This is a genomic window from Chthoniobacterales bacterium (assembly GCA_035274845.1).
In the GTDB taxonomy this organism is placed as follows: domain Bacteria; phylum Verrucomicrobiota; class Verrucomicrobiia; order Chthoniobacterales; family UBA10450; genus AV80.
This window is the reverse complement of the sequence record DATENU010000019.1, coordinates 56,621-114,291: the sequence shown is the minus strand read 5'-3', so window position 1 is coordinate 114,291 and position 57,671 is coordinate 56,621. Positions and strand designations below refer to the sequence as shown.

Sequence of the window (57,671 nt, the reverse complement as noted above, 5' to 3'; positions counted from 1 at the left end):
CCCGACGCAGCAACGCTTCGGGAATCGCAGTCACCTGGTCGAGCTCGGCGTCGCTGGTGTCGATGACGGCCAGCTCCATTCGGCGAGAATCTTCCGAGTAATTTTTGGTGTCCCCCCAGTTCAGCCGCATATGGCTCTCGACCGCGAACAGGTCCGTGAACAAGCCTCCCGCGAGCATGATGATGAGCCCGGCGTGGGTGAGATGAATGCCGAGCTTGCGCCAGTTCCATTGAAAACGCTTGGCGTGCGCCGCGATCAGGTTGACCAGCAGCACCCCGCCAATTAAATGGCCGCCGGGAAAAATCGGAATGCGAAAACCGCGGCCTTCCGCCGGCCACCAGACGAAGAGGCTTTGGAAGTAACGCTGCTGCGCTTCCCAAATACCGAGGTGCACCTGCGCGATCGTGCCGGCGAAGATGAGGGCCATGGCCGCGGCCAGGCAGGCAATGGTCAGCTTCAGGGAAGGGATGAGGGCAACGAACTTGCGCAGCATGGTCAGAAGCGAATCGATTGGAGGAACGCCGCGAACTTAGGCTTCTGCTCTTCGACCAGGGCGGACGGCCCGGTCAACTTGAAAAACCAGCTCCGGCCATCGTGCCGGGTCCACGCCGCCAGGACCCGGGCGGACGCGCCGGCCATATCGACCGTGGAAATATGGAGATCTCCGGCGTGAACCGGAACGATAATCGGATCGACGGAAGCCAGCGGGCCCAGGCCGATCTGTTGCCGCCAGCGGTTGACGTTATCCGCGTCGCTCCCGCCGTCGCCGGGAAAGGTGACGACAGAAATATCCACCTTCTCGCCATTCTTCTCCGCGGCGAAACTGGCGTAACGCATCGCGGACGCCGGCGCGGAAGACCACTCCGCGGGAACGTCCCATTGGATCTGCGGCTTGTCGGAACTCGGCGGCGGCGCCATGGCATCGGCGGCGGGCGAGGAAGCATTTGTCGGCATGGTCGCGTCGAGCGGAGGGGGAGTTGATTCCAGGGGCGCCTTGGAAACGCGATAGACTTTTATCTGTTGATCGTCCCGGTCGCAGGCCGAAAAGAGCGCGGCCGCTAGCGCCACGAACAGAATTGTTCCTCGGATTGCCACCGCTCGCACCGGATTTGGCCGACGCCTAGAAGCGGAAGAGCAAACTCGAGAAGATGGTGTGCGCTTCGTAGTCGTTATGCCCGCCGGATGTTTCGTCACGGTAATGGTAATAACCATACTGCAATTTCACCCGGACGTTTCGCATAATTTCCCGGCTAATGCTCGCCCCAACTGTGTGCTGGGTCGCCCCTGCCCCGTAGGGCATCCCGACGATCGAAGTCCCTTCGTAATTGTCGGCGCGATAATAAGAATACTCGGCGTGGAAATCGGTCTTCCCATCCAGGGCAAACCCCATCGCGGCATTGGCAGTCCAATAATCGTTCTGTGAGTCGACAATGCTCGGCAGCGTGTTGCCGGTGAGAATGATGTCGGCCGGCGTGTCGGTCTCGTCCTTCACGTAGGAGAAACTGCCCTGGAAATAGAGCCGGGCCGTCGGGTTCCAGGTTATGCTTTCACTCACGATGTGCTGGGTGATGATGCCGGTCCGCAGCTCATCAAACACCGGGCCGGCGCCCGTCGTCGAGACGGCCCACTGGCTATCGAGGTTCGTTTTGACGTAATCGTAGCGCGTCACGAGCGAGACGGTGCCGGCCGCCTGCGGAACCTTTGGTCGCCAGGTCAGGCGGATATTGAAATCATCCGTGTCCCATTCCTGGTGGCGGAGCCGCTGGTTTTTCTCCGAGGTCTCGATCGGGGGCAGCCCTCCTTCCGAGAGGAAGGTGTTCTCGTAGTCGGTATTCTTATGATAATACTGGGCGGCGAAATTCAGCTCCGCCAGGGGATACCAGTTAAGGCCGATGATGTATTTCTGGTAGAACAACTCGGTGTCCTTGTTTTCGATTCCCCCGTCCACGCCGTTGGAAGCTTCATGCTCATGGATGTTGCCCCATTCTTCGTTCCAGTCGCCGCGGAGGTAGAAGGCCCAATTGTCGAGGCCGGTGTAGCGCATCTCGAACGTTTCCCCGAGATTATCGAATTCGTTCGTGCTGTCGCTCTCCCGTGGAGTCGGGTTCGGGATGTTGTGGAAACCGCCCATGGGATTTGTCGGGGAAAATGGCGCGACGTTTGCCGTGGTGTTGGTGTCGAGGAAAGTCGCGAACATGTCCTTGTCCTGGTGCGTGTAACGGAATCCGGCCAGGAGGCTGAGATTCTTAATCGGGATCCACATCAGATTGAAATTGCCGATGTGCTCACGACTCTCGGACATGCCGGCCAGGTTCAACGTGCCGTGATCGTTTGATTGCAGGGTCAGGATTGGATCCCCGTACATCGAGTCGTAGTCGCTGCCGATGATGCGCGTCCCGGAAATGTCCGCGTCAAGGGACGTGTAGGAATAGGCGGCGGTGGCCAGGAGCGTATCGCTCAGCCGGGTCTCCACGGTGAAATGGCCGTTGAAGGAATCCGCGTCGTTCTGGTCGCGCTGCGTAATGAAGCGCTGGGCGCCGGGCGGCGCGACGACCGGCGGCAGCTGGCCCGCGCCCCGCCACAATTGCAGACGGTCGTTCTGCTCGCTGTGCTCGTAACGCATGCCGGCTCCGAGGTCCGTGTTGCCGATCGTGTGGTTGATATCGAGCGAGAAGACGTGGCGGCTCTCGTCAATGTCGCGAAAGGCGGGAGCGATCTTGCGGCCGGAATTACTCGTTAGACCGGTCAGGTTGGAATCACCCCAGATCGTCGAATCCTTCCGGCCGTCGCGAAAGATATGCGAGTAATGGAAGGTGATCTCCGGCCATTTCGGGATCCGCAACCCGAGCTCAATCCAGGCCTCGCCGCGATCGAGGCGATCCTCGGGGCTCGTCGGCGGGAACCACAAACCGTTGCCCGGGAAGAAACCGCCATTGCCGTCATACCAGGTCCGAAACTCGGTGTAACCGGCGCGGACATAGCCGACGTCGGTCTGGGTGAAGCCCACCGTCACATCGTAGTCGTGAAGTCCAAAGAACGCGTGCCCGTCAACGGTCAGCGTGCCTTTGTCCATCGTGGTCTCGTAATGCAGGTCCGAGATTCCGCCGAAGACATCGCCCGAAAGACGTTGCTGCTGTTTAAACTGCGCGTCATCGCCTTTGATACTGAGCCCGCCAATGGTCAGCTCGACCCAGTTGGTGGCGGAGCTTTCTTCCTCCGCCGTGGTGGTGCCGTTCTCATCCACCTTGGTTTCGCCGGCCGACACCGGCAGCGCAGAAACGAATGCGCTCAGCGCCCAAACGCCGGCGATGAGGAGTGAGCGTTTCATTTTAGTAGCGGAAATGCTGGTTCACCTGCGAACCGTGGACCGCTTCGTGGCAACCAGCCGACCAGCAGGTGCCTTGTTGGATCCTGCTCGTATGATCGTTGTCGGCGATGAGAATCTTGCCGTCGCTGGTCTGCTGCTGGAAGTGGCACTTGAGGCAGAGATTCGCGCTCCGCTGGGTGAGCAGTTTCTGGTTCACCGAGCCGTGCGGCGAATGGCAGGTAATGCATCCCTCCCGGATCGCTTCGTGTTCGAAGACATAGGGCCCCCGCTGGGAGGTATGACATTGCAGGCAGGCTCCGTTCGGGCCCAGCATCGCGATGCTTCCGCCCTTCACGCTTTGCGGCATGTTGGTTCCGCCGCCTTTGATGGCGTCGCCCTTGTGCGGGTTATGGCAATCCGTGCAGCTCACCTTGCCTTCGAGGACAGGGTGATGATGCGGCAAATCAAATGAGGAACGGACATCGGTGTGGCACTGGAAACAGGTCGTCGGCGATTTCCGCGGATTCACAATCTTGCTCCGGTCTCCCCCACCCTTGACGTGGAGACTTCCGGGGCCGTGGCACGATTCGCACCCCATGCTCTTGGCGTTGTCGCCCTGCGCTTTCAGGCGCGCATGGCTCGCGGTCCGGAAATCCCGCACGATCGTGTCGTGACAGGTGGCGCACTCGTCCGACCCGACGAATTCCGCGCCCGGAATACTCGGCGGCGCCACAATCGCGTGGCCCGACTCCATGCTGCTGCAGGAAAGAAGAATGAGAGTGAGCGCCGCGCTGCCGCCGACCACCCACCAGAGCTTTTCGCGCTTACCGATGAACCAACGAGTGAGCCTCGCGAGTCGCACGGCCCAAATTTTTACAGAAACCACGGGCGAGTGGCTACGCATTTTTACCGGCAAAATTTATCCGGTCAGCATCAACTCCGCTTCGCTCCATTCCGGAGCTTGGCACGATATTCCGTGGGCGATTTGCCCGCGAACTTCCGGAAGACCCGGTTGAATTGCGAAAGGGATTGGAAGCCGGTCGCGAAAGCGATTTCGCTCACCCGGAGATTGCGTTCGCGCAAGAGCGCCGCCGCTTTCTCGAAACGGGTCCGCGCCACGTAGTGCACAAAATTCATTCCAGTCGCTTCCTTGAATTTTTCGCTGAAATAATTTGGGCTGGTGTTCGCCGCCCGGGCCACCGCGCCTAACGACAACTCTTCGCCGCAATGGTCGCGAATAAAATTGCGCGCCTTCCAGATCCTGACTGGTTCGACGCCATTGGAATGGTGATTTCCGTTTTTCATTTTCTCTCCTGGAGTAAGAGACTCCAGGAGGGAAATTGAGGCTCGTCGTTCCTTGGCAAAGGCTGGCTCTATCTTGCCGGCGCCGTTTGGAAGATCGCGGACCGGGAGCTTGAGGTTTGTCATCGGCGAAATGTCTTCAGGTTGGAACCGGCCCAGAATCTGAAAAACGGGGGCGTCCCGCTATTGGACCTTAGGGCTATCCAGGATTCCGCCGGCGCAGCGGACCAGGAGCGCGCTGGTCAGACAAAGCTCTCGTTCGTTCGCGGCACCCGGCCTTCATCGGCGTCGTGGTAATCGACCCACGTTTGGATATCAGCCCGATCCCCGAAGCCGCTCGCTCTCTTTACCTCTTGCAGCTCGCCGGTGCTGTCGTCGCGCCAACCGCGTTTCACGACAAAGTTATTCCAGAACTTGATCTTGTCTTCGTCGGGCCGGCCAAAGTTTTCGAAGCACCAGGCGAGGATTTCGTCATTCGTCCCGCCCCCGCGCACACACTCGACTAATTGCGGAACATCGATGCCGAAGAAACGGCAGAAGTAGCCATCGAAGCAGTCGTGCACGGGACAACCAGGATAGTTGTAGTCGGCAGGAAGGAGGCCCTGCTCCTTCAGGCGGAGCTTATCCAGCATTCGAGCAAAGAAAAATATGCCTCCGGTCGCTACGTAATCGCTGCAGGGCGTCTTCATCGGACAGCATTGATTGGGACGGTCCGCCGATCAAATGATTCGCGGACCTTCACGGTGACGCAGCCAATCGAGTTGCAGAAACTCCTGCAATGCCATCTCGGTGAGCTGTAGCCGGGACCGGCGATCCCCAGAGCACCAAAGGCGCGACGATCACTCCTAGCCTGGGGCAACGCCCCAGGGACCAGGGCAATTCCACCCACGCGAGCGCTGAAGGCGCGATTCCGATCCGCTCCCTCCGATCTATGAACCGCGCCTTCAGCGCTTTGGGTTTCACGCGGACGAGGTGTCATGGGGCGTTGCCCCAGGCTTGAATTGTTCAGCGCCGTTGGCGCAACAAACCGACCAAAATCACCGATCCGGCATTACGCCCTTCGAATTTGTCCGGTTCGACGATCCGGATTTTCGGATTCACTTTGCCGATCCAAAGAAGCGCCCCGGTAGCCAGCAAATCGCCGCCCTGATGCGCAAGGAACGCACACCGTTTCCCAATTGATGCCGAGCCGTCGCCGGGGCAGCGACCGAGAATTATCACATGAAAACGCAAGGTTTCGGTTCAGATCAGCAAAGAGCGAGGAACAATGCACCCGCCGGGCAAAAACGGGTTGGCCTCCTTGTGTTAGTGATTTCCGGCATCCTGATCGCATCGGCATTCGCGCAGCAGCCGCAATTTAACATCGTTAAGCCAAGCACGACCGGCGTGCCTTGCGATGAAGTGCGCGTGATGGGGTTCGATCCCGCCGGCAATCTTTGGATCGCCGGGCGCTGGGTCTATTGGCAGGAAGCGGCGGTGGCGATGCTTTCGGCCGATCAACTCGACTATCAACCACTACCCGGGGGCGGATTCGACACTGGGGCGTGGAAGGTCTGGTCGAGCGTTCATGGCAATCCGATCCCCTCCCTTTACATCAAGGGCCTCGCCTTTAGCAGCGACGGGACAATGTGGTTCGGCAGCGAAGGCGGGCTCACCCGATTTCGCCCCAACGCCCAAAATCCCGCCGATCGATGGTTCACCTATACCCCGGCCAATTCGCCGCTCGTCGTGGGAGAAGTTCGGTCTATCGCGATGGACAGCCAGGGCAACCTCTGGGTCGCCAACGCCAGCCTGAATTACGCCTTCAGCTTCCTGTTCAAACTAAACCCCGCGACCGGTCAATGGACGTCAGTCAGCACGGGTCACCAGCCGCTGGAGATCACGGTCGGGAATAATGATCACGTTTTTGCTTCGATGAAGGACACCGGCGGCATCATCGAATTTGACGGCACCTCCTGGGTGCTGCACGAGGCGGAACCCCGCGAACTGGATAACCTCATGCAGGATTCGCAAGGCAACGTCTGGGCCGCCGGGAGCGGAATAAACGGAGAGGGCCTGTGGAAATGGAATGGCTCGTCTTGGCAATACTGGCCGCAGATCGACGGCGACGTCACCGTAACCGGGATCGGAAAAGACCGCGACGGGGTGGTTTATGTCTCCATGTGGTTCGGAAAAATTTATAAGATGATTAACGACGTCCCAAACCTTTTCGCCGCGGCCGAACACCTACCCCGCAACGTGATTGGCCGGCCTAACGGCGACATTTGGGTCAACAATTATGGCAGCACTGCGATGCTCGGTACCGTTCGGCATTACAACGCCGCGGGTCAGTTGCTCACGCGCATGAACACCTACAACAGCGGTCTGCCCGATTATTTCATCGATAGGATCACCCGGGATAGCAGCGGTAATATGTGGTTCGCGGGATCCAATGGCGGCGGCCTCTCACGAATGCTCGGCAGCAACGGAGCGCCTGAGGCAGCGACTCATTGGCGAAATTGGAGCAGGCACAATGATAACTCCGAACCGTATCCCTGGATGGAAAACGAGCCGATGTACTCCGTTCTGGAAGATGACAACGGCATGTTCTGGATGGGTGGCAATGGCGTTGGCTACTGGGATTCCGCCAGTGGGGGATTCACAAAATTTTGGAACTGGCAAAACTCGAACCTCGACACGTCGGGGATTAACAGAATCGTCAAACGGCAAGGGACTACCTGGGTCGGAACGGGCGGTTCGGGCGTATTCTGGCTAAATGGAAACAGCTGGACGCGCGTCCTGCTCGATCCGGGCTGGACCTACGACATCAATTATGTGAACGCGATGACCGTCGATACGGCCAATAACCTTTGGGTTGGGTCGAATTTCGGGCTGCGAAAATTTGCCCCCGGCGACAACGTTAACTTTACCGAGTACTACACGAGCAATTCGCAACTGCCGAGTGATTACATTCTCGATCTAAAGGCGGATCCCAGCGGAGGCATTTGGATCGGGACCACGGAAGGCTTGGTGCATGTTAACGGCAGCACCTGGACAGTCTACAACCAGAGCAATACCGGCATGCCCGGCAGGAATGTGAATGGGATTGCGCGCCGGCCGAGTGACGGAATGATCGCAATCGCCAACAATCAGCCAAGTGTGTGGCCTTACACCGGAGGCGTGAGCACGTTCAACGGAATGGTCTGGACTCATTACACCCCCGACAACTCGCCGTTGATCCATTGGCAGGTCGTGAGCGTCGAATTCGACGGGAACGGAAATCTCTGGGCGACCGACGGAAGCGAAGGCGTGGTGCAGATCATGATCGGCCAGCCAACGCCCAGCCCAAGTCCCAGCGCGAGCCCAAGCCCCAGCGCGAGCCCAAGTCCCAGCGCGAGCCCAAGTCCCAGCGCGAGCCCGAGTCCCAGCGCGAGCCCGAGCCCGAGCCCCAGCGCGAGCCCGAGCCCCAGCCCAAATCCAGGATCCAAGGCCATCAACCTTTCGACCCGAATGCTAATTCAGACCGGGGATAACGTTGGCATCGGTGGATTCATCATTACGGGGACCACTCCAAAAAATGTACTCATCCGAGGGATCGGGCCTTCGCTGACAGGTTTCGGGGTGCCCCATGCGGTGCCTGATCCTGTGCTGGAATTGCATGGCCCCGGCGCGTTCGCCACGATAACGAACAATGATTGGAAACAAACCCAGTGGGCCGAAATCCAGGCCACGGGTATTCCGCCAACTCATGATCTTGAGTCGGCCATCCTGGCCACGCTCTCTCCCGGGGCGTATACGGCGATCGTGCGCGGCAATGGCAACACCTCAGGCGTCGCGTTGGTGGAAGTCTACGATCTCAATCAAAGTGTTAACTCGAAACTGGCCAATCTAAGCACGCGTGCCTTTGTCAAGACCGGCGATCAGGTGATGATCGGAGGGTTCATGGTTGGAGGGAGCGCCACGGACCAGACCGGGATCGTGGTCCGCGCGATGGGTCCTTCGCTCAGCAGTTTCGGGATCGCGAACGCTCTCCAGGATCCCATGCTCTCGCTCTACGACAGCAACGGGAATATGCTGGGAACGAACGACAACTGGCGGGAGGCGAGCCAACCTGAGATCGTGGCGGCAGGGCTGGCGCCGACTGACGATCGCGAGGCGGCTTTGTTTCAGTCGCTCCCGCCGGGTGCTTACACTGCCATTGTCGCGGGCAAAGGAAGCACCACGGGTGTTGGTTTGGTCGAGGCTTACAATATCCAGTGATTCGTCCAAAAAATAGATGCCGGGAACGCGGTAAATAGGAAACGTCTCGTGTCGCTGTCGCCCAGACCGGGGTCTCGCTTCAAACCAGTGCGCCGCCGCAGCTGGATCCAGCTCCGGCGGTGCAGCCGAAACAATGGTCTCCGACCAGGATCGGGCGGTTCTCGATTGCCGCAGGATCAATGTCCCACAGATACAGGCCCCGCCCGCCCTCGTCCCACTGCATGTTGAGCATCTGGTTAAAGTCGCAATCGAACACCTGGCCGGTCCAGCCCACGCTGAGAGTATTCCGGCACATCAACCCTTCCACGGTGGCGGGATTGAACGCCTCCTTCAGTAACAGCAGGTAATCGACAAAGAGATTGTTATTCCTCAGGTAGGAAGCGAAACGCGCGATAGGCAGATTGGTGATCGTGTAGAGATTGTTGAACACGATGCCGAAATGCTCCTTCAACTCCCGCTTGTAATCGGCTTCGAGCTCAGCCTGCGGGCCGGGCAGGAACGCACCGTTCGGATTGTAGACGAGGTGAAGCGGCAGCCCGGGCTCGGCGCCGTAGCCGAGCGAGTTCAAGAGCTGGAGCGCTTTGATGCTCGCCTCAAATACCCCTTCACCGCGCTGCGCATTGACGTTGGCTGCGGAATAGCAGGGCATCGAAGCGATCACTTCTACTTCATGATGCGCGAGGAACGCCGCCAGACCTTCGTAGCCTGGCTCGAGCAGGATCGTGAGGTTGCACCGATCCATTACGTGTCGATCGAGCGCCTTTACGCGCTCAACGAGATAGCGGAAGCCGGGCACCATCTCCGGGGCGCCGCCGGTGATGTCCACCTTCGGAATGTCTGTCTTCGCCAGCCAATCGATTACCCGGTCGATCGTCTCACGCGTCATGATTTCCTTCCGCTTCGGACCGGCGTTTACGTGGCAGTGCACGCAGGTGAGGTTGCAAAGCTTGCCCACGTTGACCTGGAGCACGTCGGTCCGGGCGCGCCGCAGGACCATTGAGTGATCGGCCAGGGTTTGCGCAAAGTTCTGCCCGCCGTTCATCAGGGTTGGAGCTCTCTCAGGTTGCGCGGTTCGCGCGCCGGGATATTGCCATCCGGCAATCGCCAGTCGCGCTGTTTGCGAAAGGGCAACGCCCACAGCTTCACGAGCGCGAGCTCACGTTCATCGCGATAGGCGGCGACGCCAATTGTGATTTCATTCTGCGCGATGTCCCGGCGCAGGGTGCGATGCAGCTTATCCCACCAGCAGAAAATCGTGCCCCAGTTCGAGTTGGTCTCGCGCTGCACGATGGAATGATGGATGCCGTGCATGCGCGGGGTCACAATCACCTGGTTGAGCAGGCGTTCCAGTCCGAGCGGGAGACGCCAGTTCGAATGGTGAAACAGGGTCGCTGATTCAAACACGATTTCGAAGATGAGAAGCGCGAAAAACGGAATGCCGAAGAGCCCAACGACGAGAACGCGAAACGGCACCGAAAGGATAATCTCGCCGAAGTGGAAGCGCGCCGCGGTGCTAACGTCGAGGTCGAGATCGGTGTGATGCACGTTGTGAAAACGCCAGAAGAACGGCACGAGATGATTGGCGTAATGCCACCAGTAATAGGCCCAATCCATGACGAAAAACCCGAGGATGCCGGCCGCCCAGGGCGGAAGATGCAACCAATGGAATAACCCGACGCCCCGCTGCTCGGCCCAGGCGGCAACGGCGAGCGGGATCGGAATCATCGCCAGCCGGAAAATGGCAAATCCCGGAGCGGAGAAGGCGAGGTTGCGCAACGCGCGCGCGAAAGCGGAATAGCGCGGGCGTCGCAAGGAATCGCGCATTTGCAGCCAAAACAGAAGGGCAAACAGCGCCACGAAGAGCGACGTGCCGCCATAATCCAGGAGTGGGATGGGCTTCATCGCTGCGGCGCCGGCGCGAACGTCGCCTCCTGTCCCGCAACTCTTTCCCGGCGCAACCACCGGTAGATCACATGCAAGCGGGCGATCGGGACCCCGAGCACATAAAGGAGAAGAATGAGAAAGTAGGATGCCGTTGTTCGATACGGACCGTAACGCTCATACGCGCGCGGGCTGCAATGGACGAACGGGCGCAGTTGCTTCATGCGGCCGAGGCGGCGCAGCGCGAGGTAAAGCTCCGCGTCTTCCAGGATCGGCAGATCACGATAACCGCCGGTCTTTTCAAAACCCTGACGCCGACAAAAGATGGCGTGGTCTCCGAGCGCGAAACCAAAGACATCCACGCCCAGGTTACCTAACGAGTCGCTGACCCGATAGATCATCGGCCGCCGCGGAAAACGCAGTCGAAAACAACCGCCCACCACGAGCGGATCACGCAGTGCATTCTCGATCTCTCCGGGCGCGTTCGTGGGCAATTGCAGATCCGCGTGGACAAACCAGAGGACCTCACCACGCGCGAACGCCGCGCCAGCATTCATTTGCAGGCCGCGACCGGCGGCGGTCGTCACCACAACGTCCGCGAGCGATCGGGCGATGGTCGCCGATTCATCCGTGCTGCCGCCGTCGGCCACGATGATTTCGGCGTCGGGCGCGACGTTGCGCACGTGACGCAGGAAATCTCCAAGCAACCGGGCCTCGTTCAGGACCGGCAGGATGATGGAAAGAGAGGGCTCGCCCATTGTTTACATCGGATTCGCCTGCGGTTTGCGAATCAGATTCATGAAGCCTAATGACGAAAATGGTCATTTGCCAGTAAGCGAACGGCCCTTCCGGATCCTCATCATCAGCGGCTCGAACCGGCGGCAATACAACTGTCCGGGGGTCGATTCGAAGGCGCGGACCCTGATGTTGCGAATGGCGGAGCGATTGCCGCAGGAATGGGAGATCGATTACGAAGATCTCGGCAACGTTTACGGCCGGGCCCGCATCCAGAGCTGCAACGCCTGTGTCTCGACTTCCATGGCACTCTGCGTCTGGCCCTGCAATTGTTACGAGAAAGGGAGCAGGAAAGAGCCCGACCTCATGTGGGAGCTCGATTTGTATGCGCGGCTCGATCTGGCAGACGCCTGGGCGATCCTGGGCCCGATCAATTGGTACGCGCCTACCAGCAGTTTGAAGCTGATGTTCGACCGGCTTGTTTGCATGAACGGCGGCAACCCGCGGGAAGAAACGATCGAGCACAAGAACCCCGAGCTCGCCATGCAGCTCGAGCGGACGCCGGAGTGGCAGGCGATGAGCCTGAACCATCTCGAAGGCCGCACTGCCGGCTTTTTTTGTTATGGCGATGGCGGCGGCGACGAGCTGGACAGTGAAGGCCGGCCCAAAGTGCTGAAGCACGCGCACAAACATTACTTCGATCCGGAAAAGGAGCCGTTCGAGAACGACCGCGAAAGCTATGCGCCTCTCGTCTGGCAATGCCGCTACGGCGGGGTCGAAGTACCGGAGGAGTTGTGGAGTTACGTCGAGTTCGGCAAAGGCGAAAAGTACAGCGAAAACCAGGCGGAAGATTTGCCACGGCACGACACGGCCCTTGAGGAACTGGACGCCTGGACGGACCGCTTCGCCGCCTTCGTTCGCCGGAAAGGCAAGGTCGAGCCAGGCAAATACCGCGCCTTCGGCTACAAAGCGCCCGGCCATTTCCTGCGCGACGTGAAACTTGCCTGGCGCGACGTCCGAATGCGCGTGGGCAAACCACCCGAAGGATCGTCACCCGAGGAACAACAGAAACTTGGTTTGAATCAGGACGTGACCATCAGCCCCGCCAAGAGCGAGGGCGAAAAGCTGCGCGAGTAATTTACGGTTTCTCCTCCAACCAGTGCCGTCAGTGGCTACCGGAGCAAAACAGCGATTCTTTTGAAACTATGCCCCGTCGATTGTCGCTGTTTTGAAACTCCGGCCTGGACTTGAACATCCCACCTGACTCATCCCGGCCGGCGGACAAAGGACGGAGCCGTAGCTACAAAAAACGCAGCAGTCTCCCGCTTTCGGCTTCAACCGCGCGTGACAGGCGAGGCAATCATAGAAGAACAAACAGGCATTCGTCGGCATCTCTTCCTCCGCGCGGTGACCGCAATGTGGACAGGTGATGACCGAACGGAGAACCAGGCGGCCCTCTTCTTGCCTTGTCAATAATTGCGGCGTTATGATTTTGCTTCGCAGCAGCATTTGTCGTGTGTCTTTTTGCTAAACGAGCACACGAACTTTCCGGCTTTGACCGTGCAGCAGCATTTCGCTGCGGATTCTTTGCCGGTATCTTTACAGACGAGTTTGGCTCCAAATGCGGAAGCCACCAGAAGAGTGGCTGCGGCTGCGCCAAGGAACAAACGTTTCATGGATCGAACCTAGGGCCATCCCGCGAAATCTCAAATCTCCACTACTCGGTTGGGGCAACGCGGGCGCAGCAGCCTGGCTCGCGAACACAACAGCAACCCGCCACGCCAATGGCGGCGCCGATCACCGGAGCGAGAAGATAAATCCAGAGAGACGTAAGCTGCCCCGAAACAACCGCGGGACCAAGCGAGCGAGCAGGATTCATCGATGCGCCGGAAATGGGGCCGGCGAACATTGCTTCCAGAGCGATCACGGAACCAACCACAATCCCCGCCGTAATTCCCTTCTCCCGCGCGCCAGTGGAAACGCCAAGGATGACAAACATCAACAGGGCCGCGAGAAGGACCTCGAGAATGAACGACTGCCATTCCGCGCCCGCTGGCCGGGTGGCGCCGAGCAGCGCGCTCGCTGGAAAAAGAACACGCATCAGGCCGCTGGCAACCAATGCGCCGGCGCCTTGGCTGGCGACATAAGGCGGCACGGTTCGGCCGGGCAATCGACGGGCGAACCAAAAACCGAGCGTCACGGCCGGGTTAATGTGCGCCCCGGAAATGTCGCCCAGCGTGTAGATCATCGCGAGGACCACCAGGCCGAAAGTGAGTGCGATGCCGACGTGCGTAATCGCGCCGTCCGATACCTGATTTATGATGATTGCGCCGGTGCCGGCGAAAACCAGGGCGAACGTGCCGATCGCTTCGGCCGCACATTTCTTCAATAGCCCCGCTTCTGTCATGGCGCGGGGGCCAGAGCCTTCGGACACTTCTCTTCGCACCAGACTTCAATCTTCGAGCGAATCTCGTCCCGAATTTTTCTGATCGCGGCCAACTTTTCCGCGTCGGTGCCCGTGAGTTTGGAAGGATCAGGAAATGGCCAGTGCAGGCGGGTGGTGATTCCGGGGAAGATCGGACAGCCCTCGGCTTCCGCTTCGCTGCAAACAGTCACCACGTATTGAAATATCCTGCCTGACTTCCATACCTCAAAAACCTCCTGGGTCCGCTTGCCGGAAAGATCGATTTTGGCTTCCTGCATCGCCTCGATGACCAGCGGATTGATCGTGCCGGCTTCAAGCCCCGCGCTCTCAGCCGTGAAGAATTCGCCGCAAAGATGATTGAGCCACGCTTCGGCCATCTGGCTGCGAGCGCTGTTGTGGACACAGATAAAGAGAATTTTTTGTTTCATGGAGAGCGGGCGGCGCTGGCAGATTGGAAGAGAGATCTCGGCTCGCAGCACTCCTTTTTCAGAGCGGTGAGGTTCTTCAGGTCGCGCGCAAATACTTTGTCGGTCTGCACACAATCCTGAAGGCATTTGAGATTCGCCTCCAGCTCAGGCGCCGGGGTTTTCGGCAAGGAATAAATCATCCAGTTCTGGTCGCGCTCGGCCACGACCATGCCGCGCTCGCGCAAATAGGCGAGGTGCTTCGAGATCTTCACCTGCGGTTCATCGAGGATTTCCTGGAAATGACAGACGCACAGCGGCGACTGGCGCAAGAGATGCAGAATCCGCAACCGCGTCCGGTCGCAGAAGCATTGGTAGATTTGGACGAGGTCCATGTCAGGCGCAGCAAGTGGCTGTCGCCGGAGCGCAGCAATTCTCATTGGAGATGGCCTTTTTACGCTCCTGGGCGAGGCATCGGGTGCGGCGCTTGCCGAGCGTGACGTCGAGATACTCACCGGCGGGCTCGACTGCCAACACCGGATATTGCGCCACGACGCAGCAGTCGTATTCCACCTCCACTTCCAGCCGGTCGTGCGGCAGGACGCGTTTGCCGAGCTGGAGAATTTTTGCGAACCGATCCGCGCGCAATCGATGATCGACATCCTCCCCCACGTGCGTTTGAAGAACCACTGACTCGGACCGGCCCGTGAGCCCGCCGCAATCGATGTAGCTTTTCACGACGTGTCCGACTTCGGTGACGTGTGCGTGAAGCGGGATAGCGTCCCCGTCTGGCAACAAAAAGCGGAGGAAATTTTTTGGATGTCGTCCAAGGATTTCGCGAAGGGCGGCCAGTTTCATAGCCCGATCTATATTCCGATACAGGAATATAGTCAAGCAAGCTGCGGGGAATTGAAGAGGTTGAGGATTTCCATCGATGGCCGGTGTGGCATCATCCCGCCTAATCCCAAATTCCTTGTTCCTCTTTAGATCGTGAAATCCATCACCATAATTGCAGCGTTCGCAGTAATCGCTGCTGTTCTCGGCTCGGATGCGGTGGAGTTCGTGGCTGGTTTCAATTCGTTTCCGGTCCCGATAGGTTTTCTCCGGGCAGCCTGCTTTCCATTCGCATGGAGCGCATTCGCGACGGGCGCGGCGGTAATCGTCGCCCTGTTTTGGCGGCGCATTGAGTGTGCGGTGATTCTCGCACTGACGATCGTTACATGCTGGCTGGTTTCGTCGTTGCTGGCTGGGCGGCCGATGTTCCTGCTCGGGTTCGCCACCCGCCTGCATGTGTCATCCAGTCCAGCCGAGATTCAGTCAGTCGCGCAGACGTGTCTCTCGCTTATGCCCGACGGAGGTTCGATCTACGGACCGCGAAAGGGTTTGCGTCCGCCGCCAGAAAAAGCCGAACAAAGCCGCCGAGCATGGGATGCGATCCGTGCGCATTCGTTTGTCCACATGGATGGAGATACCTGCGTGATTTTTGTGCGGCCGCCCGAGGTCGAGTTTTCGTGGGGCGGAGCATTGCCAGGTCATTGGGGCGTTCATGTCGGCCGTTCCGAGCTACGACCCCCCTTTTACCACCAGACCCTTTCATTCTCGGACGGCATTACGGTGTTTCGGGGAGAATAAACGCAGTCCTGGAGCCTTTTGGAGCTTGGAACCCGGGATTTGGAATCCGCCGTTAGCGGCGGCTCAGGCGGCTACTGTGCCCCACGGTCGTAAACCTCGACCAGGCCGACGCCGGTTGTATTCACTCCGGCGAGCAAGGCAGTATACATGCCCGGCGGCAGCGTCGCCATTATGGCCGACTCCAAATTGTTTGTGGGCCGCAGCCCGGGGGGCGGCAGCGGTTGCATGCTTTGCTGCCAGTCATTATTCGACGCGAGCAGCGTTCCATTATTGTCACGTAGCTCAAGCGTCGGATCGGCCAGCGCATTAGTCACACCAAACCCAGCCAGGCTCGGCCCGATTCCACGAATGAGAATCTGGCCATCACTGTTATTGCCTCCGAGAATGAACCCGGCGATCACGACATTGTCCCCCGTGTCCACAAAAGCGCGCGTGCTGATGTTGGCCAGCCTGGCCGGAACGGCCGGGCTCAGGTCGTAGACCTCGATCAGGCCGACGTCGGCGGTGTTGTTCTTGCCGCGAATGATGGCGGTGTAAGAGCCGGGATCGAGTGTGATGTCGATCGCGGCCTCGAGGTCATTGCTGGGCGCAAGACCAGTTGCTTGGATCGCGGCGGCCTGGGCCGGGTCGTCGTGCCAGTTATCATCGGCGATCGTAACGAAACCGGAAGGGCCGTGGAGTTCGAGGGTTGGATCGGCCAATGCGTCGGGGACGCCGGCACCGGTCAGGGAGGGACCGATGGCGCGGAGCAGGATGTGTTTGGGAACGCTTCCCGTGATGATGAAACCGCCGATGCCAGCATTATCCCCGGCTTGCACACGCATCCGAGTCGATAAGTTAAGCGGCTGGGATGCCGGTGAAGCCGTCGCGGTTGGGGTTGGCGTCGGCGTCACAGGTGTGGGAGTCGGCGTCGAGCTAGCGGTGGCAGTTGGCGTGACGATCGGCGTAGCGGTTGGAGTTGTAATCGGAGTGGCGGTCGGGGTAATGACCGGGGTCGCAGTCGCGGTAGCCGTCGGAGTTACGACCGGCGTTGGAGAAGGTGTCACCACCGGGGTGGCGGTTGGAGTTATCGTCGGCGTGATGACCGGCGTGGGCGACGCTGAAGGTGTCGGCGTTACCACCGGAGTTGCCGTTGGGGTTGGGGTTGGAGTTGGACCTCCGGTCACATCCAGGAATGCCGCCGTGATCGGCCCCCACGTCTCAAAGCCCTGGACGTTGTTCACGCCGCGCCCGCGCACAAAGATAACGTGGCGGCCGGCCGACAGGCTGCCGGTGTTGATGGTTGCGTTGACGGCCGCGGTTGGCGACGTGAACGAGCCGCTCATTGGAATAGCCGTGCCGCCGGCCCAGGGAGGCGTGTCAATGTAATATTCCGCCGCGCCCACGTTCTGGCTGAAGGCGTTGTTTGACCAGGCAAAGGTAATGCTGGCAGTGAGCTGTGAGGGCACGCCGGGCGCCACTGATGCCGGGTTAGTGGCAACCGTATTGGCGTCTGGTCCGTGCGAAGTCAGATAAGGCGTGCGCGCGATCTTCGCCAGGTAAAGAAGCATTCCCCGGTTCTCAGGCCAGATACCCTGTGACGAGCCGCAGCCAGGATTATCTATGCACGAGAAGGAGGGAAGGAAGTCCTGGCCGCTCAACTCGGTGGAGAAGGATGCCATGCCCAGCTCACCGTAGGCCCAGTCAATCGAGCCACCATCTACCGGGTACAACTGTTCCTGGATCCCGCCATAGGGATAACCATTCCCGCCCGCGTTCGTGGCGGCCATGTGAGCGGCGATATTGCGCGTCTCCGCGTAGTTCGGCATCTGGTTAAGTGTCCAGCCCCACGGATAGAGGTTCACGGGTACAACGGTGTGGATGTTCTGGTAAACGCCCATGGCCGTGATCGGCGCCGCGTCGGTATCGCCGGGGCCGCGCTGGTCGGGCACGAGGGTGCGAAGCTTGTTCACGATCGCCATGTCTTCCGGCTCCGAACCCGACGACGTTCCTCGATAGGTCTGCTCGCACACGGAAGTGCTCGAGCCGCCACAGCAGCCCCAGTGGAAAGGAAAATTGCGGTTGGCATCGACGCCGAAGTGATTCGTGGGAGAGGGCGGCCAGGCGCAAGTCCCGCCTCCGACGTTGTCACCGTTCTTGCGGTACATGTACGGGCTGTTGCCGCCGCCGCCCGCCTCGACGATGTGGTGGCCATCGGGGTTCACTTCAGGCATCAGCCAGATGTCGTGATGGTCCACAAGCCAATGGGCGTCGGCATTGGTGTTGTAGTTATTGAGCAGGTAGTCGATCAACCGCATCACAACTTCCGGCGTAGCGATTTCCCGGGCGTGAATATCGCCGTCGATCCAGACAACGGGTTTGGGGCCTGGGATGTTGCGGTTCGTGATGTGGAGCACAAACAGGTCGTAACCGTTCCACGGGCTCGGCAGGGTGCACGAGCCTGGATGGAGCTTGCACCAGGAATCGCCAATATCGATTTTCTCCACCAGACTGGGAAACTGCGCGACCTTCTGGTCGAGGAAGGTGTAAATTTCTTCCACCGACTTGTAGCCGTTGTAGAAAGTGTCGAGCATGAGCTGGGGATCGCTCAGGTTTCGACTGCCGTTCTCCTCTATCTCCACCCGGAGGCCGCGCGACGTCAGGCCATAGTATTGGTCGCGATCACCGATTACCGTGAGATAACCGCCCGTGGTGGGCACTTCTTCGGGGTTGAGTTCCTGGGCCAACCGGTCGCGTTCGTCGCGATCGCGGAAGTAGACGCGCAGGACGAGCGTCTTGTATTTCTCGGCCAATGGATTCGGGCCGCTTCCCGGTTGGGAATGGATAGAGGTGGTGGCGCGAGTCTCAGAGTCGGCCGCCAAGGCGAGGCCGGCCAGGGTGACTGCCGCCAACGCGCAAAAAGCGCCAAAAACGCGCCTCGCACGCGCTGATGATTTCTTCGTCTGACGATGGTTTTTCATTTTGGATTCTCCTGAGGGGATCATCCGTTCCGATCCTCAGATCGTATTCCTTATGGCGCCCCGCGGTCGTAGACCTCGACCAAACCTACGCCAGAGGTGTTGTTTACTCCAGCGAGCAATGCGGTGTAGAGACCCGGGGGCAGCGTCGCGGCGATGGCCGACTCCAAGATACTTGCCGGCGCCAGGCCGGCCGCGACAAGCTCGGCGGCCTGGGTGGAATCGTCCTGCCAATTGTTATTAACCAGGAGAAGCCCTCCATTGCCGTCGCGCAGCTCGAGCGTGGGATCGGCCAGCGGGTTTGTCACTCCGACCGCGCCGAGGCTGGGGCCGATGCCGCGCACCACGATCCTGTCACCGCCGCTGTTTCCACCGAGAATAAATCCTGCGATCACGATGTTGTTGCCGGTATCGACAAAGGCGCGCGTGCTGATATTGGCGAGCTTCGCGGGAACGGTTTGGCTCAGGCCGTAGACCTCGATCAGGCCGACGCCGGAAGTGTTGTTCTTGCCGCGGATGATGGCGGTGTAAGCGCCGGGAGTCAGGGTGACGTCGATCGCGGCCTCGAGGTCATTGGTCGGTGCAATTCCGGTAGCCTGAATCGCGGCGGCCTGAACCGGGTCGTCGTGCCAGTTATCATTCGTGATAGTGACAAAGCCGGTCAGGCCATGCAGCTCGAGGGTGGTGTCGGCCAACGCGTCGGGGACACCAAAACCGGTCAGAGACGGGCCGATCGCCCGGAGAAGGAGATGTTTGGAAGCGCTCCCGGTGATGATGAACCCGCCGATGCCCACATTATCCCCGGCCTGCACCCGCATTCGAGTCGACAAGTTGAGAGGCTGTGCTGCGGGTGAAACCGTTGGGGTTGGCGTCGGCGTCACCGGTGTAGGAGTCGCCGTCGCGCTCGGACTGGCAGTTGGCGTAACGACTGGCGTAGCAGTTGGGGTGATGACCGGCGTTGGAGAAGGCGTCACCATCGGGGTAGCGGTTGGGGTTATCACCGGCGTCGCGGTCGCAGTGACAGCCGGTGTGGGCGACGCGGTAGCGGTCGGTGTCATGACCGGCGTTGCCGTAGGCGTCGACGTGGCTGTCGGAGTCGCTGTCGGCGAAACGCTCGGGCTGGGAGTCGGTGTGGGCGCGCCGGGCAGGCTGAACGCGTAGACTTTGTTGTCGCCCGCAATATAGATTCGGCCGCGCGCGGCGATCCCGGTGTTAAAGGTGCGCGTCCCGCTCACTGTATCGGCAGCGCTACCGCCGCCGTAAATCGTCGCACCGGTCTCGCCGTTGTACCCAAACAAGTGCCCGTTGGTGCCGTGTGTATAGGCCCAGACGATCGCGTTGCTCGTGCCATCGGTAGAGGTCACGAACGGTGATGTGCGCCCGGCAGAAGTCACAGGCCATCCGGGCGCGGTGGCGATTGTCGGCGGATTTGTGGCCGTAATCTTAAATGCGGTCAGCGTCCCATTGGGCGGCCGGAGCGCGACGAAGGTGCCCTGGCTGGTCCGATAAGTCACCGACGAATTGATGACTTGTCCGGCGGAGACGACCGCTTGCGCTACTGGCGCAACGATGCCGCCGAGGTTCGCGCGATCAAGCAGGTACCCGTTTCGATCTTTGCCAATCGCGAGCACCAGCGCGGAAGGGGTCGCGCCGGGAACATCAAGGATGATGGCATTCGTCCCGCCCAAATCGACGTCACCGCTGTCGAGCGACTGCCAGTTTGTCGGCGCCCAATAATCGTTGGTCGACCCACTGAAAACCGGTCCCGGCTGAAGACGAATAACGGCTTCGCTGCCACCCCAGGGAGTCGTCCCGCCGGGAGCATTGCCGGTGACGACGAAAAGGTTGATGCCATCGCTCGCAATTCCGCCGGGCGTCCAGATTCCTGACTTAAGCGAAGTGGTGACCCACTCGCCGAACTGCGAACCGTCAAGCGACACGGCCAGCACGCGCCCGTGATAATTGCCCTGGTCCGCATATCCGCCGTAGGGAATGTAAACCATGTTCCCGAGGAGCATGAGCGCCCCGCGCTGCATGTGAAGCGAAGAGCTGAAGTCGGCAAAGCTGGCGTTCACGTCGATGGGGAACCCGGGATTGACCGACCCGGTATCAACGTTCACGGAATAGATCATGTTGTTAGGCCCGCTGACCACGGCGACGAAGATGAGCGCGCGCGAGGCCAGGTCGATCACCGGTGTGCCTGTGATGCCGACCGGCGAGATAAGTCCCATGCCCGACGCCGGCACGCCGACATTCTTCTGCCAGATAATCGCGCCGGTGAGCGCATCGAGCGCGTAGACGTTATTCGATTCCGTGACCGCGATCACTTTCGCCCGGCCGTCCGGCCCGCCTTCGACATAGAGCGGCTGGGCGTAGACGTTGCCCACAATTGCGCCATCAAAGTTCTGATCCCTCGCCAGGTTCGCCGCCGCCGCCGCCGTAAATAACGGGTCAATGAATAATCCGTCGCGCGATGGATTTTTATGATACTGGGTCACATTCTGAGAGATGGCGGCGGGAGCTGCCGGGGCTTGGGTGAGGAGCGCTCTGGAGGCGGCAATGCCCAGGGTTCCCAGCCCGACCGCGATAGCGACAACAGACAAATTCTTCATGGTCCCGCAGCCTTTTCCGAAAAATTTGCCGAAAAAGAAAGCAACTTTTCCGACGATAGGCCAATGCGCCCCCGTCTATCCGTTATCCCAACCGCAGTCGGGATTTTTCCCCGGTAAGATCGCCGTTATTTCTTAGGCTTTTCTTCTTTCTTGGGCACCAGGGTCATCCCGCACTTGGAACACTTCCCTGGCTTGTCCTCCACCACCTCAGGATGCATCGGACACGTATATTTCCTGGCCTGGGAATCCGCCGATGCGCTCGGCGTCGGGGTTGGCGTCGATTCGGCAAATGTGGTTGCGACCCAAATCGTCAAGGTCATTGCGGCAAGTACTAGCGCTGCTTTTCTTAGGGTCATATCGTTGTTGAGATATCCGGAGTCTACACGCTCCGGTTCCCTCTTGTCATGTGCGGCTTTCCTCTGGCCGAAATAGCAAGGTCAGCGCCGAATTTCTCCTGGGACGAGCGCCTGAGTCGAGGCGTTTGGAAGTCGTTGACATTCAGTTCACCGTAACAGTGCCCTTCATCTCCGTGTGGAAGGTGCAATAATAGGAAAAAATTCCAGCCTGGGTGAACTTGTGGTTCCAGGAAGATCCGGGTTCTATTGACTCTGAATTCAGTTCAGCGCCGGCCTCGGAGGTGACGGTGTGGGGCGTCAGGTCGTTATTGATCCATACGACGGTTTCGCCGGTTTTGATTTCAATTGCTGCCGGTGAATATTTGACCATCTCGATCGTAACTTGTGAAGCGGCGGCAACATCGGCGGAGCCAGGGGGCTGGGTCTCGCGGGCGGTCGGGTTTGGCAATGCGTTTGGGGGCGGTTCGAGGCGGAATTCGCGATGGCGAACTCTGCCTCCCGCGTAGGAAATATAGCCTCCCAGCCCGAGACAAGCAGCGCCAAGGACCAGGACGATCGTTGCAAACCAAGTCGATGACCTCGGCCACCTTATCGGAAGAACGAGCCCAACTGCGCTCAACGTCGCCAGCGCATAAAAAAACCAAATCAATTTATGAGCCCGATCCGCGTGCTCGGCGAGCCAGGCCCGTCCGTCGTTGTCCGCCATCGACAACACGCGGTCGTACGCTTGCTGGCCCAATTCGTAGACAGGCCACGCTGAGGCGCTGCTGATGAGCACAATGACAAGCGCGGCGATCGTCGCCCGACGACTGCGCTGCAAAATCGCTACGACCAAACCAATCAATCCCGCGGCCAGGCCGTAGACCGGCAACGGGTTGATCAGAACGTGAATGTATTCAGGCTGCAGCATGCTGGAGATTGTTGGCCCTCGCGGCCACGCGCGCTTAGCCCTTCCGGTTCGGACGGAAGGACTGTTCGCTCACCATCGCGAAGATGGCCCTATTTGAGGGAACTCTGAAGCTCTTTGGCGTGGGTAAGGTGGGAGGTGAAGATAGGGCCCGCGCTCTCCAGCAGTTTTTTCAGGTCCGCGTTCTTTGTGTTTGGGATCAGGGTTTCGGTAACCGCCTTGATGACCGCTTCATGGTACGCGACCTCGTTGTCGATATAGGCCTTGTCGAATGCGGCTCCGCTCAATCCCTTGAGTTTGGCGAGGTTCTTATCCGCGTCGGCTTTCAAGCTCCGGCTGGTGTCGCTCTCCTCCGGAGTCAGCTTCAATTTTGCAGCCAGGTCCGTCGCCTGCTTGTTCACCGAAGTGTGGTCGCGCACCATCATTTCGGCGAATTCTTTGACTTTGGGATTCGAGGACTTTTCCGCGGCTAATTTGCCCGCGTCAATGTCGATCGAATCGGCGGTCACCGCGATCATTGCGATCTGTGGATCGGTCGGCGGGGTGGCGGCGTTGCTTTCGTTTCCCGCGACGAATATCGTCGAGCAGGCGAGGATTCCGGAGAAGAAGAGTGCGTAGGTTTTCATAGCCGAAAGCATTTGCCGGAAACCCAATTAGTCAAGATGTTATTGGAATATTTATTGGAACCGGATACCAAGAAACCTGCATGAACGATTCACCCTGGCGGAAACGGCTCATCCAAAGCACGCGAGGTCAAATCCTTACCCTGCTGCGGCAACGTGACCGAACGGTCGGCGAACTCGCCACCGAATTGCAGCTGACCGACAACGCGGTTCGCGCCCATCTGATGACGCTGGAGCGCGACGGATTTGTCGGCCAGGCGGGAACCCGTGCGGGCTCGCGACGGCCCCATGCCCTTTTTACCGTGACCGGCGCTGTGGAACACGTCTTTCCAAAATCATATGGCCGATTGCTGGATCTTGTGCTTGGCGCAATTGCCCGCCGGCTCGGGCCACGCGAGCTTGGAAAGGCCATGCGCGAAGTCGGCCGGGAAATTGCTGGTGAGAATATGGCGAGAGCCCCTGCTCGAAGCCATCAGCAGCGGATCGAGCTGGCCGTGCAAATTCTGTCGGAGCTCGGGGGCGCGGCGACCGTGGAGCGAGTCGATGGGACGGACGTGATCCGCGGTCGCGGCTGCCCAATCGCGGCGGCCACGGCGAAGCACCCCGAGGCATGCCTAATCGCCGAGTCACTCCTTAGCGAGATCATTGGCGTTCCGGTCAAGGAGCGCTGCCAGCGCGGCACTGATCCATCCTGCTGCTTCGAGATCCGGCGGTCGAGCTGAGCGAGCGCGCGGCTATCCGAGATCGAACCCTCCTGATCATCGCCTGCTCTTTGCCGCCGCGGCGCGAAACTGAATCCCACCGTCGTGCCAGTGAAGAATTACTTATCGTGTCGATGATCCAGCTCAAGACACCCGGCGCTGAACTTCTTGAACTGTTTGCGCGAACCGTTCCGAGCTTGCTCGCTATCCCCGTCTATTAACTCGATCGACAAACTTGGTGATGGCCTCGTCAGTCTTTTCGGGTTGATCATCGAGAACGAGCAATCGGGCATTCGGGATTTTCGCAATCTCAACCAGAGGGCTTCTCACGGTTTCCCATCGATCGAGATAGCCTGTCTTCAAGGTAGAATTGCCCGGTTCGGAGAGAAATTTCTCGTCGAATTGAGGCACTAATGCCATGAGCGGCACCTTTAACTTGTCGAAATTGCGAGGAAGATCGGAGGCCCAAAATTCACACAGATAACGAATTTTGATCTCAAGCGGGGCCCCCTCGAGCTCGTCTCGGGCTTTCTGGCCCCTCGCCGGCACATTGGAAAGCGCCTGCGCTGGCGTATCATTACTCAACCAGGTTTCAGGGGTAACGTATTTAAACCATTTGGCGGCCACGGCCGCATCAACCACGCGGGTGCGCTCACCGGCCGTTGCCGGAGTCTTTCTGGTCGGGTCTTTTGGGGAAGGTACAAAAAAGAACGGATACGAGGCGGCGAGAACTACGCCGCCGATCTGTTCCGGATGCTTTTCAGCAAGTTCGGTTGCGGCAATGGAAGCCGGCGCCTGTTCCGCGACGATGACCGGTTTGACCAGATTTTCCCGCTTGATCAAATCAAGGATGTCCCGTTCCAAACGACGAGACCACGTTAACTCGCTGAGACTAGTGCCGGCTGGAGGGACCGGACGGGCTGCCGTCCCGTTGAGGCCAGGCGGCGTCACAGTGTAGAAGCTGAAATTCTGCTCATTCCGATCAACGAAGCCATCAAACGACGTCGCGCCCGAATACCCGCCCGGAATTAGAATCAAAGGACGCCGGCCTTTCCCCTTTTTCGTGATCACTGGCGGCTGGTCGTCCGCAAGCGTCTTGTAGTCTGACGGAAGGTCGAGGTTATTGCGGGTCAAATCGATCTCTCGCAATCCTTGCTTCGGTCGTTCCGATGATAGATCAATGGTGACCGAATCGACCCCCGGAACATCGTCATTCCACTGCTCATTGGACCCGACTGCCGCTATCAGATTCATCTTCATCTTATCAGTGACGTCCGTGCGTTTGACACCGATTATGATCGAGTCTCCTTCGATGCGAAGTTGCAGATTATCCTGCGACAGATTGTTAAATTGCTTCGCGCGAGATCCAGCCGCGTCACCGATTCCCATCGTTCCCTGATATCGGTCGCCGCGGCGTGTTACCCACGCCGTCACAAGTCTATCGAACTTGAAAGTTTTATTGGCACCCCACCAGTTCATTTTGCTGGCGTCATCGCTGCCGGTGTCGAAAACAAGGTTAACACCAAACGCATCCTGGTTCGGCTTGCCGAACAGGGCTACGCGAAACCACAAAAGGTCCTGCCCCTTGTCGTAGCGGTAAGCGAGCTGCGCTGCGTCTGCCAATGAAGCGTCACGACCATCTTCCAGAGGGTCGGCGCTCAACACCGTCCAAACCTCTGCCCATCCTTGCGCAGGTAAGATCCCTACAAAAAACAGCGACACCAAGACTTGTAAACCGCTTCTAAATAGATGTGAGCTCATAGCGCCGGAAATTGGGGGAAAAACCGTTCAACCCACGACAAAAATGTCGTGAAATGCCCCGACAGCGGCGTCAGCCTACATCTATCGACCCCGACGGAACTTGCGAGGTTTTCGCGACGCTTCGGTTGGGACGTCTCGAAAATTGGAACCAGCGTTATTCCGCTTACGCAGCCAATTGCCGCATTACCCAGAGAGTTCCGGCGCTTTTGGAGAGAAGACGGAGAGGAGCGGAAGAGAAAGATTTTCCGGAGTCTACGGGGCTCGAACCCGCAACCTCCGCCGTGACAGGGCGGCGCTCTAACCAATTGAGCTAAGACTCCTCGCGAGGGTCAGATTGTAGAGGCGGCTGTCGCCAGCCGCAACTCAGACGGCGGGAAAATTCTTCGGTACGATTCTGAAGGGCGGAGCTCTGCGACGCCGCCGTTCCGCGGAGCTCTGCGACGCCGTGCCAGTCGCTGCGGTCTCGCGGGAGTTTCGACCCTCCATTGATCCATTGCCTGTTCGCCGGGCAACGGATACAACAGCGGCGGCCTGGCCTGGTATGGCGCACGACGTTTTCATCTCCCACTCCACCCGCGACAAACCTGTGGCCGACGCAGTCTGTGCGACCCTGGAAAATGCGGAGATTCGCTGCTGGGTCGCGCCGCGGGACGTTCAGCTCGGGCGATCGTTTGCCGGCGAAATCACGCGCGCCATCCAGCAAAGCAAAGCGATGGTGCTAATCTTCTCGGAGAACTCGAACAATTCCTCTCAGGTCTTGCGGGAGGTCCAGCTGGCGGTCGAGGCGCAATTGCACATCCTCCAGTTTCGAATCGAGGACGTCCGGCTTAACGACGACCTGAAATACTTCCTGAGCACTCCGCATTGGCTCGATGCAATGACGCCGCCCTTGGAAAACCATCTCGGGCGCCTGGCGGATTCGATCACAACCCTCCTCGGAAAATCGGAACCGGCGGCCGTCCCGCGGCCAGTGGCATTGCGCCACACTCAGGCGCGACCCGTTTCATCTCACGCGACTGAAGGCAAATCACGTCAACGTAGATTCCCAATCTGGGGTCTGGCCGCGGCAGTGGCCATCGTCGGGATCGGAGTTGGCTTTATCCTTCAGCGCCAGCGAGAGGTTCAAACCCCAGCGCCAACCCTTGCCACCTCCCAAACTTCTTCGCCGACTCCTCCCGGGGACGTCCGCAAAATTAACTTCAGCGACTTCCCTCCGGGGTTCCTGGAGCCAAACGCTTTCCTTTCTGAAGGCATCCGAAGCCTCAAGACATTCGGCGGCAAACCATCTATCAACGATATCGATCCCGGGATGATCGTTCCGCGCGGGTACACCCGCGTCCTGAATGTCCGGGGCGAATATCCACTGACGACGCTGGCTTTTGAATTTGAGCCAGCGATCAAGAGCTTTAGCCTCACGCGGATCGGAGGCAATCCAACCTCGTTGCCCTCCTGGAGGCTCGAAGCCTCTGATCCCAGCGGCACTCCGTTGGATACCGTTATCCAGGACCGCGGTGACCATACCGAGCCTCGCATCCGCACCCCCGCGACCTTCACCGTCCGGGGCAACGCGATCTCGACCGTCACGCTGACGGTCGACAACCGCTTTGGGACCGGAACGTGGGCGACCTATAGTACTCTTCCAATCGTTGAGATTGAATTTCGGCGCTGATCTGGCACGGCTTTGGTAGCGGAACGTGCCGAATCGAGGCGCGGGTTTACGGCGCGTTCGGCTCAGTTTATAATCGAGCAGCCTTCCAAAATGAACAACGAGCGAAGCCCCGAGTTTGAAAGTCCGGATGATGCAGCGAAGCATCATGAGCTCAGCTTACTGGAAGCGTTCGATCTCCTCGTGGCTTCGATTCCCCCGGAGAACCGGCATCGCCGCGAGCTGTACGTGATACGCTCTCAAATTGAGGCGCAGGAGGAAACGATCGGCGAGGCGCGCCAAATGATCGAGAAGCTCGAGGAAGTGATCAAGAAGGTCACCTCGCCTGCGAACCGGATCGGGACTTATTTGAGCAATCCGGCCCGCAACACGGCGCATATCGTGGTCGGCGGCGCGGATTATTATTGCAACGTCGATCCGCGCATCAAGCTGGCAAATTTACAGAAGGGAACGCGCGTCCTGGTCAACGAAGCGTATGTCGTCGTCGGCGATCTCGGGTTCGAAACTGCCGGGCCGGTGACGAAAATCACCGAGGTCATCGGAGAGGAACGTCTCCGGGTGGGCTCCGACCATGGTTTGCAGTCGGTCGTGCTCCAGCGTTCGGCGGCGTTGATGAAGGCGTCGCTAAAATCCGGGGACGAAGTGCGGGTCGATCCCAACTACCGGGTGGCGCTTGAACTCCTCTCCCATCCGCAATCGCGCGAGCATTTTCTCGACGATGTTCCCGAACTACCCTGGGAAAAAGTGGGCGGCCAGGACGCGGCCCTTGAGGCGATCAAGGACGCGATCGAGCTGCCGCTCATTCACGGCGAGCTCTTTCAAAAATTTCAGCACGCCACGCCGAAGGGATTCCTGCTCTACGGTCCGCCGGGATGCGGCAAGACCCTTATCGGCAAAGCCACGGCCTACAACCTGACGAAGCAGCTCCGGGAAAAGAGCGGCGACGAGATGAAGGAATACTTCATGCACGTCAAAGGTCCGGAGATCCTCAATATGTGGGTCGGCGAATCGGAACGGATTGTGCGTGAGATTTTTTCGACGGCCCGAGAGAAACGGCGGGAAGGATATCTCCCGTTTCTTTTCATCGACGAAGCCGAGAGCATCCTCGGGACCCGGCGCGCTTCGCGTTATTCGAACATTCTTTCCACGCTGGTGCCGATGTTTTGTTCGGAGATGGATGGAATCGAATCGCTCCACGACGTGGTCATTATTCTGGCGTCGAACCGGGCCGACCTGATTGATCCCGCGATCCTGCGTCCCGGCCGAATCGATCGAAAGATCAAGGTAAATCGGCCGAACCGTGAGGGCGCGCGCGATATCTACCGGATCTATCTCACGAACGACCTGCCCTACGACGGCGCCCTGGCCAAGGAATCGAGGAATATTGGTGCGGCCATCGACAAGTTGATCGAGCGGATTCTCGAAGTTCAGTTCGCCCGGAGAGAAGAGAACAAGTTTTTGGAGATCACGCTGCGGAGCGGACGGAAAGAGATGCTTTACCGCGGCGACCTGATGAGCGGGGCGATCATTGCTTCGATTGTGGAGCGGGCGAAAGGGATGGCCATCAAACGTTCGATCGCGACGCAGGAAGAACACGGAATCAGCGAAGCCGATCTCCAACAGGCTTTCGTCTCCGAGTTCGAAGAGAACGATATCTTCCCGCCGACCGACATGACCGAAGACTGGTTCAAGCTGATCGATTTCGATCCGGAAAACGTGGTGAAGATTTCGCCGGTCCGGCGCGATGGGCAGGAACGCCGGCCGCTGCGCGGCGTGGTGATCTAGGTAGATCGAGCGCTCCGTTTTCTGTAGCCGCTTCGCTATGCGAAGCGCCGAGCGTGACATTCACATCGTGGTCACAGCCGCTCCAACGCGGCCCACAGGGCCGCGGCTACAGAAGAAACGGCGGTTTGTAAACCGCCGCTCCTTGTTGTTAGCATCCGGGGCATGAGATTGATCATCGCACTCAGCTTGTTGACGGCGTTCCCTCTCCTCGCTCAACCGACGCCGGATCCGAAAACGGACGTTTCGAACAAGACGCTCCTTACCAAGGCGACGCCACCGGTTAGCAAAGCGGGCAACGATATCGCCGCGCTCCGCAAATTGGCGGACGAATATTATTCCTGGCGGAATGAAGTCTCTCCCGTGTTCAGCAGCGACTCCGGACTCCACACCTGGGACAATCGCCTCACCGATTACTCGCCCGCAAAAATCGCCGAACGCGCCCAACGGGTGCGCAAGCTTCTCGATCAGGTCCGCGCCATGACGGCGGCAAAGTGGCCGAAGGACGACCGGATCGATTGGATGCTGTTTCGCGCCCAGCTCGAAAACGTCGACTTCGGCAATCGTGTTCTGCAATCGGAGAGCCGCGACCCGCAGCTCTACGTGGGCGAATGTTCGACCGGGATTTTCTCGCTCCTGAAGAAGGAATACGACGCGCCGCGAACGCGCGCTCTGGCCGCGACCGAGCGTCTGAAAGCAATGCCGGCCATGCTCGCCCAGGGCGAACGCAACTTGCAGAAGCCGGTAAAACTATTCGCCCAGCTTGCGATTGCTTCCGCCCGGTCGATCGACCCTCTTTTCAACGACAGTCTCATGACCCTGGCCCGCGACATGGCGCCCGCCGAGCGCGACGCACTGGTGAAAGCGCGCGATGCGGCGCTGGTCGCTATCCATGGCTTCGCGGATCGGCTCGAAAAACGCCTTCCCTCAATGGTCGATTTCGCGCCAATGGGGACGGCGAACTACAATTACTACCTCAAGCACGTTCTCCTGCTTCCTCTTGATGCCGAGCAGGTCGCGATGTTGGGACGCGCCGAACTAGCCCGCTATCGCGCGCTCGAATCGCTCCTGCCCGATCCATCGCTAGCCGATCCGAATCCGGCACGGAGCAAAAACATTCCGCCCGACCAGGCGTCGTTCCTGGCGGCCTACGAAAGCCGGGAGCAGGAAATGATTAATTTCATGAAGGAACACAAGATCGTGACGATCCCGGATTACCTCGGCCGGTTCGAGATCCGGCAGCTGCCGGAAGCGTTCAAGCCGACCAGTCCCGGGGGCTTCATGAATCCGCCCGGTCTCTACGACAAGGATCCGTCCGGGTTCTTTTTCATTCCGACCTACAATCCGCAATCGAAGAACTTCTACATTCGCGCGGCGATCGAAGATCCGCGGCCGATCCTGGGGCATGAAGGGATCCCAGGCCACTTCATGCAGATCTCGATCGCGAATCATCTGTCGAACGAAATCCGGCGTCAGCATGGTGACGGCGTTTTCGTGGAAGGTTGGGCACTCTACGGCGAGGAAATGCTGATGCGCACCGGGCTTTATCCGGAGAACTCGGCGGCACAGGGACAAATTCTGCGCCTCTCTCGCTACCGCTCGGCGCGCATCGGCGTGGATGTGAATCTGCACACCGGGAAATGGACGTTCGAACAGGCGGTCCAGTATTTCATGGAAGGCGGCGGCCTCGATCGCGAAGCCGCCGAAGGCGAAGCGGCCGGGGCGGCGTCGAGTCCCACGCAGAAGATCAGTTACATCGTGGGCAAATGGCAGATCATGAATTTGCTGGGCCGCTATCGCGACAAAGCCGGAACGAACTTTCAGCTCGGCAAGTTTCATGACGACCTGATTAAGAGCGGCAGTCTGCCTCTTTCGATCGTCGAATGGATTTTGTTGGATGACGCGACCTCAATAGAACAGGTGATGCGCTGAGATTTCCGATTGGTAGGGACCGCGCGCTGCGTCGTCCGAGCGAATATTGCAAGCTCGTGCTTTCTGAAAATCCGCGGACGCCGCAGCGCGGCGTCCCTACCAGTTCCAACCGAGCAAGATTACGCTAACCCGATGCCTGCCAACCTTCCCATCCTCGTCATCGGTGGCGGCCCAGCCGGATTGCGGGCGGCGGAAGTCGCAAATGCAGCTGGGGCTGAAGTCATCCTCTGCGATGCGCAGACCTCGGTCGGACGAAAATTCCTCATCGCCGGCCGGGGCGGACTAAACCTTACCCATGGAGAAACGGTGGAGAATTTTCCGGCGCGTTATGGGGATGAACTGGAACGGTGGCGCGATCTGCTGCGCGAATTCGGGCCGACGGAGTTGCGCGAGTGGGCGGCGGGGCTTGGCGTTGAAACTTATGTAGGCAGCAGCGGACGCGTTTTTCCAAAAGGACAGAAAGCCGCAGGATTGTTGCGCGCGTGGATGAGGCGACTGCGGACCGGGGGCGTGGATCTCCGGACCGGTTTGCGCTTCAAGGGTCTCACGCGCGAAGCCAGCGGCTGGCGCGCCGAATTCCAAACCGACGGGGGCGAATCTTCCCTTACCGCCAGCGCGATTATTCTCGCGCTCGGCGGTGCGTCCTGGCCGGAGACAGGATCGGATGGCACGTGGCCCACGATCCTGGCCGCCCACGGAATCGAAATCGCACCCTGGCAAGCAGCAAACTGTGGTTGGGAGGTCGCCTGGCCGCCCCAGGTATTGGCCCGTGCGGAAGGATTACCTCTCAAGAATCTCACCGTGGGCGCGGGCGACGAGACGGTCTCGGGCGAGTTGCTGATAACGCGTCACGGCCTCGAAGGCGGCGCGATTTATCGCCTGGGCCGCCAGCTTCGTTCGATGCCGCAGCCCTCCCTGACAATCGATTTCAAGCCGCAGCTCACGATCGAAATGATGCGGCAGCGCGCGGCAAATTTGCGAAGCGAAGTCGATTGGTTTCGCGCCTGGAAACTCAGTATCGGTGCAATCGCCCTGCTTGAATCCAATTCGACAGGTTCCGTGCTCGATCTCGACCAGGCGATCGCCCGGGTAAAAAATTTCTCCGTCCTACTGCGCGGGCCGCGCCCAATCGCCGAGGCAATTTCATCCGCGGGTGGCGTGGCCTGGTGCGAGCTAGACGAGGCCCTGATGTTGCGCAAACTGCCGGGCGTTTTCGTAGCCGGCGAAATGATTGATTGGGAAGCACCGACCGGCGGTTATCTGCTGCAGGGCTGTTTCGCGACAGCGACGCGCGCAGGCCGCGGCGCGGCCACGATGTGGCCCAGTCTTCCAAGCTAAGCGGCGCCGTTCGTTCCCAGGACGAAGCTGGCCGCCGCAGTCCGGTTTTCGACGCCGAGTTTGGGGAAAATGCGCTCCAGATATTTCCCAATTGTTCCTGTCTTCAACCGCAGAATGCTGGCGATCTGTGCATTCGTCTTGCCGCGGGCCACCCACGAAAGGACCTCGACCTGACGCTGGGTGAGATGGCCTCGGGCCTTGTTCGTGGCGGACTTTTTGGCGGTTTGTTCCAGAAGCAAACAGATCGAGTTCTGTTCCCGGTGGATGATCTGGAAGCGAAGCTCCTTCCCAGAACGATCAACGACCAACCGCGACAGCTGGCTCGACAAAACAAAGTCTGCGAGCCAGCCCGCGGGCGGATGGGGCCCGCGATTCGGGGGGGAAACCGCCAAATCTTTTAGCCACTGGATCGCACGCGCAGTCGCGAATTGAATGCGGCCACTGGGGGAAACAACCAGCAATGCTTGCTTGGAAATGGCCGGTCCGGCCATGGTTCGCTCGATTGATGGGGGCAGCAACATGCGTCTGCTATTAGTTACGAGTTTTCCGGGACAAAGTTGGGCGATTTCTTGAAACGCAATCACCGAGCCGGGCGATTCCTCCCGAGCTCATGACGTGACCCAACCTGGGTGTAGGAATTCTCCTACTTTACGGATTTCGTTTCCGCGGGAAAGAATCCCGCAGAGCGAGAACCAGATGGCGCTGTACAAATATTCTCACTACCTGACTAATGAGTCCGAGCCGCGATTCGATCCAGCTCACTCGCCGGGAGTGTTGACGCCGCATTCCGGGATTTACAAATGCCAGGGATGCGGCTGCGAGATTGTTTCGATGGCGGGCGACCCGTTGCCGCCGCCGAGTCATCATCAACATTCGCTTGGTCAGGGTGGCTTCGCCTGGCGGTTGATCGTCGCGGCAGGCTAACCTTCTTATAGCGGGCGCGGTGGCTGGCGCTATCTTGCCGGCGATGCAGCGGGTATTCGGCCTCGAAACGGAATACGGGATTACGATTCAGGGCGCGCCGAGCGTGGATGTCGTCGCCGAATCGATCGCGCTGGTGCGCTCCTACACCGACCACGGCGCACACATGAAATGGGATTACCGTCTCGAAGATCCTCATCGCGACGCTCGCGGATTCCGCGCCCCGGAATTACTCCAGGACACCGATGAATCCGCCTACTATGAAATCGACCGGAAACGGCCGCTGAGCTTCGAGGAAATTAAAAGCGACCTTGTTCTCTCGAACGGCGCGCGTTTTTACAACGACCACGCTCATCCGGAGTATTCCACGCCGGAATGTACCACCCTGCGCCAGCTCGTGGCCCACGAGAAAGCCGGCGAACGCATTTTGGCGGAGTGCGCGCGTCGCCGGAACCTGAAACTCCCGGCCGGACAGGAAGTGCGCCTGTTCAAGAACAACACGGATTTTGCCGGGCACAGTTACGGCTGCCACGACAATTACCTGATTCGGCGAGATCTTCCGTGGGACCGCCTCGTCGGAGGCATCCTGCCATTCCTGATTACGCGGCAAATTTTCGCGGGCGCGGGAAAGATGGGAGTTGAAGCGGAGAGCGGTGGCGGACAGCCGGGGGTATTTCAAATTTCACAGCGGGCCGACTTCTTCAGCACGCTCGTGAGCATCGACACGATGAACAAACGCCCCCTGGTCAACACCCGCGACGAACCTCACGCGGACGCGAGCCGTTACCGGCGCTTTCATGTCATCATCGGCGATTCCAACATGAGTGAATGGGCCACGGCCTTGAAGACTGGAACGACCGCGCTCGTGCTCGGTCTGATCGAACGCGACCAGGCGCCCCAGATCGAGATCGCGCAGCCGATCAACGCCACAAAATCGATCAGCCGCGATCAGGGCCATGATTGGATCATCGAGCTGAGCGATGGACGAAAAATCTCGGCCATCGACGTGCAGCGGCTTTACCTGAAGGCGGCCCAGGGCGAGGGCGGCGCTGATCCGGAAACAGCGTGGCTTCTCCGGGAATGGGAACAGGTATTGAACGATCTCGAGCGGGATGTCACGGCGACGCGCGACCGGGTCGATTGGGCCGCGAAGTGGTCCCTGCTCGACGCTTTCCGGGAGGAACAGAAAATTTCATGGAGCGATCCATGGCTTCAGGCCCTCGACCTCGAGTATCACAATATCCAACCAGACCAGGGGTTGTTCCATGAGCTGGCGCGGCAGGGATCGATGCGCGCCATTGTGAGCGAGCGGGAAATCAAGAACGCGATCTTTTCGCCACCCGAAACAACGCGAGCTTACTTCCGCGGCCGCGCCGTCGCGCGCTTCAATCATGCGATCAGCTCCATTCAATGGGACGAGATCGCGTTCACCGATGGCCAGGAATCACGCGTGGTCGTATTGCCGGAACCAAGCGGCGGCGAACGCCTGGGAAAATTGAACGAGCTCGTGAATGCGGAGACGGAGTTCGAGGAGTTTTTCCGGGAGCTGGCGCGCTGAGGTTGTCATCCCGAGCGGAGCGAAGCGCAGTCGAGGGATCCCGGCGAGTGTCTATCGATATTCCACGGGGTCCCTCGACTCCGCTTCGCTCCCCCCGGGATGACAGCTTTTCGTTCGGAAAGCAGGAACAGATGAGTTAGCTTGAAAATTATTTACGGTCACCCCATGAGAATTCTGCGCCCGCTTCACCCAAGCCAAGTAGCTGAGCTCCTCGCGATTTCGCGATGCGCGGTGGTCGTGCTCATGTCCCTCTTTCTTCCAATCAGTCACGCCTTCGGACAGAACCCGCCCACGTTCTCTCAAGTCATTGTTTTTGGGGACAGCTACTCTGACGACGGGAACGTTCGGCGCCGAACGGAAACCGCGTCAGGAGGACAGGTCAGTTATCCCAGCGGCGTTTACAATTTTGCGGACGGCCGGTTCACCAATAGCGCGAACACCACTCCTGGATCTGCGATGTACGCCGGTCTCTGGCACGAACAGCTCGCGCAAAGCTTTCTCGGTTTGCCGGCAGCGACCTTCAGTCTGGGTGGCGGGACCGATTTCGCGTTTGGCGCAGCGACCACCCAGAACGGCACCAGCGAACGGACAGTGATCCCCTCCCCGGGCGGGGATCTCACCATCACGATCGATAACATGGGCAAACAGGTCGACGATTATCTGGCCAGCCATGCCGTGAATGGGAACGCCCTCTATCTCGTCTGGGGCGGGATCAACGATCTCCTTAATGACGAAAGCCCTGCCAGTGTGTCGGCTACGGCCAACCGAGTGGGCAGCCTGATAAGCCGTCTGGCCCTGGCGGGAGCAAATCACATCCTCGTGCCAAACGTGCCGCCGCTGGGCATGTTCCCAAATTACGCTGGGGACGAGGCAAGAATAACTTCCCTGAACGAAGCGGCGGGCGCCTATCGGTTTCAACTGGACGCGGCTCTGGATTCGACGGTGAACACCCTGGCCGCGCAGGGCGTCCATCCCACCATTTATCGGCTCGATATTTGGTCGCGTTTTGTTCGGATCGCCGCGCAGCCCTCCGATTATGGCTTCACCGATATTGGCCACGTGGCGCAAGGCGACTCTTCCGCCAACCCCGATCAATTCCTTTTCTGGGATGTTCTTCACCCGACCACCGCCGGGCATTTTCAGATTGCGAAAGAGGCGAACCGCGCGTTGAGCGGTTCAGCTGGCGCTTCCGCAAGAGCATTGAATCTTTCCAGTCGAGTCACGGTCGGCACCGGCGAGAATGTCTCGATCGCCGGTTTCATCATCACGGGCTCGATCGCGAAACGCGTGTTGCTTCGCGGGATCGGTCCCTCCCTAACCGGCAGCGGCGTCCCGGACGTGCTGGCAAATCCCACGCTTGAGCTTTTCGATTCGGCCAACAGTTCCCTGGCAACAAACGACAATTGGAGGACAACCCAGGAGTCGGAGATCGCGGCGACCGGCCTCGCGCCCACGAATGATTTGGAGTCGGCTATCATCCGGACGCTGGCGCCCGGGTCTTACACCGCGGTGTTGGCCGGCCAGAATGGAGGGAACGGGAACGGGCTCGTGGAGGTTTATGATCTGGATACCGCACCGGGCGCGACCCTGGCTAATATCAGCACGCGCGGGTTTGTCGGTGTCGGGAATAACGTGCTGATCGGAGGCCTCATCATCGGCAGCGGCCAGGGACCGATCGTAGCAATGCGCGCCATCGGGCCGAGCTTGTTGAATGCGGGGATCACGCATCCTTTGTTGGACCCAACGATCGAGCTCCATAACGGCAATGGCGATGAAATCGAGTTCAACGACGATTGGAAGGACACGCAAACGGCAGCGATTCGGGCTATCGGGCTAACCCCAGCCGACGATCGCGAAGCGACCATCGTCGCGTCACTGGAGCCGGGGAATTACACCGTCATCGTTCGCGGCAGGAACAACACGACCGGTGTCGCGCTGGTCGAAGCCTACCGCATCCCGTAGTGTCATCTCGAGCGGAGCAAAGCGCAGTCGAGCCGTAACGCAGCCAACAAAGTTGGCGAGGCCGGGCTTTCAAACCCCGACGAGCGTCTATTGCACGCTGACCCCTATTGGACCCAATCAATGCTCTCTTCAGACCTGGCAAATGTCGGACTTCAAAGTTGAGCCTAGGCGTTTGGTGTCCATGTGCCCGACTGATAATTCGGTTTTCTGAGGACGATCTCACGCGTGATCTTATCCGGCGAGTTGTAAAAGAAGAAGTACAATACGTCTGGCTCTAGATCCTGAGTAAACCACGCGAAGCGGCGCGCAGGTGGAAAAAAGCCCCCAGGGTTGTCCTGCCAATACGTGTCGTTCGGCTCGAAGTGACAGCAAACGCGCTGGAGACCATCATCAGAGGCCGGCAGCATGACGTCATGAAACTTACATCGGGCAGCCTGATACGCGCCCCAACCGTAGCCGGGCGGGCCGGCGAAGTGCCGACAGTAACAACATTCAAGAGCGCCTTTTCCGTTCGGCATCGATGCGGCCTTTACGTCTAACGAGAATAAGATCAGCGACGCCTACCGGGAATGAGCATTGGTCGGAGGTGAAATGGTTTGGTCACGGGAAGTCTGAAGCGAACGACGCGTAGGCGTTCGCTGGATCGCATGGTTAGGCGGTTGCCTTTGATTCAGAAATGCGTGCATAAATAATGGCGTCGAGGTAAACGCCTTGCTTGAAATGGTGATGTCTGAGCAGACCTTCGCGCTGAAAGCCTGCCTTCTCCAGGGTGCGGTGCGAAGGAACGTTCGGGGAGAAAGGCGTAGCAAAAAGCCGATGAATTCGGAGCTGTTGAAATGCGTAGTCGCTGAATGTGCGGATGACGCGGGGCATCAGGCCGAGCCCGCGATAAGACTGCGCCAACCAGTAACCGAACTCTGCACTATGAGCATCTGCCGACAGCTCTCCGACCATGCCGATGGCACCGATTAGGTAGCCTGATGGCTCACGGAGAGCGAAATTCGTGGTTGAAGAGTCGACGGATTGCTCGCAGCGGTCGAGCCACCAGTCGGCGTCCGCCTCCGTGTAGGGGAACGGTATGGCCAACAGGTTGTGGACAATCTCAGGGTCGGCGAAATGCTCCAAGTAAGCGGCCTTGTCGGCTCGCACGATGGGACTGAGGCAGAAACCATCGCTGACTTCGAGACGGATGCTTTTGCCTTCGTTCACGGAGTGCGCGCGGCAGCGGCCTAATGAGACACAAGATCAGCGACCGCTGGCGAGAGCGCGCGTGACTGCAGGTTGAATGTGGGAGTCGTGGGAAGCCGGAACGCGGTGCGGCCAGCGGTTCGTCAGATGTTGGGTTCACTCGGCTGTGTAGCTGGCTACCCTCCACTGTCCGTCTGTGTCGCGCATCACAGTCAGTTTCTCCACGACTTTGCCCTTCTTGGTGGATGTGGTGTCGTACTGCAAAAGAACAAACTCGCCGGAACGTCCTCCCGGGCTCTTCGTAGTAAATTCCGTCGAGCGCAGTTTACGGTCGCGGAACGCGCCAAACTCGCGTTGCGCCATACTGAAACCGAATTTCCACTTCCATTGTCCCATGCTCTCACGAGGGGCTGCCGCCAATGCCTGCCAGCTCTCGCCACTCTTACCTGCGTCCACGAGCGTCAACCACTCGGCGGCCGCCGCTATGGCCGCCTTCTCCGGAGGCGAATCCCCCGCGCAAAGACTCGAGACAGCCATCAGAAATGCGAAAAAGATGGTTCTCATGCAACGAGAGCCGATGACGCGCGTAAACATCTAACGAGAATAAGATGAGCATCCCGCCATCGCGGGATTCGCTCCATCACCTGGTTAGGTCTGAGGTAATTTCCTCCAAAGTTTTCTTATGACGTAAATGATAGCCGTCCAGCCATACGCGTCGAGCAGCGAAACCGGGAGCAAGAACTCTGGATAGTGCTCAGCCGCGGTCCAGGCGGGAAACAATAGTCGACACAAGAAATAGAACGGCAACAAAGGCAGGCCCAAAAACAGCTCGATCACGGGTGGCGATCGCTCAGAGATGGACGAGCCGCCGGACGTCCGGTATGGAGCTGCCCACGCGTCGGCAGCCAGGATGAACGCGATGGCAACACCGATCATTATGACGATGCCCGGAGTGAGCGTCCAAAAGCGAACGCGCCGGGCCGCCGCGACAGATACTCGTGGCCCCAACAGTGGAAACAGGATCCCCGTGAGCGCGAGCAAAACACCGCAACCGAGAATGCCACCCAAGATGTCCACAGTCGGCGACCTAACGAGACAGAAGTGAGCTACCGCCACCGATGGCGAGCTCGACTCGGAGCGAGGAATTTCTAGTCATGTAAGATGTGAACGCACAGCGGGTGGCGGTTAGCTCCACTGACTGGTTAGGTCTTAGTGTCTTTCGAAATCGGTCTAATCACGGTTCCGTCGAGAAGGATAATGACTTCTCTCTGATCGTGGTAGTCGGCTGTCCAAAAGTTTACCATGTAGAAAAACCATTCGTCTCGTGCTTCCGACTCGGGCTTCATTAACGCTACGGCGTTCAGGTGACACTCACACTGCTGCTCGGGCGTCAGGGTAGCGTTCGCGATGCGCACCGCATCGCGAGCGCTCAACGGGACATCTTTGCTGCGGTCGCGCCACGCAGTGGCGTCGAGACGAGCTTTAGGAACCGAATAGGTCAGCACAGCATGGAGATCGCTATGAGAAATCAAGAACAAGAGAACGTCGTCATCGGCCGCCACGACGTTACGCGCCATCATTCCGCCAAGATAAAACACCGCGCAGAACAAAACGATAACGGAGTGGCGCTGCATAGACCTAACGACGACAAGATGAGCGACGGCGGACGAGAGAGCGCGTCGCGCGGAGTGGAAGTGTGGGACTCATTTCAGAAGGGGAGCGGACACCGGTCCGCCGTTCGCTCCATCGCATGGTTAGGTCCGTCACGCGAGCTTTTCTAAGGCGGAGATGGTGCCGGAGAAAGGTCCATGTTCTGGAGTTCGTAAGAGATTCTAAGCATCTCGTCCACCTGCTGTGTCGGAATATCTGGGCGGTATTCATGAAAAAGGTGCTCTAACCGCGCCTTGTCGACGGGGGGCAACTGACGCTTGCAAGATATGACGACTCCGTAGGGAGCGGTAGAGTCAGTGATAACGCCGACGTCTCCGAGTCCGGCCTCATGGCTCACCGCATCCTGAAGGCGTGCGGCTTGGACGGACAACCGACGATAAGCTCGGGCTCGCATAAAACCCAGCAATAGCACCACGGCAAGCAGGGCGCCGAAGACAAGGAACAGAATGGTCCACCTTTTCATCGCGGCGCACGCATAGACCTAACGAGAATTAGACGAAAGCACGTGCACGTGCAGGTGCACGCGGATTTTCGAAGGGTTAAGGAAATTGGGGTTGGTCATTTGTGGGGTGGCCGGTAGGAGAGTGCAATGTCACTCCCAGATCCACACCATACGCTCCGACTCATTAATCATGAAACCAGGGAGCGACTCAAGGTTGAATTGGTCGATCTCCTCTATCTGAGGGCGTGCAGCTGCCGCATCCGAAGGCTTCCGCTGGCGAACAAGACGATGGTATCAAAAACAGTTTCGCTTGGCGCGGCACCGAGGCGGACCGAAAATCGAGCGGGATGGGCGGAATTTCAGCTTCGACTCTATTGTCCCCTGGCGCGGCCGCTCCAAACATCGCGCGACGGAGCACGCGATCCCACCTTCGCGGAATCAGGAAAAGCCGGTTGGCCCCGGACGCCGCAGCGCGGCGTCCCTACCAGGGCGCGTCCCGCAGGGACGCGGCTACAGAGAAACGGCGGTTTGGAAAGCGCCGCTCCTTGTGGATCGCCAGAGGCAAAAGGGTAGCGCGCGAAGGACGCGAATCCTGTCGCGCGCTGACCAGCCGCCGTCCCTACGACCAGGTTATGAGTCGCAGCTCGTGCGGTTGCATCAGGTGCGGATGGACCGGGACGACGCGCACGCTGAACCCGTAGGTCCCGCTGTCCGTCGCCGGAACGGAACCCCGATAATTGTAATTGCCCTCTCCTTCCGCCCGCGAACTGCCATCGAGAACAGTCACCGTCGGGTTCTTGATCCCGCCGTTTTCCGCTTCGCCGTGATAAGCCTCGACTCGGACATGATCCGGACTAACCGCGCCGAGATGAACGCGCGCAGAGATCTGGAGCGCTTCGCCCACCTGGATGTTCTGGCGGTCGGCGTTCCCGACCTGGACCTCGAGAATACTGACCTGCGGCCAATCCTTGCGCATCTTCGCTTTCCACTGGCTGAGCCCGGTGGCGGCCACACAATTATCCCGCAAAAACTCCTGATGAGCTTTCGCGGCCGGGGTATACAGGCGCTCGGTATATTCTTTCACCATGCGGTGAGTGTTGAACACCGGCGTCACGCTCCGGATCGATTCGCGCATTAACTGCAACCAGGCGAGCGGCAGTTTCCCGTCCGGCTTCGCGTAATACAGCGGAATGATCTGGTTCTCGAGCAACTGATAAAGGCTGCTCGAATCGACTTCGCTTTGGAAATCGACGGTGCCGCCCTTGATTTCGGCGCCGATGGCCCAGCCGTTGTTGCCGTTGAAGCTTTCGCACCACCACCCGTCGAGCACGCTCAAATTCAATCCGCCGTTGGGCGGCAGTTTCATTCCGCTGGTGCCGCTGGCTTCGAGCGGACGGAGCGGATTGTTCAGCCACAGATCGACGCCCTGGACGAGCCGGCGCGCAATGTAGGTGTCGTAGTCTTCCACGAAAACCATCCGGTTTTCGAACCCGTGCTGCCGGCTGAATTTGTAAACCTGCTGAATGAGGGCCTTGCCGCCTTCATCCTGCGGATGGGATTTGCCCGCGAAGATGAATTGGACCGGGCGCGTCTCGTCATTGAGCAAACGTTTCAGCCGCTCCTGGTCGCTGAAGAGAAGCGCGCCGCGTTTGTAGGTCGCGAAGCGGCGCGCGAATCCGATGGTGAGAATCTCGGGATCGAGAATGCGATTGACGTTCCGGATCGATTCGGGGGATTCGCCGGAACGCTCGCGCGCGAGGCGGACTCGATCGCGGACGAACTCGATCAGGCGCAGTTTCAATTTCTGGTGCGTCTCCCAAAGCTGCGCGCCGGGAATGTCCGTCACGCGCCGCCAGAAATCGGTGTCGGTGAGATGTTCCTCCCAGTCGCCCAGATACTTTTGGTAGAGAGCAGAGAACTCGGGCGCCATCCAGGTCTTGGTGTGGACGCCGTTGGTGATGCTGGTGATGGGAACTTCATGCCCGGGAATGCCGGCCCAGACATCTTTCCAGAGTCCGCGGCTGACTTCGCCGTGGAGTTTGCTGACTCCGTTTGAATGACGGCTCGCGCGCAGGGCCAGCACCGTCATGCTGAAGGCATCGAGCGGATTCACGCTGGCCTGGCCAAAGCGGAGAAGCTCATCGAAGGGCAGGCCGAGCTGCGTCGCGAAATCGCCGAAATAACGCTTCATCATCTCGCGCGGGAAGGCGTCGTTTCCGGCGGGCACTGGCGTGTGAGTTGTGAAAACGTTCGCCGACGCGACCAGTTGGAGCGCGGAATAAAAGTCGAGGCCTTGCTCCACGCGCAGCCGGATCCGCTCCAGCGCGAGGAAGGCCGAATGGCCTTCGTTCATGTGGAAGACTTCGGCGTCGATCCCCAGTGCGGTGAGCGCTTTCACTCCGCCGATCCCGAGCACGATCTCCTGCCGAATCCGCATTTCCAGATCGCCGCCGTAAAGCTCCGCGGTGATGCGCCTATCCTCGGAGTTGTTCTCGGCGATATCGGTATCGAGCAGGTAAAGATTCACGCGACCGACGTGGAGTTGCCAGACTTTGGCGCGCACTTCGCGATCGAGGATCCGGACCGAGATCAGCAGGTTGTTGTCGCCCTGCCGCACTTCGCGGATCGGCAGGTGATGAAAATTCTGGTTCAAGCTGACCGCGTGCTGGACGCCTTCCTTGTCGATCACCTGTTTGAAATAGCCGTGGCGATAGAGCAGACCGATCGCCACGAAATTCAGGTCGAGGTCGCTCGCGGATTTGCAATGGTCGCCGGAAAGAATGCCGAGGCCGCCGGAGTAATTCGGGATCGATTCATGGAAACCAAACTCGGCCGAGAAATAAGCAACCGGTCTCTCGATCACGCGGCCGTTGCCGGTCTTGCCGTAGGTATCCTTGCGCGACAGATAGGCACGATAGGCGTCGTGGACCTCCTTCAATTCGCGCAAAAAATTCTTGTCCTGCGATACTTCGATCAGCCGGGCCTGCCGCGAAAGCTGAAGCATCCGAACAGGATTGTGGTTGGTTCGGTCCCAAAGTTCGGGGTCGAGGTGCCGGAAAAGGCGGCGCGCGGAGGGCTCCCAGGTCCACCAGAGATTGAAGACCATCTCGCGCAACGGCTCGAGCGCCGTCGGCAATGTGGGGATGACATTATACGTGTGGTAGGTCGGCATGGAGAAGCCCCTCAGGGAAGGAGCGCAATGTGGCAGCAAAGAATTTTAGCATCAAGCATTCCATTGGCCATGGAGCCGGTGGGCCTTCGCGCCGGTGGGCGTCGGAGCTGTCTCTCCCCGGGGGCTTTGGGTCGAAGCGCACTCTCCCCGGCCTGGAGGCAGGCCGGCTCCAGCTAACGCGCCCGCTTTGGCGCCACCAGAAGTCCCAGGAGCACTCCCGTCGCCAGCCCGCTCAAATGCGCAGCCATGCTGACTTGCGGAGTCGAGAAATCGAAGGCGGTCTGGACTGCGACGATCAGGAGAATGTTCTTCAGGCGCCGGCCCGCCATCGGGTCGTTTCGATTCCGCAAAAGATAGCCGGCCCAAACCCCGACCACGCCCATGACGCAACCCGACGCTCCCACGAGCGGTCCGGGCCGGATCAATTGGAAAAAATGCAGAAGCAGAACGCCGGCACCGGATCCGAGCCCGGAGAACAAATAGTAAACGGCGAATCGAATCGAGCCGATGGTCCGTTCCAATCCCGGCCCAATAATAAAAAGCGCGACGAGATTGAAGACGAGATGGAGCGGACCGTAATGGAGAAAGAGGGAGGTCAGGAGCCGCCAGTATTCGCCTTGGAACCGGACCGACCAGGGGTCCAGCGCGCCGAGGCGATGCAGCGTGGAGGGATCGGTCGAGCCGCCCATCACCAGCTCGGCGATAAATAGCGCGATATTCAGCGCGATAATGACAAGTACGGCGATGGTCGGCCGAGCGGTTCCGGATCCGAAGGCGCTGGTCGCGGGCCGTTCGCTTTGTTCGATGCGGCGGACCAACTCACGATTCTGCGGGGAGAGCGGTGCGGGGGCAATGATGCCTGCGGAGTTCATGCGTTGCGCGATCTCCGCCCGGAGCAATTGATCGGCTGTCGCCATTCGCAACTTCTCGAGGCGCGCGTTCCCGGCTGGAATTTCGCCGGCGGTTAATTCAGCGGTCCCAAGCCAGAATTCTCGAAGATCCTGCGGAAGCCCGGAGAATGAGCGCTGCTTCGCGAGCGCGGGCATCCGTCCGCAAAAGGCCAACACCATTCGCAGGCTGGCGTGGTAACTCCAGGCCGGTAACTGCACCGGATTCGCCGCCGCCACAAGCGCGGCGAACTCGAGAACCAGCTCGTCCCGCTCGCCGATCTCACCGAGGGCGCGGAGATAAAGAGGAAGCAACGCAAAATCATTCTGTCGGGCGGCGGGAGCCAATTCCTTGCGCGCCCATTCGACGATGCTGGCCCACTCGCCACGCAGGCGAAAGGATTGAGCGATGGCCTGGCGCCCGACGTTGGTTTGATTGTTCCGCAACGGCGCGAGGAGAGCGACCCCGGACGAAATGTCTCCCTGTTGGGCGATGGTCATCGCTCGAAACAGTTCTGCTTGCTCGCGCAGGGCGGCAGAGGGGTGAAGAACGCGCAGGGAGCGGGACAACCGCGACGCCGGGCCGAAACGTTGCCGGCTGGCGAGCTCAGCGGCCTTTCGCAATCCGATGGCAGGGAGCACCAGCAACGCCACCCAGGCCCCGGCGCCAACAAATCCCGCCGTCTCGGGATTCATCAACCAGGCAACGACGTTTACCAAAAGCACCGCAAACGAGGCCAGTCGCCACGGGCGATATAAACCACCACGCCGCCAGGTTTGCCCCAGCAGGACCAGCGGCGAAATGGAGGAAACAAAAAGAAGGATGTGATTGAGATCGAGCATGGAAGCGACGGCGCTGGAACTTGTCGGTCGAGTGTGAATGGTGAATAGCAGACCATTCACCGATCACCAGTCACTATTCACTTTTCGAGCAAGTTGCGGCGGCGTAGATGAGTGAAGCATGAAACTACGAGTGACCATCTACCTCGACGTCATCTCCTCCTGGTGTTTTTGGGCGCAACCGGCCTGGGAGGAACTGAAGAAACGTTACGCGGGCCGAGTGGATTTCGACTGGAAGATTGCGTTGATGGATGCGTCCGGTTTCCCAAAGTCGATTGAGCAGGCGGAATGGTTCTACCGGCGCAGCGGAATGATGATGCGCTCGCCTTTCATGCTCAAGCCGGGATGGTTCGAGCCGGACCTCCAGGAATGCCTGGCGCCCAATCTCGTCGCCGAAGCTGCGCGCGACCTGGGGGTGACCGACGATCGCGTGCGCATGGCGCTCGCTCATGCGACCGAACGCGAAGGGCAACGCACGAACGACTGGGAACTTTCGGCGGAGATTGGCGCGAAGGCCGGTGGCCTCGACAAAGCGAAACTGCTGGAACGCGCTCGTTCGCCGGAGATCGAAGCGCGGGCGCGCCAGAGCACGGCGGAGTTTCACGCGCTTCAGGTTACGCAACGCCCAACGTTCGTCGTCGATAGCGAGATCGGCGACCGCGCCATCTTTTCCGGGTTCGCGAAGCTGGAGCCGATCGCGTCGACCATCGATGCGATGCTCGACGATCTGGACGGCTATGCGGCCCACGCGGCGCATTTCGGGGAGCCGCCGCCGGCGTGATCTGGATTGAGAATTCGCGGGGCCACGAGTAAACTCGAATCGTGAACCCCGAAGAAATTAGAAACCATCTTAGAGCCGTCCCGTTCGTGCCTTTCCGCGTCCACATGAGCGATGGCAAATATTTGGATGTGCTTCATCCAGAAATGGCCATGTTAACGCGGATTGCGCTGGTCGTAGGTCGACCGGTTGCCGATCCCACGAAAGACATTCCCCTTCGTGCCGACACGACCTCTCCGCTACGCGTCGTGAGGCTTGAGCCGCTGGTCGCAGCCTGAGCTAGTAGATTCACCTTGCTACCGCACGAATGTTGCTTACTACTTCCACTCGGCTTGCGAAAAGCACGCCTGTCACCGCGGTTTCCGCAGCCGAGGTGAGGCAGAGGTGTCCGGCGGCCAGCGATGGCTTCCGGGGAGGATGCGGCAAATAAATACGGCTACACGGTTCACTTCCCGGGTTGCTGGTCCGGAGCTTTGATTTAATCTGCAACCACAAATTCGTGTAAACGGTCGGATTCGCGCCCGCGAAGTGCGGGTCATTCTCGGGTCCACCAGCGAGCAACTCGGCGTCATGAAACTGTCGGACGCGTTGCGCAAAGCTCAGAGCCTCGGTCTCGATCTGGTCGAGGTTGCGCCCACAGCCAACCCGCCGGTTTGTAAAATCGTCGACTTCGGAAAATTCCGTTACGACATCTCGAAGCAGGAGAAGGACAAGAGGTCTTCGGGAACCAAGCTCAAGGAAATCAAATTCCGGGTAAACATCGACGACCACGATTACCTGACCAAGATCCGCCACGGCGAAGAGTTTCTCGACAAGGGGAACAAGGTCCGGGTCCAGCTTCAATTCCGCGGCCGCGAAATGGCGCATCAGGAATTTGGAATGCAATTGATGGAAAAGGTCCGCGACGACCTGTCCGGCATGTCGCAGGTCGAGATGGAGCCCAAGATCGCGGGACGAAACATCACCATGACTTTGTCCCCGCTGCCGGCAGCGCGGCGCAAACGGCGTTTCACCGCGCATCCCGATCAGTCCGAGCTCCAGAAACAAAACGGCAGCGGCGAAAGCGCCTAACAAGTAGTTGGTAGCGGCGACGCGGCAACAATTGCCGCTGGTCAGTTCCATTCCCGCCTGTTAGCTGTTGCGCGCGATCCACCACAGGCGGCGATGACTTTCCTAGACCGAGCGGGCAGCCCGCGAAATTCTTTCGATTTCCTGCGCTTCGTTTTCGCGACCGCGGTCGTTGTCAGCCATAGCTTCGCGCTCCTCACCGGGACCGAAAAAGACGAGCCGATCGCACGGTTAACGAACGGCGCGCTCACCTTCGGCGCCCTCGCCCTGGCCGGGTTTTTCGCGTTGAGCGGCTACCTGGTGACACACAGCTGGCTGCGATCGCGCGGAGTATTCGATTATTTGCGTAAGCGTGTTCTCCGAATTTATCCGGGGTTCATCGGCGTGATCCTGGTCGGCGCGCTCGTGATTGGACCGCTCGCGGCCCTCGATCTCAGGGCGTATTTCGCCCAATTGCATTTCGGAACGCTGATCGGCCAGGCCCTGATCCTCCACGAACCGTCGCAACCCGGAGTCTTTCACGACATTCCGTTCCCGCAGGTCTTCAACGGCTCGCTTTGGACCATCAAATGGGAATTCTGCTGTTACCTGCTGGTGCCAATTCTGGCCGCGTTTGGATTGTTCCGCCGGAGAATCGGAACGACGCTGGTTTTCCTCGCCTTCCTGATCGCGTTCGCAGCTTTTGCTTACGGCAACATTTTGTCCGTGCCGCGCTCGGTCGTGGTCTTTGGCGGTCCGGCCTACGGCTGGCTCCGTTGCGGCGCCTATTTCCTTGGAGGAATGACCTTCTATTTGTGGCGCGACAGAATTCCGGCCCGCTTTTCCTGGTGCATCGCCGCGATGATCGCTTTGCTGGTCTTTCAACGCTGGATCGACCTCGCGCTCATGATAACTGGGCCGTATCTGCTTTTCTATGGCGGCTACACGCGGAACGCCTTTCTCTCGCAATGGTCGCGCCCCGGCGATTTCTCCTACGGCCTTTACCTTTACGCGTGGCCCGTCCAGCAACTGACGGTGCAATGGTTCGGCCCTTCTCTTACCGTCGCGACTTTTTTTCTGCTCGCCTTTTTCGAGATTGCGCTCTTTGCCGTCTTCAGTTGGTTCGTGATTGAACGCCCGTTCCTCCGGTTGAAGTACGGCCGGAACGCACTCGCGCATCCTTCCGGCCCGGTGCTGACGAATTAATCTGGCGGCTTTGCTTCCCCCGGCGGCTCGGAGGCGGTCACGGAAATCAATTCGTTTACGCGCGCGATCGAAAGCGCGCGTCCAGTCATTTCATCCACTTGCACGAGCGCGCCGCAAAGGCGGACATCGCCTTTCGCGACCGGAAATATCACCGGTAGGTTGGAAATGAAACGGTTCACAATCGGCTCGACGGTTCGGCCCAGGATCGAGTTCACCGGACCGCACATTCCCGCATCACAAAGAAACGCGGTCCCGCCCGGGAAGATTTGTTCGTCGGCCGTCTGGACATGGGTGTGGGTGCCGATCACGGCCGAGACCTTGCCGTCCAGAAAACGGCCAATGGCGATCTTCTCGCTGGTGGTTTCCCCGTGAGCATCGACAAAGATCACCGGAGTCTGCTCGCGCAAGGCCTCAACCGCTGCCTGGACGGCGGGAAATGGGTTCTCCAGGATTGGCTGCATGAACGTCCGCATTTGCACACTGATCACCCCGACTTTTCCTTTCGCCGTCTCGAGCACGATCGAGCCGTTCCCCGGAGCGCCGGGTGGATAGTTTACCGGGCGCAGCAAACGGGGCTCGGTATCGATAAAGGAAAGAATCTCCTTTTGATCCCAGATGTGATCGCCCGTCGTGATAACCGAGACGCCCGCCCGCAACAAATCGATGGTAATCTTCGGGGTGATGCCGCGGCCGCCGGCGGCGTTCTCGCCGTTCACGACAATGAAATCCACCGCAAACGATTCCTTCAGGCGCGCCAACTGGCCGATGACGGCGTTCCGGCCCGGCTCGCCCACCACGTCGCCCAGAAAAAGAATCGTCAGCATCGGGCGAGCATCGTATTGAAAAGCCGGAAATCCAAACCGTGATCTTTCGCTTCCGCAGCTTTCTTTTTCTTGTCCTTCTCACCGCCTCCGTTCACGCCGCCGATCACCTCAGCAATCCGCTGGCCGATCCGCCGAAGTGGAGCGCGCTGGAAAAATTCCAGAAGACCATCACGCATGACGAATTCGAGCGCCTGCTCCGCGGGGTTTATTGCACCCACGGGATCGGCGAGGAATTCATTCGGGTGGATTCAAACGCGGCTTGCATCCTGATGGACCGCGATGCCCAGAGCTGGTTCACCCTTCGCTTTGCCGAGCCCGACGCGAAGAGCGAGAAAGTTCCTCGTTGGTGGCGCCCGGCGCATGCCCTGCCCAAAACGAAGAAGGGCGGTCCTCTCTCGGGCGTGAAGATCGCCCTCGATCCAGGGCACCTGGGCGGCGCGTGGGCAAAGATGGAGGAACGCTGGTTCAAGTCGGGCGATGCGGCGCCCGTGGAAGAAGGCGAAATGACTTTGCGAGTAGCGAAGATGCTCGCGCCAAAACTGCGTGCTCTCGGCGCCCGGGTTTCGTTTGTCCGCGACAAAACGGAGCCGGTCACGCCTTACCGGCCAAAAGATTTTAAGGCGACCGCGCTGGCCGTGCTCAAGGCGGAAGGGATTGAAAATCCGCAGGAAGATTTTCAGCGCCCGGACGATCCGCTGAGGGAACAGAGCGTCCGATGGCAGAGCGAGATTCTGTTTTACCGCACGAGCGAGATTCGCGAGCGGGCTCGGCGGGTAAACACGAAACTGCGCCCCGATGTGGTGTTGTGCCTGCACTTCAACGCCGAAGCCTGGGGCGACGAACGCAATCCGACACTGACCGACAAGAACCACCTGCACCTCCTCGTCAACGGATCGTATCTGCCGCCCGAGCCCGAATCCGACGACGTGCGCTTCGAGATGTTGCGACGCCTGCTCAGCCGAGACTTCGACGAGGAACTGGCGATCGCTGATGTCGCCGCGCCTGCCTTGGCGAAGAAGAGCGGACTGCCGCCCTACGAATACACCAAGGACATTGTCACGAAGGTCGGCACCAGCGGATTCGTTTACGCGCGGAATCTCGCCGCGACGCGGCTTTATCAATGTCCGGTGGTCTATTTCGAGCCCTACGTCATGAACAGCGTCGATGGATTCGCGCGAATCCAGGCGGGCGATTACGAAGGCACGAGGATGATCAACGGGACAGAACGCATCAGTATTTATCGAGAGTACGTCGGCGGCGTCGTGGATGGCCTGGTCGACTATTACAAAAACGCGCGCAAATAGAGATTTTTGGGAATTGCGAGGCGTCCAGATCTTGACGGCTTTAAGCCGTCAAGATCCGAGGCGCGATCAAAGAAGGGCGACGGCTGCTTCGATGTCGGCCGCGGTCACGTTTGTGGCCAGGTGGGCTGAGCCAATTCTCGACAAGAGAACAAACCGGATTTGGCCAGCCGCGAACTTTTTGTCGAATCGAAGCGCGCTTAGGATTTTTTTTCTCGGAAAATCGGGGGGCAACCGCGTCGGCAGCTCGAACGTTTCCAAGGTCCTCACGACCTGAGCCCGCTCGGCGTCGCTCAGCCCTGCTTTCCGCATCGAGATTTCACAGGCCGCGACCATTCCGAGACTGATCGCTTCACCATGAAGGAAATCCCGATACTCCCCTGCCCGCTCGATGGCATGCCCCACGGTGTGACCGAAATTCAACAGGGCGCGCTCGCCGGTCGTCTCGCGTTCGTCGGCAGCAACGATGGCCGCTTTGATTTCGACATTCCGGCGAATAAGCGGCTCCCAATCCGTCCGGTCGAATCGTGGCAACGTCGCGAACATTTCCGCGTCGCGAATGACGGCGTGCTTGATGATTTCGGCAAAGCCCTGGCGCAATTCGCGCGGCGGCAACGTCGCCAGCGCATCGACGTCGGAAATGACCAGCGCCGGCTGATGCCACGCGCCGATCAGGTTTTTCCCGGCGATCGTATTCACGGCGGTTTTTCCACCGATGGAGCTATCCACCTGGGCAAGGAGCGTTGTCGGTATTTGCACGCATGGAATTCCGCGGTGATAAATCGCGGCCACGAATCCCGCCAGATCGCCCACCATTCCGCCGCCGAGTGCCACGATGAACGAGGTCCGGTCCAACCCGGCTTCCAACATCCGGCCGCAGATTGCTTCCGCCCCGGTCATCGCCTTTGATTCTTCGCCAGGCGGGACCGTAAACAATGCGGCCTGGAACCCGGCGCTGGTGAGACTTTGCCGGACCTTCTCCGCGAAAAGCCCAGCGACCTTATCATCCGAAATAATCGCGCAGGCCGGCCCTCGTAGTTTTTGAGAGATCAAATCCCCTGCTTGCCCAAGAAGATTCGGGCCGACGACGACGTCATACCCCTGCTCTCCGGCTCGCACTTTGATCGAATTCACGATGCCGGAAGCGTACCGGCCACCTCCATCGGGCGAAAGAGAAAAGCGCCCGGCGGTTTCCAAGTTGCCTTGACAAATCGGTCCGGCGTTCCTCTAAATGAGGAATGCCAGATCCAGTCGATCCGACGCCGCCTCCCGCCGCGAATCCTGCTCCGGGCCCAACCGCTTCTCCGACCGCTACGGGACTTCCCTCAAACGTCGCCGCCGCCCTCGCCTGCATCCCGCTCATCGGCGGGGTGGTCTTTTACATTCTCGAAAAACACGACCAGTTCGTCCGGTTCTACGCGATGCAGTCGATCATCTTTGGCGGCATCTGGTTTCTCTTCAACATCATCTCCTGGGTAATCCAACATATCCTTTGGGCGCTTCCCGTCATCGGAGCTGTTCTCGGCGCGCTCTGGATTTTCGTATCGGCGCTGATCCATCTCGGGCTACTTGTGATCATGATTATCGCGATGGTGAAGGCGTTCACCGGCGTTCGTTGGGATATTCCGTGGGTCGGCCCCATGGCCCGGAAGCAAATCGGCGAGGCTTAATCGTTTCTGCAGCCGCTGCCCTGTGGGCAGCGCCTTCGCAGCTACGCCCCGGATCGCCGCCCACAGGGCGGCGGCTACAAAAATCAGCACGCCAATAGCTTGACCACAATCTCCGTCAGGATCAGTTCGTGATCGAGCTGGCTGCTGACCAGGCGCAGGTTTGCTTCCAAACAAGCCTCGAGACCGGCAATGAGCTTCTCGGTCTGAAACCGGTGCGCCTGTTGCGCGGCAATCCCGAGCGCATACCCGTTGATCGAGCCATCTTTTTTTCGAGGCAAATGTTCCGTCGCGTCGGCAGGCAGGCGATTCAGGGCGGAGATAAAGGTAAACGGCGCGTGCGGACGCGGAATCCGATAACGTTCCATCAAATCTTTGGCCAGGAGCAGATTCCGGATGGTGGGCAGGATCGCGACGAGGAGAATGCCAATGGCGCTTTCGCCCTGGTCGAGCAGGCGCTTTACGAGCATCAGGGCACGTCCCAGGTCGCAGGCCGCCAGCGCATTTCCCAGCTCGAAAATCACGCCCGCGCGCGAGAGGGGCACCAGTTCCCGCACCTGCTCAACGCTCACCCGCCGTTCTTTGCCCAGGAAAAGGTCGATCTTCTCCAACTCATTTTCGATTTGCCGCGTGTCGCCGCCGGTCAGGAGCACGAAAAGATCGAGCGCCTCCTCATCGAACTGAAGCTTCCGCGCTTTCGCTTTTCGCCCGACCACCTCGGTCGCTTCCTCTTCCCAGCCGGAACGCGAGGAATCGAGGCGATCGATCACCTGCACCTCGGCGCGTTTGCCGAGCGTTTTGTAAAAGGAGCGCCGTTTGTCGGTCTCGGTCGCGCTGATCAACAGCGTGACGTCCTGCGGAAGACCGGCGTCGATCAGTTCCGCCAGCTCCTCTAGCGCGCCCAGCACCGACGCGGACCGGCCGATGACGCTGTCTGCGAGGCAATTCGCGTTCTTGAACCAGACCAGCTTGGATCCGCCGAAAAACGGCAGGGTTTGCAACGCCTCGACTGCGAGCCGGATCTTCGCTACGGCTTGGTCGACGTTGTCGGCGCAGGCGTCGATCACTTCCAACCCAAATTCTCCAGCCTCCGGCGGCGTCAGTTTCGCCGCCAACTCCGCCGCGACGCGTTTCACCTCGCTTTCGTCGGTGCCGACGATTGCATGGACGTTCGATTCGGACCCGGCTGTCTTGGCCTTGGCTTTCGGCATTGGTGGCGGCAAATTTAGCCGCCACCCGCCTGTTGCAAAGAAGTTCCGAACTCGCTCGCCGCGTATTCGCGAAATTTTGCCTCCAGAGCGGTCACGTTCTGAAACTTCGAGCCGAACGTCTGGAACAACGCGGTCTCGAACGGCTGGTGCCGTCCCATCGCATCAAGGAAAGTGAGGAAGCTCGCCTTGTCGGTCGCCACGAGGAAGCGAACGAGCTTCTCTGATTCCTCATAGAAGATCGCGACCTGGTCCGAAGGCGGGTAGCTCATCGTCGTGAGGGTCGTCAGCGGAAAGAGTTTTTCCGCCGCGATCGTTTGGGAACGCGCTTTGGCGCTGTAGTTGCGCGCCCGATAATAGCTGGCCTGCGCACCCTTCGAAATGTATTGGGCGAACCCTTCGTTCAGCCAGAGCGGGACACCGTCCGGATAGTAGCGATGAAGAACCAGGTGCACGATTTCGTGCCCGAGCGAGTTGTCGCTGAATTTGTAGGCCGGATCCCTGACCACAAAGAGGCTGCCCTGCGATTGAATGCCGCCAGTCCAGGGCTCCAATTTTCCGGCGGTCTGGAATTGCTGCCAGTCCGCCGGTTTTTGGAAAACGTAGAGGTGCGATTTCGTATTGCCCGCGGGCTGCTCGCGCTGGAGCTCCTTGGTGATTACGCGGTAATGGAATTCCGCTTCCACCGAGATCGGCGTCACCACGAAACTGTCCACGAAGTGATAAATGAAATGCTCGGTCTCGCCGTGCTTCCATTGCTCGGGATGGATCGCCAGGGCCCTGGCGCCGAGCGGATTTGGATCGCGCTGGCTGAGGCGCGAAAACTCCACTTCGGGCAAGGCGTTTAGACCGGGGCTGGTGGCCGGCGGCTGGGCCTTAGCCGGGAGGGCCAGGATGACTGGCAGAATGGCGGGGAGTAACTTGATGAATCTCATGCCGGGAAGAGAAGCTAGTCGCGTGCGAGCCACGCCTGCCGATCAGACCCGGGAGCGCCGGCGGCCGCTGTTCCGAGCATATTTCACCGGCTTTCGCTTGGGTTCGATCTTCGTCAAGCCGGTGCCGCTCTTCACTTCCATGATTTGATCTCGGAGTAACGCAGCCCGCTCGAATTCCAAATTCGCCGATGCGCTTTGCATCTCCTCTTCGAGCTCGCGCAGCAATTCCGTGAGATTGAAATCCCCGCCCGATTCCTGGATGACCGACGCCGCGATCTCGCGCCCTCGCAAAATCGTATGGAGGCTTTCCTGCACCGCGCGCCGGACCGTTTGCGGCGTGATTCCGTGCTTCTCGTTGTACTCCATCTGCTTCGTTCGCCGGTAATCGGAAATCGACATCAACGCCTGCATGCTTTGCGTCACCGTGTCGGCGAAAAGCACGACCTCTCCGTTGATGTGACGTGCGGCGCGCCCCGCCGTCTGGATGAGCGAGGTCTGGCTCCGGAGAAAACCTTCCTTGTCCGCGTCGAGGATGCAGACGAGCGACACTTCAGGCAGATCGAGCCCCTCCCGAAGCAGGTTGATGCCGACCAGAATATCAAAATCCGCCGCGCGCAAGCCGCGCAGGATCTCGACCCGCTCGATCGTGTCGATGTCGCTATGCAGATAGCGCACCTTCAAACCGACATCGCGCAGGTAATCCGATAGATCCTCCGCGGTCCGTTTGGTCAGCGTCGTAACCAGGACGCGCTCCTGTTTCTCGACCCGTTGCCGGCAAAGCTCTATTGTCTCGTCGATCTGGTTCTTGAGCGGCTTAAGCGTGATCTTCGGATCGAGTAATCCCGTCGGCCGGATAATCTGCTCGACGACCAGCGGCGCCCCCGGCGTGTGCACATCGAACTCGCCAACCGGCTGATCTGTCGGAGAAAGCGGCGCAAGTTTGGAACTTGCGCTCCGGCCGGGCCGCAAGTTGGAAACTTGCGCTACAGCTTCGCCCGCGACGAGGAAAGGAATCGGCTCATCTTCCCCGATCCGCTCCCTCTTATGCGGAAAGTATCCCTTGTTCCCCACCACGCTGTTCTTGATCTCGAACTCGGCCGGCGTCGCGCTCACGTAGGCGATCTGGTTCGTCATCCCCATGAATTCCTTGAAATTCAGAGGCCGGTTATCCAGCGCGCTCGGCAAACGGAAACCATATTCCACCAGCACCGTTTTCCGGGACCGGTCGCCTTCATACATCCCGCCGATTTGCGGAATGGTGGCGTGAGATTCGTCCACCACCAGGAGGAAATCCTTTGGGAAAAAATCCAGCAACGTGAACGGCTTCGAGCCGGGCATTCGCCCCGACAGATGGCGGGAATAATTCTCGATCCCATTGCAGAAACCCATCTCCTGCAACATTTCGAGGTCGTATTCCGTCCGCATTTTCAGCCGTTGCGCTTCCAGCAGCTTGCTTTGCGCTTCCAGCTCCACGATGCGGTGATCGAGCTCGTTGCGAATCGACGCCAGCGCGCGATTCAGCTTGTCCGCCGGCGTGACGAATTGTTTCGCCGGATAAAAAGTGATCACGCTCAAGCCCTCATGGGCATGGCCGGTCAGCGGATCGAATCGAGTGATCGCGTCAATCTCATCGCCGAAGAATTCCAGCCGGATCGCTTCTTCATCCGCCGTGGCGGGATAGACTTCGACCACGTCGCCGCGCACTCGGAACTTGCCGCGCGAAAAGTTCATGTCGTTCCGCTCGTAGAGCATGTCCACGAGCCGGCCCAGAACGGCTTCCCGGCCGATCAGTTGGCCCTTTTTCACCGTGAGCAACATCCGGAGATAATCCTCCGGCGAGGTCACGCCATAAATGCAGGAGACGCTCGCGACCACGATGGTGTCGCGCCGGGAAAGCAGCGCGCTCGTCGCCGAAAGCCGGAGACGCTCGATCTCTTCGTTAATCGAGGAATCCTTCTCGATGTAGGTGTCGGAACGCGGGATGTAGGCTTCCGGCTGGTAGTAATCGAAGTAGCTGACGAAATATTCCACGGCATTCCGCGGGAAGAATTGTTTGAACTCGGAATAGAGCTGCGCCGCGAGAGTTTTGTTGTGGGAGATGATCAGCGCCGGCCGGTCGAGCTCGCGGATGACGTTCGCCATGGTGAATGTCTTTCCGGAACCGGTCACGCCAAGGAGGGTTTGGTGGCGGTTGCCGGCTTCGATCGACTTCAACAGCTTCGCGATCGCCTGGCTCTGGTCGCCCCGCGGCTTGTAGTTGGATTCGAGCTCGAACGCCATCAAGCAAAATAGCACAAGGTGGATCGAGCGCTCCGCCGCTCGATGGGCTGCGGCGCTCGCCGTGCTTTTGACTCGCTATGCGTTAGAAGCGCGGTAGTTATTCTCCGCGAATCGCATGAATCCCAAGGCATTCTTCACCGAGCTGCGACGGCGTAATGTTTACCGCGTTGCCGTCGCCTATGCGGTCGTCGCATGGCTCATCATCCAGATCGCGGCTGCGACCTTTCCGGTTCTGGAAATCCCGAGATGGTGCGTCCGGCTCGTTGTCGTTCTCCTCGCCTTCGGGTTCCCTGTCGCCGTGATTCTCGCCTGGGCTTACGAATTGACTCCCGAAGGGATCAGGCGGACCGAAGATGTCGCTCCCCAGGAATCGATCAAGAAGCAGACCGGCCAAAAGCTGAACGGACTGATTATCGGAGTGCTCGCCTGCACGGTTGCCTTTCTCCTTTATCAACGCCTGCACCCCGCTGAAACGGCGGGCGGCGCGCCGGAAAAAAGTATCGCGGTCCTTCCTTTTGAAAATTTCAGCGACGACAAGGAGAACGCCTTTTTTGCCGATGGAATCCAGGATGATATCCTGACCAGCCTCGCAAAAATTCACGAACTGAAGGTGATCAGCCGGACGTCGGTCATGCCCTACCGGGGCGCGACGAAGAAGAACCTGCCGCAAATCGCGCAGGCCCTGGGAGTGGTCAATGTGCTGGAAGGGAGTGTGCGCCGCGGGGAAAACCGGGTGGTGGTTACCGTGCAGCTCATCGATGCGCGGAACGATCGCCATCTCTGGGCGAAACGTTACGACCGTCCGCTGGCGGATTCGCTCGGGCTCCAGGGCGAGCTGGCCTCGGAAATTGCCTCAGAGCTTCGGGCCACCCTGAGCCCGGAAGAAAAGGGCCGCGTCGAAACCAAACCGACGAAAAACCCCGACGCCTACGTGCTTTACCTCAAGGCGCGGACGTATGAATCAAATCCCGATCGGCTTTTCGAAGCCTACAAGGTGGCAGAGGAACTCTATACCGATGCCATCCAGCACGATCCTTCTTTCGCGCTGGCCTATGCCCGCCTCGCCGCCACCGAGGCGCGGATTTATCGCTGGTTCTACCCGACGGATGACCGCAAAGCGCGCATGAAGACAGCCGCCGAAAAAGCGCTCGAACTCAGCCCCGACCTGGGCGAAGGCCATCTCGCCTTCGGACTTTATTATTATTGGGCGGAGGCCAATTACGA

General features: G+C 59.4%; 51 protein-coding genes and 1 tRNA gene (2 of these 52 running past the window's edge). 17 read left to right on the top strand and 35 right to left on the bottom strand.

Annotation, left to right across the window (positions count from 1 at the left end; all coding sequences use genetic code 11):
• The 6 genes from VJU77_13150 to VJU77_13125 all read right to left on the bottom strand — a co-directional run.
• Positions 1-493 carry the 5' end (the start) of a cytochrome c biogenesis protein ResB gene (locus VJU77_13150; protein ID HKP04293.1) on the bottom strand. The gene continues 662 nt to the left of window position 1, outside the view, so 493 of the gene's 1,155 nt are visible here — the first part of the coding sequence; it begins with the start codon at positions 491-493; its stop codon lies off the left edge, out of view.
• A 2-nt stretch (positions 494-495) separates the two neighbouring features.
• Positions 496-1,068, bottom strand: a complete 573-nt coding sequence (locus VJU77_13145; protein ID HKP04292.1) for a hypothetical protein — start codon at positions 1,066-1,068, stop codon at positions 496-498.
• A gap of 52 nt (positions 1,069-1,120) precedes the next feature.
• The gene (locus VJU77_13140) at positions 1,121-3,328 is read right to left on the bottom strand and encodes a hypothetical protein (protein HKP04291.1); all 2,208 of its coding nucleotides are present in this window, start codon (positions 3,326-3,328) and stop codon (positions 1,121-1,123) included.
• Position 3,329: 1 nt separating this feature from the next.
• Complete coding sequence (locus VJU77_13135; protein HKP04290.1) at positions 3,330-4,169, bottom strand: cytochrome c3 family protein; 840 nt, start codon at positions 4,167-4,169, stop codon at positions 3,330-3,332.
• Between the two features lie 71 nt (positions 4,170-4,240).
• The gene (locus VJU77_13130; protein HKP04289.1) at positions 4,241-4,735 is read right to left on the bottom strand and encodes an AraC family transcriptional regulator; all 495 of its coding nucleotides are present in this window, start codon (positions 4,733-4,735) and stop codon (positions 4,241-4,243) included.
• Between the two features lie 116 nt (positions 4,736-4,851).
• Positions 4,852-5,298 (bottom strand): DUF5069 domain-containing protein, encoded by a 447-nt coding sequence (locus VJU77_13125; GenBank protein HKP04288.1) that lies wholly within the window; start codon positions 5,296-5,298, stop codon positions 4,852-4,854.
• A 532-nt stretch (positions 5,299-5,830) separates the two neighbouring features.
• Here VJU77_13125 and VJU77_13120 point away from each other — a divergent pair.
• On the top strand, positions 5,831-8,848 hold the full coding sequence (locus tag VJU77_13120; GenBank protein ID HKP04287.1) for a two-component regulator propeller domain-containing protein: 3,018 nt from the start codon (positions 5,831-5,833) through the stop codon (positions 8,846-8,848).
• A gap of 79 nt (positions 8,849-8,927) precedes the next feature.
• Here the strand turns inward: VJU77_13120 and arsS are convergent, their stop codons facing one another.
• From arsS to VJU77_13105, 3 genes are read right to left on the bottom strand one after another with little or no spacing between them, the layout of a single operon-like run.
• On the bottom strand, positions 8,928-9,890 hold the full coding sequence (gene arsS, locus VJU77_13115) for an arsenosugar biosynthesis radical SAM (seleno)protein ArsS (GenBank protein ID HKP04286.1): 963 nt from the start codon (positions 9,888-9,890) through the stop codon (positions 8,928-8,930).
• Positions 9,890-10,750, bottom strand: coding sequence for a sterol desaturase family protein (locus tag VJU77_13110; protein ID HKP04285.1), 861 nt, complete (start codon positions 10,748-10,750; stop codon positions 9,890-9,892). The genes arsS and VJU77_13110 overlap by 1 nt, the downstream gene beginning before the upstream one ends.
• Positions 10,747-11,487: a TIGR04283 family arsenosugar biosynthesis glycosyltransferase gene (locus VJU77_13105; GenBank protein ID HKP04284.1), complete on the bottom strand. Its 741-nt coding sequence runs from the start codon at positions 11,485-11,487 to the stop codon at positions 10,747-10,749. The genes VJU77_13110 and VJU77_13105 overlap by 4 nt, the downstream gene beginning before the upstream one ends.
• Positions 11,488-11,527: 40 nt before the next feature.
• On the opposite strand from VJU77_13105, the gene VJU77_13100 reads away from it, so the two are divergent.
• Positions 11,528-12,601: an NAD(P)H-dependent oxidoreductase gene (locus VJU77_13100; protein ID HKP04283.1), complete on the top strand. Its 1,074-nt coding sequence runs from the start codon at positions 11,528-11,530 to the stop codon at positions 12,599-12,601.
• Between the two features lie 66 nt (positions 12,602-12,667).
• Here the strand turns inward: VJU77_13100 and VJU77_13095 are convergent, their stop codons facing one another.
• The 6 genes from VJU77_13095 to VJU77_13070 are packed head-to-tail and all read right to left on the bottom strand — an operon-like array spanning position 12,668 to position 15,151.
• On the bottom strand, positions 12,668-12,973 hold the full coding sequence (locus VJU77_13095) for a GDCCVxC domain-containing (seleno)protein (GenBank protein ID HKP04282.1): 306 nt from the start codon (positions 12,971-12,973) through the stop codon (positions 12,668-12,670).
• Positions 12,949-13,140 carry a hypothetical protein gene (locus VJU77_13090; protein ID HKP04281.1) on the bottom strand — a complete coding sequence of 64 codons (192 nt, stop codon included), beginning with the start codon at positions 13,138-13,140 and terminating at the stop codon, positions 12,949-12,951. Before VJU77_13090 ends, VJU77_13095 begins: the two co-directional genes overlap by 25 nt.
• Before the next feature lie 41 nt (positions 13,141-13,181).
• Complete coding sequence (locus VJU77_13085; protein HKP04280.1) at positions 13,182-13,871, bottom strand: aquaporin; 690 nt, start codon at positions 13,869-13,871, stop codon at positions 13,182-13,184.
• Entirely contained in the window at positions 13,868-14,317 is a 450-nt protein-coding gene (locus VJU77_13080; protein ID HKP04279.1) for an arsenate reductase ArsC, read from the bottom strand. The genes VJU77_13085 and VJU77_13080 overlap by 4 nt, the downstream gene beginning before the upstream one ends.
• The gene (locus VJU77_13075; GenBank protein ID HKP04278.1) at positions 14,314-14,688 is read right to left on the bottom strand and encodes a metalloregulator ArsR/SmtB family transcription factor; all 375 of its coding nucleotides are present in this window, start codon (positions 14,686-14,688) and stop codon (positions 14,314-14,316) included. The genes VJU77_13080 and VJU77_13075 overlap by 4 nt, the downstream gene beginning before the upstream one ends.
• Before the next feature lies 1 nt (position 14,689).
• Complete coding sequence (locus VJU77_13070; GenBank protein ID HKP04277.1) at positions 14,690-15,151, bottom strand: DUF6428 family protein; 462 nt, start codon at positions 15,149-15,151, stop codon at positions 14,690-14,692.
• A 132-nt stretch (positions 15,152-15,283) separates the two neighbouring features.
• Here VJU77_13070 and VJU77_13065 point away from each other — a divergent pair, with 132 nt between their 5' ends.
• Positions 15,284-15,925, top strand: coding sequence for a hypothetical protein (locus VJU77_13065; protein HKP04276.1), 642 nt, complete (start codon positions 15,284-15,286; stop codon positions 15,923-15,925).
• Positions 15,926-15,996: 71 nt separating this feature from the next.
• On the opposite strand, the gene VJU77_13060 is transcribed toward VJU77_13065, so the two are convergent.
• The 5 genes from VJU77_13060 to VJU77_13040 form a co-directional block, all read right to left on the bottom strand.
• The gene (locus VJU77_13060) at positions 15,997-18,885 is read right to left on the bottom strand and encodes a M14 family zinc carboxypeptidase (protein HKP04275.1); all 2,889 of its coding nucleotides are present in this window, start codon (positions 18,883-18,885) and stop codon (positions 15,997-15,999) included.
• A 50-nt stretch (positions 18,886-18,935) separates the two neighbouring features.
• The gene (locus VJU77_13055) at positions 18,936-21,494 is read right to left on the bottom strand and encodes a hypothetical protein (protein ID HKP04274.1); all 2,559 of its coding nucleotides are present in this window, start codon (positions 21,492-21,494) and stop codon (positions 18,936-18,938) included.
• 125 nt (positions 21,495-21,619) lie between these two features.
• The gene (locus tag VJU77_13050) at positions 21,620-21,814 is read right to left on the bottom strand and encodes a heavy metal-binding domain-containing protein (protein HKP04273.1); all 195 of its coding nucleotides are present in this window, start codon (positions 21,812-21,814) and stop codon (positions 21,620-21,622) included.
• Between the two features lie 178 nt (positions 21,815-21,992).
• Positions 21,993-22,760, bottom strand: coding sequence for a cupredoxin family copper-binding protein (locus VJU77_13045; protein HKP04272.1), 768 nt, complete (start codon positions 22,758-22,760; stop codon positions 21,993-21,995).
• Between the two features lie 89 nt (positions 22,761-22,849).
• Complete coding sequence (locus VJU77_13040) at positions 22,850-23,383, bottom strand: DUF4142 domain-containing protein (protein ID HKP04271.1); 534 nt, start codon at positions 23,381-23,383, stop codon at positions 22,850-22,852.
• An 80-nt stretch (positions 23,384-23,463) separates the two neighbouring features.
• On the opposite strand from VJU77_13040, the gene VJU77_13035 reads away from it, so the two are divergent.
• Entirely contained in the window at positions 23,464-24,102 is a 639-nt protein-coding gene (locus VJU77_13035) for an ArsR family transcriptional regulator (protein ID HKP04270.1), read from the top strand.
• A gap of 183 nt (positions 24,103-24,285) precedes the next feature.
• On the opposite strand, the gene VJU77_13030 is transcribed toward VJU77_13035, so the two are convergent.
• A complete protein-coding gene (locus VJU77_13030; GenBank protein HKP04269.1) occupies positions 24,286-25,842 on the bottom strand; it encodes an alpha/beta hydrolase in 1,557 nt (518 codons plus the stop codon).
• Between the two features lie 246 nt (positions 25,843-26,088).
• Positions 26,089-26,162, bottom strand: a tRNA-Asp gene (locus VJU77_13025).
• Positions 26,163-26,383: 221 nt separating this feature from the next.
• Between VJU77_13025 and VJU77_13020 the strand changes: the two genes are divergently transcribed.
• From VJU77_13020 to VJU77_13005, 4 genes are all read left to right on the top strand, one after another.
• Positions 26,384-27,511, top strand: coding sequence for a toll/interleukin-1 receptor domain-containing protein (locus tag VJU77_13020; protein ID HKP04268.1), 1,128 nt, complete (start codon positions 26,384-26,386; stop codon positions 27,509-27,511).
• A 90-nt stretch (positions 27,512-27,601) separates the two neighbouring features.
• Complete coding sequence (locus VJU77_13015) at positions 27,602-29,293, top strand: AAA family ATPase (protein HKP04267.1); 1,692 nt, start codon at positions 27,602-27,604, stop codon at positions 29,291-29,293.
• Between the two features lie 162 nt (positions 29,294-29,455).
• Positions 29,456-31,222: a DUF885 domain-containing protein gene (locus VJU77_13010; GenBank protein HKP04266.1), complete on the top strand. Its 1,767-nt coding sequence runs from the start codon at positions 29,456-29,458 to the stop codon at positions 31,220-31,222.
• Between the two features lie 132 nt (positions 31,223-31,354).
• Positions 31,355-32,560, top strand: a complete 1,206-nt coding sequence (locus VJU77_13005; protein ID HKP04265.1) for a TIGR03862 family flavoprotein — start codon at positions 31,355-31,357, stop codon at positions 32,558-32,560.
• Here VJU77_13005 and VJU77_13000 read toward each other — a convergent pair.
• Positions 32,557-33,081, bottom strand: a complete 525-nt coding sequence (locus VJU77_13000) for a LuxR C-terminal-related transcriptional regulator (protein HKP04264.1) — start codon at positions 33,079-33,081, stop codon at positions 32,557-32,559. The genes VJU77_13005 and VJU77_13000 overlap by 4 nt on opposite strands.
• Before the next feature lie 175 nt (positions 33,082-33,256).
• On the opposite strand from VJU77_13000, the gene VJU77_12995 reads away from it, so the two are divergent.
• The 3 genes from VJU77_12995 (at position 33,257) to VJU77_12985 (ending at position 37,001) form a co-directional block, all read left to right on the top strand.
• Positions 33,257-33,484 carry a hypothetical protein gene (locus tag VJU77_12995; GenBank protein HKP04263.1) on the top strand — a complete coding sequence of 76 codons (228 nt, stop codon included), beginning with the start codon at positions 33,257-33,259 and terminating at the stop codon, positions 33,482-33,484.
• Between the two features lie 19 nt (positions 33,485-33,503).
• Complete coding sequence (locus VJU77_12990; GenBank protein ID HKP04262.1) at positions 33,504-35,039, top strand: proteasome accessory factor PafA2 family protein; 1,536 nt, start codon at positions 33,504-33,506, stop codon at positions 35,037-35,039.
• A gap of 165 nt (positions 35,040-35,204) precedes the next feature.
• Complete coding sequence (locus VJU77_12985; protein HKP04261.1) at positions 35,205-37,001, top strand: SGNH/GDSL hydrolase family protein; 1,797 nt, start codon at positions 35,205-35,207, stop codon at positions 36,999-37,001.
• Positions 37,002-37,165: 164 nt separating this feature from the next.
• Here VJU77_12985 and VJU77_12980 read toward each other — a convergent pair whose 3' ends face one another.
• From VJU77_12980 to VJU77_12950, 7 genes are all read right to left on the bottom strand, one after another.
• Positions 37,166-37,408: a hypothetical protein gene (locus tag VJU77_12980; protein ID HKP04260.1), complete on the bottom strand. Its 243-nt coding sequence runs from the start codon at positions 37,406-37,408 to the stop codon at positions 37,166-37,168.
• Positions 37,409-37,652: 244 nt separating this feature from the next.
• Complete coding sequence (locus tag VJU77_12975) at positions 37,653-38,210, bottom strand: GNAT family protein (GenBank protein HKP04259.1); 558 nt, start codon at positions 38,208-38,210, stop codon at positions 37,653-37,655.
• 135 nt (positions 38,211-38,345) lie between these two features.
• Complete coding sequence (locus VJU77_12970) at positions 38,346-38,783, bottom strand: DUF4019 domain-containing protein (GenBank protein HKP04258.1); 438 nt, start codon at positions 38,781-38,783, stop codon at positions 38,346-38,348.
• Positions 38,784-38,837: 54 nt separating this feature from the next.
• Positions 38,838-39,266, bottom strand: a complete 429-nt coding sequence (locus VJU77_12965) for a hypothetical protein (protein ID HKP04257.1) — start codon at positions 39,264-39,266, stop codon at positions 38,838-38,840.
• Between the two features lie 125 nt (positions 39,267-39,391).
• A complete protein-coding gene (locus tag VJU77_12960; GenBank protein HKP04256.1) occupies positions 39,392-39,823 on the bottom strand; it encodes a hypothetical protein in 432 nt (143 codons plus the stop codon).
• A 1,098-nt stretch (positions 39,824-40,921) separates the two neighbouring features.
• Positions 40,922-43,474 (bottom strand): alpha-glucan family phosphorylase, encoded by a 2,553-nt coding sequence (glgP, locus tag VJU77_12955; protein ID HKP04255.1) that lies wholly within the window; start codon positions 43,472-43,474, stop codon positions 40,922-40,924.
• Between the two features lie 173 nt (positions 43,475-43,647).
• A complete protein-coding gene (locus VJU77_12950) occupies positions 43,648-45,204 on the bottom strand; it encodes a rhomboid family intramembrane serine protease (protein ID HKP04254.1) in 1,557 nt (518 codons plus the stop codon).
• Positions 45,205-45,322: 118 nt separating this feature from the next.
• On the opposite strand from VJU77_12950, the gene VJU77_12945 reads away from it, so the two are divergent.
• From VJU77_12945 to VJU77_12935, 3 genes are all read left to right on the top strand, one after another.
• Positions 45,323-45,982 carry a DsbA family protein gene (locus tag VJU77_12945; protein ID HKP04253.1) on the top strand — a complete coding sequence of 220 codons (660 nt, stop codon included), beginning with the start codon at positions 45,323-45,325 and terminating at the stop codon, positions 45,980-45,982.
• Positions 45,983-46,462: 480 nt separating this feature from the next.
• Positions 46,463-47,050 (top strand): translation initiation factor IF-3, encoded by a 588-nt coding sequence (infC, locus tag VJU77_12940; protein ID HKP04252.1) that lies wholly within the window; start codon positions 46,463-46,465, stop codon positions 47,048-47,050.
• Between the two features lie 93 nt (positions 47,051-47,143).
• Positions 47,144-48,232 (top strand): acyltransferase, encoded by a 1,089-nt coding sequence (locus VJU77_12935; GenBank protein HKP04251.1) that lies wholly within the window; start codon positions 47,144-47,146, stop codon positions 48,230-48,232.
• On the opposite strand, the gene VJU77_12930 is transcribed toward VJU77_12935, so the two are convergent.
• Entirely contained in the window at positions 48,229-49,056 is an 828-nt protein-coding gene (locus tag VJU77_12930; GenBank protein HKP04250.1) for a TIGR00282 family metallophosphoesterase, read from the bottom strand. The genes VJU77_12935 and VJU77_12930 overlap by 4 nt on opposite strands.
• 38 nt (positions 49,057-49,094) lie before the next feature.
• On the opposite strand from VJU77_12930, the gene VJU77_12925 reads away from it, so the two are divergent.
• Positions 49,095-50,360, top strand: a complete 1,266-nt coding sequence (locus VJU77_12925; protein HKP04249.1) for a hypothetical protein — start codon at positions 49,095-49,097, stop codon at positions 50,358-50,360.
• A 66-nt stretch (positions 50,361-50,426) separates the two neighbouring features.
• Here VJU77_12925 and aroB read toward each other — a convergent pair whose 3' ends face one another.
• The gene (gene aroB, locus VJU77_12920; GenBank protein ID HKP04248.1) at positions 50,427-51,491 is read right to left on the bottom strand and encodes a 3-dehydroquinate synthase; all 1,065 of its coding nucleotides are present in this window, start codon (positions 51,489-51,491) and stop codon (positions 50,427-50,429) included.
• Positions 51,492-51,595: 104 nt separating this feature from the next.
• On the opposite strand from aroB, the gene VJU77_12915 reads away from it, so the two are divergent.
• On the top strand, positions 51,596-52,027 hold the full coding sequence (locus VJU77_12915) for a hypothetical protein (GenBank protein ID HKP04247.1): 432 nt from the start codon (positions 51,596-51,598) through the stop codon (positions 52,025-52,027).
• Positions 52,028-52,110: 83 nt separating this feature from the next.
• Here the strand turns inward: VJU77_12915 and holA are convergent, their stop codons facing one another.
• Genes holA through VJU77_12900 form a run of 3 tightly spaced genes read right to left on the bottom strand, consistent with a single transcriptional unit; the run spans position 52,111 to position 56,447 of the window.
• Complete coding sequence (holA, locus tag VJU77_12910) at positions 52,111-53,235, bottom strand: DNA polymerase III subunit delta (GenBank protein HKP04246.1); 1,125 nt, start codon at positions 53,233-53,235, stop codon at positions 52,111-52,113.
• Positions 53,236-53,249: 14 nt separating this feature from the next.
• Positions 53,250-54,167: a hypothetical protein gene (locus VJU77_12905; protein HKP04245.1), complete on the bottom strand. Its 918-nt coding sequence runs from the start codon at positions 54,165-54,167 to the stop codon at positions 53,250-53,252.
• A 42-nt stretch (positions 54,168-54,209) separates the two neighbouring features.
• On the bottom strand, positions 54,210-56,447 hold the full coding sequence (locus tag VJU77_12900) for an excinuclease ABC subunit UvrB (protein ID HKP04244.1): 2,238 nt from the start codon (positions 56,445-56,447) through the stop codon (positions 54,210-54,212).
• Between the two features lie 115 nt (positions 56,448-56,562).
• Here VJU77_12900 and VJU77_12895 point away from each other — a divergent pair, with 115 nt between their 5' ends.
• A protein-coding gene (locus VJU77_12895; GenBank protein ID HKP04243.1) for a tetratricopeptide repeat protein crosses the window boundary here: on the top strand, positions 56,563-57,671 show its 5' portion. The gene runs 922 nt beyond the window's last position; the window shows 1,109 of its 2,031 coding nt (coding positions 1-1,109); the start codon lies at positions 56,563-56,565; its stop codon lies beyond the right edge, outside the window.

What these genes read in the sequence shown, in the direction of transcription:
- VJU77_13140 (HKP04291.1), bottom strand. Translation starts at nt 3,328, where the DNA reads ATGAAACGCTCACTCCTCATCGCCGGCGTTTGGGCGCTGAGCGCATTC.
- VJU77_13130 (HKP04289.1), bottom strand. Translation starts at nt 4,735, where the DNA reads ATGACAAACCTCAAGCTCCCGGTCCGCGATCTTCCAAACGGCGCCGGC.
- VJU77_13125 (HKP04288.1), bottom strand. Translation starts at nt 5,298, where the DNA reads ATGAAGACGCCCTGCAGCGATTACGTAGCGACCGGAGGCATATTTTTC.
- VJU77_13120 (HKP04287.1), top strand. Translation starts at nt 5,831, where the DNA reads ATGAAAACGCAAGGTTTCGGTTCAGATCAGCAAAGAGCGAGGAACAAT.
- arsS (HKP04286.1), bottom strand. Translation starts at nt 9,890, where the DNA reads ATGAACGGCGGGCAGAACTTTGCGCAAACCCTGGCCGATCACTCAATG.
- VJU77_13110 (HKP04285.1), bottom strand. Translation starts at nt 10,750, where the DNA reads ATGAAGCCCATCCCACTCCTGGATTATGGCGGCACGTCGCTCTTCGTG.
- VJU77_13105 (HKP04284.1), bottom strand. Translation starts at nt 11,487, where the DNA reads ATGGGCGAGCCCTCTCTTTCCATCATCCTGCCGGTCCTGAACGAGGCC.
- VJU77_13100 (HKP04283.1), top strand. Translation starts at nt 11,528, where the DNA reads ATGAAGCCTAATGACGAAAATGGTCATTTGCCAGTAAGCGAACGGCCC.
- VJU77_13095 (HKP04282.1), bottom strand. Translation starts at nt 12,973, where the DNA reads ATGCTGCTGCGAAGCAAAATCATAACGCCGCAATTATTGACAAGGCAA.
- VJU77_13090 (HKP04281.1), bottom strand. Translation starts at nt 13,140, where the DNA reads ATGAAACGTTTGTTCCTTGGCGCAGCCGCAGCCACTCTTCTGGTGGCT.
- VJU77_13085 (HKP04280.1), bottom strand. Translation starts at nt 13,871, where the DNA reads ATGACAGAAGCGGGGCTATTGAAGAAATGTGCGGCCGAAGCGATCGGC.
- VJU77_13080 (HKP04279.1), bottom strand. Translation starts at nt 14,317, where the DNA reads ATGAAACAAAAAATTCTCTTTATCTGTGTCCACAACAGCGCTCGCAGC.
- VJU77_13075 (HKP04278.1), bottom strand. Translation starts at nt 14,688, where the DNA reads ATGGACCTCGTCCAAATCTACCAATGCTTCTGCGACCGGACGCGGTTG.
- VJU77_13070 (HKP04277.1), bottom strand. Translation starts at nt 15,151, where the DNA reads ATGAAACTGGCCGCCCTTCGCGAAATCCTTGGACGACATCCAAAAAAT.
- VJU77_13060 (HKP04275.1), bottom strand. Translation starts at nt 18,885, where the DNA reads ATGAAAAACCATCGTCAGACGAAGAAATCATCAGCGCGTGCGAGGCGC.
- VJU77_13055 (HKP04274.1), bottom strand. Translation starts at nt 21,494, where the DNA reads ATGAAGAATTTGTCTGTTGTCGCTATCGCGGTCGGGCTGGGAACCCTG.
- VJU77_13050 (HKP04273.1), bottom strand. Translation starts at nt 21,814, where the DNA reads ATGACCTTGACGATTTGGGTCGCAACCACATTTGCCGAATCGACGCCA.
- VJU77_13045 (HKP04272.1), bottom strand. Translation starts at nt 22,760, where the DNA reads ATGCTGCAGCCTGAATACATTCACGTTCTGATCAACCCGTTGCCGGTC.
- VJU77_13040 (HKP04271.1), bottom strand. Translation starts at nt 23,383, where the DNA reads ATGAAAACCTACGCACTCTTCTTCTCCGGAATCCTCGCCTGCTCGACG.
- VJU77_13035 (HKP04270.1), top strand. Translation starts at nt 23,464, where the DNA reads ATGAACGATTCACCCTGGCGGAAACGGCTCATCCAAAGCACGCGAGGT.
- VJU77_13030 (HKP04269.1), bottom strand. Translation starts at nt 25,842, where the DNA reads ATGAGCTCACATCTATTTAGAAGCGGTTTACAAGTCTTGGTGTCGCTG.
- VJU77_13020 (HKP04268.1), top strand. Translation starts at nt 26,384, where the DNA reads ATGGCGCACGACGTTTTCATCTCCCACTCCACCCGCGACAAACCTGTG.
- VJU77_13015 (HKP04267.1), top strand. Translation starts at nt 27,602, where the DNA reads ATGAACAACGAGCGAAGCCCCGAGTTTGAAAGTCCGGATGATGCAGCG.
- VJU77_13010 (HKP04266.1), top strand. Translation starts at nt 29,456, where the DNA reads ATGAGATTGATCATCGCACTCAGCTTGTTGACGGCGTTCCCTCTCCTC.
- VJU77_13005 (HKP04265.1), top strand. Translation starts at nt 31,355, where the DNA reads ATGCCTGCCAACCTTCCCATCCTCGTCATCGGTGGCGGCCCAGCCGGA.
- VJU77_13000 (HKP04264.1), bottom strand. Translation starts at nt 33,081, where the DNA reads ATGTTGCTGCCCCCATCAATCGAGCGAACCATGGCCGGACCGGCCATT.
- VJU77_12995 (HKP04263.1), top strand. Translation starts at nt 33,257, where the DNA reads ATGGCGCTGTACAAATATTCTCACTACCTGACTAATGAGTCCGAGCCG.
- VJU77_12985 (HKP04261.1), top strand. Translation starts at nt 35,205, where the DNA reads ATGAGAATTCTGCGCCCGCTTCACCCAAGCCAAGTAGCTGAGCTCCTC.
- VJU77_12980 (HKP04260.1), bottom strand. Translation starts at nt 37,408, where the DNA reads ATGCTGCCGGCCTCTGATGATGGTCTCCAGCGCGTTTGCTGTCACTTC.
- VJU77_12970 (HKP04258.1), bottom strand. Translation starts at nt 38,783, where the DNA reads ATGTTTACGCGCGTCATCGGCTCTCGTTGCATGAGAACCATCTTTTTC.
- VJU77_12960 (HKP04256.1), bottom strand. Translation starts at nt 39,823, where the DNA reads ATGCAGCGCCACTCCGTTATCGTTTTGTTCTGCGCGGTGTTTTATCTT.
- glgP (HKP04255.1), bottom strand. Translation starts at nt 43,474, where the DNA reads ATGCCGACCTACCACACGTATAATGTCATCCCCACATTGCCGACGGCG.
- VJU77_12950 (HKP04254.1), bottom strand. Translation starts at nt 45,204, where the DNA reads ATGCTCGATCTCAATCACATCCTTCTTTTTGTTTCCTCCATTTCGCCG.
- VJU77_12945 (HKP04253.1), top strand. Translation starts at nt 45,323, where the DNA reads ATGAAACTACGAGTGACCATCTACCTCGACGTCATCTCCTCCTGGTGT.
- VJU77_12935 (HKP04251.1), top strand. Translation starts at nt 47,144, where the DNA reads ATGACTTTCCTAGACCGAGCGGGCAGCCCGCGAAATTCTTTCGATTTC.
- VJU77_12930 (HKP04250.1), bottom strand. Translation starts at nt 49,056, where the DNA reads ATGCTGACGATTCTTTTTCTGGGCGACGTGGTGGGCGAGCCGGGCCGG.
- VJU77_12915 (HKP04247.1), top strand. Translation starts at nt 51,596, where the DNA reads ATGCCAGATCCAGTCGATCCGACGCCGCCTCCCGCCGCGAATCCTGCT.
- holA (HKP04246.1), bottom strand. Translation starts at nt 53,235, where the DNA reads ATGCCGAAAGCCAAGGCCAAGACAGCCGGGTCCGAATCGAACGTCCAT.
- VJU77_12905 (HKP04245.1), bottom strand. Translation starts at nt 54,167, where the DNA reads ATGAGATTCATCAAGTTACTCCCCGCCATTCTGCCAGTCATCCTGGCC.
- VJU77_12900 (HKP04244.1), bottom strand. Translation starts at nt 56,447, where the DNA reads ATGGCGTTCGAGCTCGAATCCAACTACAAGCCGCGGGGCGACCAGAGC.